The sequence below is a fragment of the Bacillus sp. SD075 genome (assembly GCF_017355165.1).
GTDB lineage: Bacteria > Bacillota > Bacilli > Bacillales > DSM-1321 > Peribacillus.
The window spans coordinates 1-55,926 of record NZ_JADILK010000031.1 but is presented as its reverse complement, the minus strand read 5'-3'; the positions used below and the strand labels follow the sequence as shown (position 1 = coordinate 55,926).

Genomic DNA, 55,926 nt, shown 5'->3' with positions numbered 1-55,926 from the left:
CCATCTTAATAAAGATGGCTTTTACATGGACCCTCCTCTATAATTTTTCTGATAATATACGTAAGGAGACAATAATGTATATATGGAATATTAACAAACTCGTCATGGCTTTACAGGCAGGAACAATAACTAGCAAACAACAGAAAAGATACCGGATAACTTTTTGGCTACTAGTTGCACTTACAGTGTTTTCACTGCCAGGAGTTTATAACCCTTCATTTATGAATGGATAGGATGTTATTGATCTAATTTTATTTATTATTATCAATGTGATTGCTATCTATCTTTTAGTCGGTATTTATAAAAATAGAGGAAGGAAAGAATTAGATTTCTTCTCACCCTTTTTTGGCTTAATGATTCCACTGTTTTTACGTAACAGCTTATGGACCATACTTTTAATTATCATTGGCTCTATTTATATTGTCTTATTTTCCCCCTTATCATTCACTTGAGGAAACTACTATTATCGATGTTAGTATTAATGCTATAGTCGAAATTGTCATGAACATTATGTTTGTTCATTACTTTAAGAAGATATATAACTAGTAAGCACCTATTTTGGTGCTTTTTAATTTGACGTCACAATTTCATTTCATCAACAGTTCCATTCATAGCTTATCGGCATCATGTTTCATTCCAATTAATAAACAAACGAGAATCGAAAATGAAAATATTTTGCCTCTTATCAGGTTCTTAGTACTAATCTCTCTTTCTCCTAATAAACTTTATAAACTAACTATTTAGGAGGGGTGCAATGTTTAATCAAAAACTGGATAGTAATGGTCCACTTATTTGTACAAAAAATGACGTCACTTACCAAAAGTATCATCTTTATAAGGAATCATATGAGCGGGAAGTATTCGTCATAAAAGATTTTGGCGATGACCGCGGTGATACCCATAAAAGTATAGCGTTATTCGAAGCAGTTAAAGATCATTTTGACCGTTTTAAAATCGCAAAAATTGTTAAAGAAATGAATAAAGATAATATTTTACATGATAGCGATCTCATCCTTATAGACAAAAAAGGAAATGAACTTCACCTATCTGGTTGTAACTGCGGGTTTGCTGGAACTGGTTCATATGGGACAGTAGAAGTTTTGAATAAGGCTGGATTCGAGATAGATAGAAGGTTTGTGTTTTGTTCAAAAGGATTCACTCTTTTTCATCCAAATGAAGAAAAAGAACTTTATGGCGAACGTTTATAAGGCATCTATAGCTTGTTTGGAGCCTCGCCTCATATGTAATTATCACTACCTATACTCATGCTCATACAGTTCTGCAAGGTAAATCATGAAGATGTCTATTGCTCAGGTGTCAGAGGTACTTGAAGAATAAAGTATTGATGTTGTATGGATTAAGCACATTTAATATGAAAGGTATGAAATGAGATCTGCTAGCTGGTTCCCATTCATTATATAATAAAAAAGCCTTGGTAACTGAGAAATCAGTGATACCAAGGCTTTAAACATTAGTTTTTCCTTTGACCAGTTTAAAGTAAATTTTAGATGTTTATTTCCTGCGAATACAATATTCAAATTAATACACGGATAAAAAATCAAGGGATTATTCTCATTACATTTTGCGAGACCCATTACTTACAGAAGCTGTTATTCCTCAAGCATGCCCTTCACTCGCTTTACTTTGTCTTCCATCCTGCGTTCTTTATCACGACGGTCATCTATTCGGATATTCGTACAAACTCTAGCAAGACCTTTTTCAAAAGGTACTTCGTGCATCGCTTGAATCACTTCAAACAATTTAGGCAGGTCACCTTCAATGATTGTATTCATGGGTGTCAGCTGAAAACGAATTTCTCCCTTATTTTCATATTGCTTTAATACTCTTTGAATATCTGCCACATAGCTGCTAACACTTGGAGTTTGTGTACCGACAGGAATAACCGTAACATCAACTATTGCCATTCTTATTCACCAATCCTTTTTATGTATTTCAATCAAGAAGCTTACTGAAATCTACCCTATATAGACGGATGTTTTTACTATTATAACTCAAACTTCGTACCTGCGTAATGAGTATAAGCTCCGGTGCTAGTTACCTCTTTATTCTTTATCTTTGTTGCAACTTTTATTTTTCACTACAGGCAGTGAATAACTTCCCCGTCCTAAATAAGTAAAAAGTCATTTGGAGTAATACGTTTTTTTCTACTATTAATTAAAGCAATGCAGTGGGCCAATCGCTCTACCCCTGGTTTAATTTGACTCTCTTTCACTTGAGAGATGCATAATCGAACCAGATTTTCCTTTTTATATTCTGCCAAAAACATTCTAGAGGCATCATCAACATATATATGCTGCTCGTTTAGCATATGAACTACCTGTTTTGCTTTCATATCCTCGGGCAAACTGATGGATAGATAGAATCCGGAAGTGGGTTTAGAAAAAGAAGTATTAGCCGGCAGCAATAATTCACATGCTTCTTGAAGGATTTGCATTTTATTACAATATACCTCTTTAACTTTTTTGAGATGGCTATTAAACATACCGCTTTTCAAATAGATTTCTAGCGCACCTTGAGAAAGTGCTGAACTATTAAAATCGGAACTAAATTTATATCGCAAAAAATTGTTAATCATTAATGGAGGAAGAATGACAGTACCAATCCTTAACCCTGGGAGAAAAATTTTCGAAAAGCTTTTAATATAAATCACTCTCCCAGAAGGATCAAAAGAAAATAAAGGATCTGATTTTGGATTTGGATCGAGGTCTCCTAATATATCATCCTCCACTATATATACATCGTATTTTTCAGCTAACTCAACGATTTTTTCCTTCTCGCTATTCGTGTAACAATGTCCAAGTGGATTGTGAAATCTCGGGATAATATAGAAAAATTTGATATCATTATTTCGGAAAATGTATTCCAGACGATCAAGGTCAATCCCTTCCATTGATAATTCAATTCCAAAAGTAGTGGCTTGATGCAGACTGATGGACTCAATGAACCCGAAATAAGTAGGCTGTTCAATTAGAATATTGTTTTTTCCATTTGGAAATGGCATAGAAACTAATAAATGAAGGGCTTGCTGTGACCCAGATACAACGACTAATCTTTCAGGTTGAGTGAAAACCTGTAAATTTTGCAAATATTTCGCCAACTGCACACGTAGAGAGTAAAGCCCTTGTTGATCAGAGTATGTAAAAAGCTCTTCTTTATAATGGTCAATTGCTTGATTCATACAATGTTGAAATTCCACATAAGGCATAACATTTTTATCTGGACCGGCAGACAAAAAATCAATCACCCCATTTTCTTCCTTTGCTTTTTGATATTCATTCACAACATAGTAGCCGCTTTTAGGAACAGAATAAATCAAATGCTCTTTTTCAAGTTCTACGTATGCTTTAATGACTGTATTTTTGCTACATGAAAAATACTCAGATAACTGACGAACAGAAGGAAGTTTACTGCCTGCAATTAGCGAACCATCTGCTAGCCTAAGCTTAATGTCTTCCATTATCTTCATATACTTCGAGTTCATAAATTGATCTCCCTTCAACTGTACCAGGACAGATAGGTAAAAAAATGGTTTATTTTTAATGAATGTACTCATAGTATGTTAATTATACCAAAACTATTTTTACTATTAGTAAAAAAAATGGTACAGATGTGATACAAAGTATAAAGATTGGGGTTGGAAAAGATGCGGGGAGAAACTAGAGAAAAATTTGGATTAATTTTGGGATTAGTGGGTGTCATCTGTTTTAGCTTAACACTCCCTTCTACAAGTATTGCCGTAGAATATTTTGGGACTACGATCGTTGGTTTAGGAAGAACAGTTGTAGCCGCTATTTTAGTTGCCGTAGTATTGATTGTTCGAAAAGAAAAACTACCTTCCCTTCGCCAATTCAAACGTCTCCTTATTGTTGCTTTTGGTGCAGTTTTAGGATTTCCTCTCCTTACTTCTTGGGCAATGGAATCGTTGCCCGTTTCTCATGGAGCTGTGGAATTAGCCCTGTTACCGTTAGCAACCGCTGGATTTGCTATTTTCAGGGCAGGCGAAATACCATCTCCTAAATTCTGGATCTCGAGTATGGTTAGCTCTTTAGCTGTTATTTTATATGCACTTCATCTTGGATTCGGCCAATTGCAGTTTGCCGATTTTGCTTTACTGGCAGCAGTGGCCATACTGGGACTTAGTTACGCAGAAGGGGGGGAATTAGCGAAAGAATTAGGTAGCTGGCAAGTGATTTCTTGGGCAATAATGATCGGAGCTCCATTTTTCATTATTCCAGTAGGGTTAAACCTGACAACTGAAATGGTGCATGCCCCATTTCATGCATGGATTAGTTTTATTTATCTCGCAGTAATTAGTCAATTTTTAGCATATGTTGCTTGGTATAGCGGAATGGCTATGGGTGGCATAGCAAGAGTTAGTCAGGTCCAATACTTACAACCATTTTTGATGATTCTTTTTGCAACAGTATTTTTAGATGAACCCATCACAATTTTCACACTAGTAATAGCTGTGATAGTTGTCTTTTCTGTTATATTAGGCAAAAATGCTCCTGTATCAAAAAACGGAGCTGTATCAGGGAAAAACTAACTGCTTGATTGGATTCGGTAAAAAATCCCCCATGATTATAGACTTATCTTTTATAGAGAAAAGTATTAATTAACTAGGACATTTGAACAGCCTCTTGACCTTGTTCAATACGTAAAAATTGGTCAACGTTAGGGTGATTTTCTAGACCAATATCTTCAGCAACCTTGCAAATGTTTATTCTCAACGTCCACAGTTTGTAAAATTATCCTATGCACTTGTTAAATGAATGTACTTGAAAAAGATCTATAATAAAAAAGCCCCTGCTCAAATTAAAATGTACCCTTTGTAAAGGACAGCTAAAAAAAGCCTAGGCAGATTGAAAAAGATGATTTCTGTTGTATTGAACGAGACTGCTAAAAAATTCACGTTTAGAGTTAGTAATTGTTTTTCAAACAAAAATAGATCACTTTCTGTTCGATTTTAAACAGGAAGTGATCTATTTCTTTCATATTCCAACAGTTTCGATGGTAGCCTTAGACTTATCTCCCCTTTCACATCCGTAACAAGACCTGTTTTTATAAAGGCTATTTAACTTTTTTTGAATGAGTGATCATGCCATCTTCTTTATCCTTAGAAACGGATTCGGTTTCCATTTTGAATTTCAAAGTAAGACTTGGCTTTTTGCCAGCTTGCATCTGTGAACAGGCTAATCACCCGTCATTTCCAGTGAGGGTAATCTTTAAAGTCGGCCAATCCCCATCCCATTTAAAACATAGTTCCTTACCGTTTGCAGCTATACATTTCCAATTTGAATTTTTGTTCATTTCGCGCCTTCCCAACCTCACTCACAATGAAGAAGTCCAATCGCTACATCAAATTTATGGAATGGAAAGACTGTCCTGACAAATCGTTTGTCTCCTTTAACTTTAAAATACTTTTTCTTTTTTTTGATGCAACAAAAAAAAGCCACATAAATGAACTGCACCCCAGAGTGTTTTTATATCAAACAACTATACTTCTGTTTAACAGCCTCTTTTAATTCCCTACGCGGGTTAAAAGTAGGAAATTTTGATGCCGCAATTTGCATTTCTTCCCCTGTTTGCGGGTCTGCCAGTTCGAGCTGCACGATCACGTAATTCAAATGTCCCGAATTCAACAACTTGGATTTTCCCTTTTTTTACGAGAGTGTTGGAGATCGTTTAAACAATGGGCCCGCTGTTTTTTTAGCGTTTTCTTTTGCTGGTTCTGCTTGAGTTGCTACAGTATTTACTAATTCCTTTTTGTTCTTAGTCAAGCACCCTTTCCATTATTCTTATTTAATATGTAGAGATGACGAAGTAACATATCATCTATGCGTCTGACTAGGTAAATGGAAGCTACATCCCTTTAATTATTGCTCAGAATAGCACTTTGGCGAAAGTCGATATCAGTATTATTCTTAACGGATTTATCATGCTTGAAATTTAAATTTTTTGAAAAATAAAAATTTTATTCTTGATATTTAATATCCCTATGATAATATTAAACCATAAAATCATATATAGGATATTAAATCATATATGTGATTTAAAGGAGAGTAAAAAAATGTCCGTTAAATCTGCAGAAAGAGTTTTAAGAGTGTTTGAATTATTAAGCCAGGAACAGCTTGGTTTAACCATCAAGGAAATTAGTGAATCCTTGTCTTTTCCACAAAGCAGTACTTCTGGACTCATCAGAACGTTGTTAAATGAGGGATATCTCTCTCTCGATTCCTATAATAAATATAAGTTAGGACCAAAGTTGATTCAAATTGGTAGCGCTGCTATGGATTCGTTGGATATTTCCTCTCAAGGCTTGCCTTATTTAAAAAAATTGATGGAGGATGTTCAAGAAACGGTATTCATGGCGGTGTTATCAGAGAATGAACTGGTATATGTTGCGAAAATTGATAACAACCGCTCTATTCGTACTACTGCACAGCCTGGAAGTCAAAAACCCTTATATTGCACAGGTCTCGGAAAGGCTTTTTTGGCCTTTTTACCTCAGCAACAAAGGACTACTATCCTAAATAGTCTTGAATTACGCCCTATCACCGAGCACACCATCACAGACAAAAAGCGGCTTGAACAGCAGCTAACATTGTTTAATGAGCTTGGTTATTCGATAGATGATGAAGAAAATGAAGATGGTTTATTCTGTCTTGCTGCTCCGATTTATGGAACCAACCATACCATTCAAGCAGCCATCAGTGTGGCTGGTCCAAAAGAAAGAATGATTAAGCAAAAGGATTTTATCGTAGGAAAATTGATTTCCACCGCAAAAGACGTTGCAACCAGTATTGGAAATGCAGGGAATAGTCAGTTTTAATGAAACGAGGTGTTCATATGGATGTTGTAAGTTTAGGGGAAACGATGATCTTATTTTCTGCTGAAGAAACGGGACAATTACGATACAACCGGAACTTCACTTCGAGAGTTGCCGGTGCTGAAACGAATACACTTATTGGATTAGCGAAGCTTGGCTATCAAACAGGCTGGATGAGCAGAGTAGGCAAGGATGAGCTTGGAAAACGTATCCTTTCTAGAATACGGGGGGAAGGCGTAGACACTTCTTTTGTAAAAGAAGATGAAAGCGCACCCACAGGTTTGTTTTTAAGAGAAAGAACAACTATCAATAGTTCAAGAGTCTTCTATTACCGAAATCAATCTGCTGCCAGTAAAATGGTCCCTGCAGATATGGATGAAAGCTATATAGCCAAAGCAAAGTTCCTATATCTTACTGGAATCACTCCCGCCCTTAGTGAATCTTGTAAAAATACCGTTTTACATGCCATAGGGATTGCCAAGAAAAATGGTCAAAGAATTGTATTTGACCCCAATGTACGAAAGACGCTTCTTGATGATCAAACAGGTAGAGAAACGTTATTGGAAATAGCAGCAAAGTCCGATATCATTCTTCCAGGAATCTCGGAAGGATACTACTTATTCAAGTCAACAGATTGTGAACAGATAGCGAGAGAATGTAAACAATTAGGTGCTGAAATAGTGATCGTGAAGCTAGGAGAAAAGGGGGCATACTATTCTACTTCAGATAAATCTGGTTATGTACAGCCTTATCCGGTCGCAACGGTAATTGATCCTATTGGTGCTGGCGATGGATTCGCTGCTGGCGTATTATCCGGGATATTGGATGAATTGCCTATTCATGAAGCGGTAAAACGTGGTTGTGCGATAGGCGCAATTGTTACAACTGTAAATGGCGATATTGAAGGGCTTCCAGATAAAGAAACACTTGAAAAATATATGAACCATACTAATAAAGAGGATGTAATCCGTTAAAGGAGTGTTCAGAATGAATGCGCTTACTCGTATTTTTGAGAATAAAATCATATCCATTGTCCGAGGGGCTAAGCCAGAGGATACATTAAAAATTGCAAAGGCTTTGCGCGATGGTGGTATCAGATTAATTGAGATCACACTTAACTCCCCTAATGCGCTAGAATCTATTGAACTAATTTCTCAGGAGCTTGGCGAGGAAATGGTGGTGGGCGCTGGTACGGTATTAGACCCTGAAACAGCCCGAGCAGCCCTCCTCGCAGGTTCAAAATTCATCTTATCTCCAACCGTTCATAAAGAAACCATTAAAATGACGAAAAGATATGGTGCGGTTAGTATACCAGGAGCTTTCACCCCTACAGAAATTCTAACAGCATATGAAATTGGAGGAGATATTATCAAGGTTTTCCCGGCAAGCGTTGGTCCCGGTTATTTTAAGGATATTCGTGGTCCGTTATCTCATATTCCTCTTTTACCTACAGGGGGGGTTACTCTAGACAATATAGCCGAGTTCCAAAAAGCTGGAGTTGTTGGTTTCGGAATTGGCAGCTCGCTCGTCGATGCAAAACAGGAAGTAAATGAAAGGTACTTAATGGAATTGACGCAAAAAGCCAAATCATTTGTTTCTGCTATTCGTTCTTAGGCCATAAAATGCCTATCAACCACTAATAAAACACTAAGGAGAGATTCACTATGAAAATCAAAAGCTATGAATTATTCCAAGTGCCACCTCGTTGGTTATTTTTAAAAATAGAAACTGATGAAGGCATTGTAGGCTGGGGAGAACCTGTCATTGAGGGGAAAGCTGCAACGGTTAAAGCAGCAGTTGATGAATTAATGGAAAATCTAATTGGTAAAGATCCACTTAATATCGAAGATCATTGGAATCTAATGTACAGAGCAGGATTCTATCGTGGAGGACCAATCTTAATGAGTGCGATTTCTGGAATTGATCAAGCTCTTTGGGATATTAAAGGGAAATATTATAACGCCCCGGTCCACCAGCTTCTTGGAGGAAAAGCTAGAGAGTCTATTAAGGTTTATTCTTGGATTGGCGGAGACCGTCCTTCCGATGTTGGAGAAGCAGCTAAGGACGTGGTATCTAAAGGATTCACAGCGGTTAAAATGAATGGGACTGAGGAACTCCAATATGTGGACTCCTATGAAAAAATCGATCAGGTGATAGAAAGAATTGCAGCTGTACGTGAATCAGTAGGCCCACATATTGGAATTGGAATTGACTTTCACGGAAGGGTCCATAAACCAATGGCCAAAATCCTTGTAAAAGAGTTGGAAGCATACAGACCGATGTTCATTGAAGAGCCTGTATTACCAGAAAATAATGAGGCTTTGCGGGAAATTGTGAATCATACTGCGATTCCGATCGCAACCGGTGAAAGAATGTACTCTAAGTGGGATTTTAAAAGGCTGCTTACAGATGGATATGCCGATATTATTCAACCTGATTTATCGCACGCTGGGGGAATAACAGAATGCAAGAAAATCATCTCGATGGCTGAAGCTTTTGATGTGGCGGCTGCTCCTCATTGTCCATTAGGACCGATCGCTTTGGCAGCCTGCCTACAAGTGGATGCTACGTGCCATAATGCGTTTATCCAAGAACAAAGCCTAGGCATTCATTATAACCAAGGCAGTGATTTGCTGGATTACATAATTGATAATCAAGTGTTCAAATACGAGGAAGGCTATGTGAAGATTCCGGATGGAGCAGGATTGGGAATCGAGATAAATGAAGACCATGTGAGAAAAATGACGGAGATTGGTCATAATTGGCGAAACCCTGTTTGGAGACACAAGGACGGTAGTATCGCGGAGTGGTAAAACAACATCTCATATGAAAAAGGTGAGTACAGTGAATAAGAAAATGACAAAAGTTCGTTACGGAATTGTAATGATGCTATTTTTCACCGTAATTATTAACTACATGGATCGAAGTAATATTTCCATTGCAGCACCTTTTATTTCAAAAGAACTAGGATTGGATTCCGTGAGTATGGGGTTAGTCTTTTCTGCGTTCGGCTGGACTTATTGTGCCCTGCAGATTCCAGGCGGGTGGATTTTAGAAAAACTAGGAAATCGTAGAACTCACGCATTTGGAATAGCTGGCTTTTCCATCGCAACGCTTCTACAGGGTTTTGCAAGCGGGTTCTCAGGATTTTTCTTGTTACGGATCGGGCTTGGAGCGTTCGAAGCTCCTGCCTTCCCTACCAACAATAAGGTTGCGGCTAGTTGGTTTCCAGAAAATGAACGAGCAAGAGCCATCTCCATCTACACATCTGGTCAATTTGTAGGACTGGCCTTTTTAACGCCAACATTAGTGTTTCTCCAGCAGTCCGTAGGATGGCGAGGGCTTTTCATTGTAACAGGTATCATAGGGGTGGCTTGGTCCATTTTATGGTATGTTTTATATAGAGATCCACAGCATAGTAAGAACATAAACAAGGCTGAAATGGATTATATCAAAAAAGGTGGAGCTATCGTTGAATCTTCTTCTGGAAATGATGATTCACCTGTTAGAAAAATAGGTAAAAAAGATTTCTTGGCTGTTCTTACAAGCAGAAAACTATGGGGAATATATTTAGGACAGTTTGCAGTAGCTTCCACACTATGGTTTTTCTTAACATGGTTCCCTACTTACCTTGTTGAATACAGAGGCTTAACATTCATTAAGTCTGGTCTTCTGGCTTCCCTACCATTCTTAGCGGCCTTTGTCGGAGTTTTACTCGCAGGCTTCCTATCTGATTTCCTGGTTAAAAAAGGAGTATCTGCGGATATTGCAAGAAAAGTTCCGGTAATATCAGGATTATTGCTTTCCACTTCAATCATTGGAGCGAATTTCGTTGACAATACGAATCTAGTTATTTTATTCATGTGTATCGCCTTCTTTGGAAACGGTTTCGCTTCCATCACCTGGGTGTTTGTTTCATTGCTTGCCCCAAAAAGGCTGATTGGGATTGCTGGAGGTACCTTCAATTTCATTGGTGGTACAGCATCCATTATTATACCGATTGTGATTGGCTTCCTGGCCAAGGGCGGTGATTTTGCTCCCGCACTTACCTTTATTGCCTGTATAACCTTTGCAGGAGCCCTGTCCTACATTTTTTTGGTTGGTAAAATCGAAAGGGTTGAGGACTATGCTGATTTTGATTTACCGAATGGTAAGAAGTTATCGAGCTAATGATGAATGCGTAGAATACCTAAACAAAGCAGTGCATCCCGAAAATTGGGATCCTGCTTCGTTGTTTGTAGATGCCAAGGAATAGGAAAGAAAACTCCCTTTTCCCTAGAGGTTCGGATGAGTATCACTTGGAGAGGCTAGATAATATAGATGTAAATGGGATAATTATCGCCAATACTAGCAATGGTCCGTATAAAAAATTTGAAAGGTTATAACCAATCAAGGGAAATAAAATTAGATTTAATTCGGGATCTTCAGTCCTTCAATAAAAGATTTAAAACTATCTGCAACCTTATAGATATTTTCGTCCTGGCTTGATGGATCCGAATACCACCCTTGATCCCAGAAGTATACCCCTTTTTCCTCATTATTATTTATCAACAGGATTTTACCTGCGCACGTATCACTACCTATTATGATGCAATTCGTATGTAAGTCTTTCTTATACTCCTCATGCCATTTCATCAAATCCAGCTCTTTTTCATTCATATCTATTCCATATAATACTTGTAACGAAACCAGTGTATCTAACGCATCTACATAAAACTTACTGTGTTGCACAGTAGTAGTACCTCCATTATATTCAAGGAGAAATTGTTTATAATCGGCGGGAATTTCAAAATCAATATATCGCTCAAAGTTTTTGATTGCTTGATTTGTGGCTTTTCCGTATCCAGTAATGTTCATTTTATCAACTCCAGTTCAATTTTCTATAAAACATTAAGCCGTACCCTTTTTACGACATAAAATAATTTATTACCATCATCTACCCCTGTTCACCAATACTAAAAAGAAAATGACGAAATTTGTTGAATGAACCTTCCGAAAGTAGTCGAATCATAAAAATTCTTCTGATCATAACAAGTCTAAGTTAAGAACAATACATACTAGTTGATCAAGAGGGAAATATAGTAATCGCCGTTAACAAATATCTGTAGTTCAAGGATAATCTGGGGTTTGCACGAAATATATTTCCAACCAGATTTTCTAGAGCATTAAAAGCTTATGTGAAGCATCTTCTTCGTCTTCTGCCATTTTCTTTTCCTTTATACCAGTCCTTTGGACAATTCATTCATCATTAGCATCTGCCATCTTTTCTAAGTCATCATTCAATGAATCTCTTCTTAGGAACATAGGTACCAATAGCTGTTATTCGTGCTTTAGATTTAATCATTAGATTACACCTCATTTTTCCTTTTTATATAGTATTATTCTTTCGCCTAAATAGGGAAATGGTAATTGAGTATACAATCTTTCTTAAACAAGGTAGTCGGGGCATCCTAATAATAAATTTTCTTAAAAAACAAAAGGCACCCGTTTCCTTTTTAGCGTGAAACAAACGGGCTTTTTGCTTCATTAAAATATATGACCATTCATTTCATGTAAAAATGTTAGCGATAGATTGAGAATAAGAATCAATTACTTTCTAACACCCTTTATCCTGCCGATTCCATTACATACATGGCACTTCAAATTTATAAAAGGAATCTTTGTTTTAATTTTCCCCTTGCCCTTGCAACGATAACATAGTCTTATAATTGACATTTTCGCGCCTCATTTATCGCCTATTCTTATATATTGTCACTATCGCTACCATTGAATTTATCTAACATGGAGATCGTATCAACAAGGTGATTATTAAAAATTTGACGAGCAACATTTAGCAGTTCAATAATCATGGGGTCTCTTAAGGAATAAATTACCCGATTACCATCTTTGGTGCCTGTAACTATATTTTTTGCTCTCAATACAGTTAATTGTTGTGATACTGCTGAACCTTCACTTCCAATAAGATTCTGGATTTCATTTACATTTTTGTCTCCTTCAACTAAAAGTTCAAGAATTTTTATCCTAAGAGGATGAGCAAGAGCTTTAAAAAATTCAGCTTTAAACTGTTGCATTTCTAAGTTCAATATATTTCCCTCACTTTCTAGATACAATTAAGATGTTGTAACTACTTCCTCTTTTTCTTTCATATTCTCATGTGCACCAGAAAGGACCGTACATTCCCTAAAGGCAAAATGTTTACATCCAAGGCATTTGTCCTTATTTAGATGTTTAATTGCAAAATTTATTGCATCTCCAGTATGTTCAAAAAAATGTTCTTCTCCTATACATTCATATAAACCCGTCTTTTTTAACATACTTGTAGGCTGAGGTTTAATACCTGAAAACAATACAATCCCATGTTTTGAAAAATCTTTTATGATACTTGATAAATAAGATTCGCCAGTTGTATCCATAAAAGGGACTTTTCCCATTCTTAAGAGTAAAACCCTCGGTTTAAAGTTGATCGTATTCATTATTGAGTGTTCAAACGCTTGAGCAGCTCCAAAAAACAAAGGACCTTCTACATTATAAATACTAATTTGAGGACAGTCACGAGCAGCTGTCACCATATGGGATTCAACCTTTTTATGTTTATTGTTTGGGTTAGGGAGTGCCTTGACGGTTAGCATCATATCACTCATTCGTTTAGTAAATAAAACTACTGCTAATAAAAGCCCTACTTCAACTGCAACTGTAAGATTAACAAAGACCGTTAATAAAAAAGTAACAACTAAAACCAATGAATCTTCCGTTTTTGTTTTTAACACGTGATAAAATACATGTCTCTCACTCATGTTCCAAGCTACTACCATTAAGATAGGGGCCATACTGGCCAAGGGGATACTTGATGCATAAGGAGCAAGAAGTACTAATACTATCAAAACTACAATCCCATGTATCATTCCGGAAAATGGCGAGATGGCACCAATTTTGATATTTGTTGCTGTCCTTGCTATGGCTCCTGTTGCAGGAATTCCACCAAATAAAGGAGTAATCATATTAGCGATACCTTGACCCACTAATTCCCGATTACTATTATGCTTACTATTTGTCATACCATCAGCGACCACTGCAGATAATAAAGATTCGATACCCCCAAGTAAAGCAATTACAAAAGCTGGACCAATTAATTGTTGTACGCGCTCAAAAGTAAATTCAGGTACATCAAAATGAGGTAAGTTACTTGGAATCTCACCAAATGTTGAGCCAATTGTTGCTACTTGAGTAGGATAAAATATGCTGGCTATTACTGTAGAAAATAATAATCCTATAAGTGGACCTGGAATCCTCGGAAAAAGTTTAGGAGTTAATAAGACCGCAATAAGGCATATTCCAGCAGTTAAAACACTAAAAAAATTAACGGACTGAATATGAATGATAATTTCTCTGATATTACTTAAAAAAGTTTCATGTTTTTCTACCCCTGTAAGACCTAGAAAATTAGCAATCTGACCCACAAAAATGATGGCGGCTATTCCTGATGTGAAGCCTATAGTCACAGGCCTTGGAATAAACTTAATCAATGAACCAAGTCTAAAGATTCCCATTAAAAATAGGATAATACCTGCAAGAAATCCAGCAATTAATAAATTGTCATACCCATAGGTCATGACAATTCCAAATAAAACGGGAATAAAAGCTCCTGTAGGTCCACCAATTTGATACTTTGACCCACCAAACAGGGAAATTAAAATACCTGCAATGATTGTAGTATATATTCCATATTCCGGCTTAACTCCAGAAGCAATTGCAAATGACATACCCAAAGGTATAGCAATGACCCCAACGACTAAACCAGACAAAAGATCCTTTTGAAAATTTTGTAAAGAATACCCACTATATCTCCCAGTAAAAAACCATTTATGTTGCATAATTAACCCTTCTTCATTTATACTATTTTATATATCACTATATCTGATTATTTGAATATACCATGATACGAATGTACACTATTTCCTTATTAATGTCAAAAGAAATTTCAGGTGGAAGAGAAATACTGGTTAATGACTGTGTCTTTGGTTTACAACCATTCATTTTATAAGAAAATTGAATGGTTGGATGAGTAGGAAAGCTTACGGGAACGGATCCCTGAATCATATTTCCGTAAAGATGCATCCCGTTTTATTTATTAGTACTTTAGGAGGGACTGAAATGGCAATTACAGTTTTCGTATGCAGTATCATTATTATTATCATTTCAATAATAAGTTTTGAGGTTGTGATCCAAGCCTACAAATTTAAACATACTATTGACCCAATTAATCACAAACCAGAAGGTAATAAAGTACAGGAGCAAAAATTAGAACAACGATAGAGTATGTGTCTCTATCTTGTCAGAATATAAGTAGTCAATTTCAAGATGGCGTTGGAGACGGCGATATCTGCTCTTTTCCTACTGCTGAACGTCATACAATAGACCAAGTAGTTTATGTAGCCATCTACTGAATGTAATAAGAGACAGACCATACAGGAAGGATTATCGTTCATAGACATGGGGATGTTGGTTACATAATGTCCTGTTTGGAATAGTTGGATTGGGTAAGAAATATTAATTGCGGATGGAGCGAGTAAGTTGAGTATAGAAATAAAGAGGGAAGACATTATCCAACATGGATTGATGGTACTTCAATTAGTTGGGTCCCATCATATTTGTGAGGTTTGTATAAAAAGCGGCAACTCATGTTGTCAAGGGTGTGAGTTTTTAAAAGATGGTTTAGGTTGCCAAAAAAGAAATACCAGTTGTAGTGCTTGGTTATGTGGTTTACAAAAATTCTTTTTAAATGAAATTGAATTATTAGATGAGTGGGAAAACTTATGGGAACAGGTGCCTGGAAAATGGTTTCGTATGGATGACACTCCAGAAACGATAAAAATAAAATCATTACTTAATCTTGAACGGCTAGATAGTAATGTGGGAAAAAAGACGGCTGAAGAGTTAGAATTATTTGTAAAAGGGGGAGGAAATTTAGAAAAGTTAGAAAGAAAGTTTAACCTTATTTTTGAGCTTAGAAATTCAGAAAATATTCATCTTTTATATAGAAGTTAGTATGGTCATGTACATTTAGTTATATAAATATTTGAGGAGGAACTATAATGATGGCGATTGTGTTCATTGTAAGCTTAGTCATTATCTTTATTATCTTATTATTAAGTTTAACCACTACATCGAAAGCATATCAGTATAAACATACCATTGACCCAGTTGATCACTATATAGCTGCTAACGATGTAAAAAAACAAGAAAACGACACTGAACAACGGTAGGATAAGATGTCCTACCGTAATTCAATTTAAGTTTTTTGTGATTTTCTGAGTAAAAAGAGCGATGCAAGAGAATTCAGGAAGAAATAACCAAAATTCCTTTTTTCTCAAAGCATGTTAAGAAAGTACTTAAAATTGGCTCGTTAAATGTTTAACGGAACCTCTCTTAAGGGGTCCTACCGGCAATGCATGATAAGATTTTATAAAAATTGATTACTTCTTAGTGTAATAATCAATTACGGATGGAGCGAGTAAGTTGAGTATTGAAATAAAGAGAGTGGATATTATCCAGCATGGAGTGAAGGTACTTCAAACAGTTGGATCCCATCATATTTGTGAGGTTTGTATAAAAAGTGGAAATTCCTGTTGCAAAGGGTGTGAGTTTTTACAGGACGGTATAGGATGCCAAAACAGAAATACAAGTTGTACTGCGTGGCTATGTGGTTTACAAAAATTCTTTTTAAATGAAATTGGATTGTTGGATGAGTGGGAAAACCTATGGGAACAGATCCCTGGACAATGTTTTCGTAAAGATAACACCCCAGAAACGATAAAAATAAAATCATTACTTAATCTTGAAGATTTAGATAATACAGTAGGGAAATTGATAGCTGAAAAGTTAGAATTATTCGTAAAAGAAGGAGGAAATTTAGATCAGTTAAAGTTAAGCCTTGATTTATTACTGAGTTTAAAAACTTCATCTAGAGCCTACAACTACTATAAACATACGATTGATCCAATTCATCATTTAGTTGTTATTGCTAACGATGTAAAAAAGCAGGAAAATGACTGAGCATGTTATTGAAAAAATCACTTAAAACTGGCTCTTTATACGTTTATACAAACTCCATATTTACAAAAAACTAATACAGATACATAGAAAATAGAATTGGAACATTAATTGCCGTTTATTATTCACTTCATGTTCAAACAACATTGTTACATTTTTTAAACACTACACGTTGTTGTATGGGAAATCGCCATCATGAGGTTCAAATCTAAACACCTAAATAACATTCCGGTATTTTTTTAGTTCTCTGAAGTGCAGTAATGATGTTGAAGTCACTGTTTAAGAGAATGCCTCTGCCGGCAATAAAAAGATAGAAGAAAAGGTAAAATCAATAAGCATCCCTTCTCCCTTTTCGGGAATTAACTCTGCCTTGTTTTTTCTTTTAAATAAGAGCGACCTAATAACAAAAAAGGAATAGGTAACAGGATAACCATATATGCGTATATATTTAACATTTTTTCTAACCGAAAATGTTCTTTTGACAAATAGTTCGTACCAAGGAATACGAGTAAAACAAACCCAGTAAACCAAAATCTTCTTATCCACTTTGAGGAAACCTTTGATACAGTTATGTCATAGGAGATTCGAAAGTATAGACTGCAGCGTATATATGACCCTACAGCCATTAATATTAATCCATATATGTCAAAACGATCAATGAATCCCAAACTAATGATTCGTACTGACTCCAAAGACGGGTATACAAAATTATCAGCCTGACCTAATCCGAAAATCGCAATACTACCAGTAGTTGTCGAAAACATCATAAGCGCATTTAACAAAATCCCCATACTCCATAGTAAAAACATTCTTTTTTCACGAATGTTTTGAATGGGCACACATAAAAGCAGCAACAATTCAATCCATATACTAACAAGTAGCAAAGCTCCCCATAAAGTGGGACTCCAACCAAATTCAAATATGGGTTGAAGCTGACTCCAATCTTTCATCCGCGTGTCTAAAAGCGTGATTGTATGCCCTGTTACCAAAGCAATCATGGCTAATATACCTGCTGTTAAGGCGATTCTTTTAATACCCTTTATAGATGCATAGACAAAAAAAATCAAAAACCAAACCAGTATAGCCAATCGGGGTGTCTCGGGCAAAAAAGCAATGTAGACGAAATCAACCAACAAAGCGAAAGAAAAGACTGTTAAAAATAAAAAATAGATAATGAAAACCATCATGATCAACGTTCCGAAAGGTTTTCCTAGTAAATTGTGAAGCATATCAGAAATATTTTGTTTTGGGTATTTAAGTCTCAAGCGATAAATGGCGATTGCGAACATAAAGGCTACCGGAAGTGATATAAATATGGAAATCCAAGCGTCTCTCCCGGCAACATCGAGCATTAACGGGAGAATTACGATATGCCCCATAATTGGAAGCGTCATTGCTAATAAGAAAAATGTCTCCCATTTTGTTAGCATGTCTGTAATCTCCTTCTTCTTTGATCCTTTAAAAGGTCAGCTTATAAGGGTTGTTATAAGGCTTTTTGTGCTTTCTATTTACACTCTTTTTGATCAGGCCTTGGTGTGTAATATTCGTATGAACTTCAATACTTATATCTGCGTCAGAAAAAATCTCATTCCATTCGGATTGGATATTTCCCCATTGTTTTGGATATTTCCGATAGGTTTCTAGCCCAATCCCTGATATATCTGTCTTTAATTCATTTTGAAGTTTATTCAAGGTTAAACGCAGGTATTTTTCAGTATTATTTGATATTTCCTTTTCGACCTTTTTTATCCATTTTTCATTCACGTTACTTTTCGTAGTATTATCAGCTAAAGTTCCCTCTATCTCGATTTTCAGATGTGCTTTAAGCTGATTTCCATCTAATGTTGGCCTTATTTGTGTTTCTGATTTTCTTATTTCTATAGAGACTTTCTCCTTGTCATTTAGAGATATGGTTGTATCTCCACCTTTTACCTGATTCAAAAGGATATTCAGCCCAACTGTTTCTAATGTATTAAGCTTTCCGACCATTTTATTAGTTCTAATGACGGCAGTACCGTCTATTGAAGTAATTGCTTTATCCTTTTCTTTTTTTGTTTGAATTATTGGCAAATAGGCATTAGGAATAGGTCCCTCAATTAACTTATAAAACTCATACATTTTCACGGCTGTAAATTCAGCATTAAATTGTGTTTGTTCTAAAGCAGAAACAATTTCTGCTGACGAAAGATCTTCATAAAGAGTGGAATTACTCAAAATATCAATTGGATTTTTTTCTGTTATAAAAAGATAACTATTTAGACGAAACATTTGATCTCGTCTGCTTTCGTCAAGGAAGCTGATAAAATCTTCTTTTGCTAAATCCTCACCAATCACCCATAAACGAGCGTGATCAAAATAAAGCCGGCGTTTCGCATCTTTTATAAGTCCACGTGCACCTTGTATTATTGAGTCCGCGTCTCTTTCCAATAATATACTTTGGCCATTTCCACCGCCCCCTTCTCCTCCACTTTGTTCACCTGTTCCTGCCGCTTTTATGATTTCGACGCTGATTCGTAATTGGTCTTCAGATTTGTTCAACCCTATCCCCTGTACAAATGCGGATTTATCAAGTTCTTGGCTACTCCAACAGCCGGTTACTAAAAATAAAAAAGGGATGATAAGTAGAATAATCCTCCCCATCATTTATCACCTGTTTTAGGTAATGTTCTAATCCTAGTCGTACGTTGATTAGGTATACTCTTTGGTCGCTGTTTGTTCCATCTTAACGGCAAACGAATAAGTGAATCTTTCCAATCCTGAAAATAAAAAGGTGCAAATGGCGCCATATATGGAATCCCGAGCGATGTTAGGGAGATCATATGTGTTAATAAACCGATAATGGCGAGAATGAGTCCATACCCTCCAAATAAGCTGCTAGCAATAAACAACCCTATCCTAAGAAGCGCGGTGACATCTGCAATAGGGGTAATAATAAAGGCTGTAATGTACGATATGGATACAACAACAATGGTCGGTGCACCAACAAGTCCCGCTGAGACAGAGACTTGTCCAAGAATCAAGGCACCTACAATACTTAAAGCCGCACCAATATGTTGAGGGAGTCTAACTCCTGCCTCACGTACAACTTCAAACATCAAAATCATCATGATAACTTCCATTGTTAAAGGAAATGGGACTGTCTCTCTCGCTTGAATAAAAGAAACCATCATTTCAGAAGGAATCATCACCTTGTGAAAATTAATGGCTGAAATATAAAGCGCTGGTAAAGAAATACTGATTATAAATGACACGAAACGCAGCATTCGAATGAAGGAACTATAATAGGGCCGAGTACTGTAATCTTCTATACTTTTCATATTTTCAAGAAATAGGGATGGAACAAACAAACTTACCGGATCCCCGTTAATAATGATTACAATTCTTCCTTCCATTAATAAGGCTGATGTTTTATCTGGACGCTCTGTATTTCCGATCGTAGGAAAGATTGAAAACGGATGGTCTTCGATGTATTGTTCAATATCCCCTGAATTATTGATTTCATCCACTTTAATTTTATCTAATCTTTGTTTGACCCGTTCGATCAATTTTGGTTCCGCAATGCCCTTTACATAACCGATTGTAATATCCGTTTGACTGTATTCACCGATTTTGATTGTTTCAAACTGTAATGAGGGATGGGGGATCCTTCGGCGTATTAACGCAATATTTGTAGGTGATGATTCAATAAATCCGTCATGTGCACCTCTCACTGATCGATCAGTGAGAGGTTCGGAGATTGCACGAACTTCGTACCCTGGTGCGTTTAATAGTAACCCGTCGCTATACCCATCCAGCAATAGTAACGTATTTCCCTTCAATATTTGGAATACTGCCTTTTCTAGATTATCTTGCATTTTTATATTAAAAATAGAAATTCTTTCTTTTACTTGTTTTAACTCTTCTCCCTTAGAGATCTCCAGAGATACTTTTGTCAGTGGTTCCAATACATTATTGCGAATGGCGTCTTCATCAACTAACCCGTCGACTATAACTAGCAGTGCTTTCAATGTGCGACCGTCATGTAATGGAATGATGAAATCATGAAAAAGGATATCTTCACTTGACTCTAACAGTTGTTTTAGTTTTTCTTCATTTTTATGAACATCCGTTGAGAACAAAATTGAATTATTTAATAGTTTTTCTTTTTGTAATTTTTTCGTGTCTCGCTTTATTTTTTGCAGAATAGATTGAATTATTGAATGGAGCATATTACTCACCTCTACTTTGCGCCTTATATTTTTTTCCTTATTATGGCCCTTTTGATAAATAACATGTACCGGATTTTGAATCGATATGGTATTCAACATAGAATAGAGGGATGAAACGGGTGGAACAAACAAAGGTAATAAAAATGAAGATAGTGTAGAGGGACAGTTCGCGAAGCTTTACGAATGCTTACTAAAGATGACATGCTAGTCCAAGATGGTAACAGTTTATTGGTTTATAACCCGACGGTTCAAGATATCTTAGACATATATGAGTGCCGGAAAAGCCTAGAGTCCTTATCAGCAAGACTTGCGGCCATACATATCACAGAGGAACAATTAAACGAATTGGAACGTATTATCCATGAATCCAAGGAGTCTCTAAAAAATAACGACAAGCAAAAGCTTACATATTTAAACCAACAATTCCATGATATTATTGCAATTGCATCTTTGAATAAGCAACTTATAAAATTATTTGAAGTAATTAAAACGAAAGTACTCTATATTCGTAACTGTATCCTTAAGGAACGTACAGATTGCTTTCCTGAACTGGTTGATGATCACATTCAAATTTATTTAGCTATGAGAGCCCGAGATCCATTAAAGCGGAAGAAACAATGAGTGAGCATATTCAAAGAAGTTTAAAGGCAGCCAATGCAGCATTAAATAAGCAGAAGGATTTGCCAAAAAGGTAAACGAAATTACTTTCGTATGAAATACTTATAAGCCGTTTTATACTTAGCAATGCTATCTACGATGGAGTACTCCAACAATAAGATGAACAACTGAAATTTTCTTGTTATCGGATTTAATAAAAGTAAAGGCGGTTCTAGTGCTTCAATAAAAAATAGCCCCTACTCAAAGTGAGTAAGGGCTATCCAATGTATCTCAGTCAAAAACAAGGTGTAAATTTAGGTTATCCACATTATTCTTTTGTATTCATCCTACATAACAAAAAAACCTCCTCAATTAAGAGGAGGTTTTTTTGGGATGGTGTTTAATAAGGATTATTGAAAGTGTATTCGTTTAATTACTTTTTATTCATCATAAAAAACGAAAATAGCCCCACTCGATTCGAGAAGGGCTTTGAAAGATGGAGGTACGTGTGGGATGTACCATAATTTAATTATCCCCATTCGTTTTCTAATTATTCATCCTTTGTTATGCAACAAACCATTCAGTGGTAGCTTTGCCTGCCTTCTTATCTGCAGAAATTTTCCGTGCCTTTTGGAATTCATTTAATGCCGCCTCTTCACCTGTTCCAAAGATAGAATCAAGGGAACCGGGATTATACCCTTCCAAATAAAGCGCAGCCTGTAGAATCCAAGTGAGATTCCCATTTGTTCCTTTATCAAGAGTTACGATGGCACCCTAACCTAACCGTCTGTTCAACCACCTGAACGATTGGTGCCAATATAGTTGTAAACATTAATACTTGTTGCCTGGCTTCGTTTTCCATTTACATTCCTCCCTATTGTGCAAATGATTGAACTACTAAATATAGAACGCTTCCTGCACTGACTTTAGCTACAGATGCTTTCCCGATGATTCTCCACTTTTGCTTACCGGGTTCAATAATCTGACTGGTGATCTTGGGCATCCTTACTCATCACATGATCAAGCAATTTATTCGTAATCACTATATTCTCATTGAGTAAATCTCCATTTGCTTCGTTCCCTTCACTACTTCATTTCAAACTATTTTGTCCTGACTGTAATTTTGCGAGGTCTGTCTTCAAAAGAGATACAACCTGTTGAAATTTTTCGCTCATTTTGTTTGAGCTGCAATAACGGTTCCCGATGACTTTTAAGTTCCAAATCCACCTCTTTAAATTTTTCGTCATGTTCTTGCCCCTTCTTTTCCATATCGACTCCCTCCAATCCCTCATGACTCCCTTTAACGTAAAATTTTCTCTCTATCTCTGTATATCTAGGTTGTTTATGCATAATAACAAGCCGTTCCCCTTAAGAGACGGCTTGTTTTTTATTAATTTACAGCAAATTTCATAAGTAAATTCCCAATGCATTTCTTCCTTAATCCAAAACTTCTTCTTCTACTATCATAATCCTTCCTGTCTTTGCATTTATCTCAACCTCATAAATTCTGTTTTGGTTTGTCAAAATAAAGAATTCGTATACTAGAACACCATGTTCCATATCCATATCGACATGTAATACCTGGCCAGGCACTCGCTGAAGCGCGATTTCTTGTGCCTGTTGCATGGATAATCTTTGTCTATATAAAGGCGGTTGATTATTGTAGTAATTATCATATATGGGGAACATTCTCCTCTTTTATAATATATTCAATTTACATTATGCATTTAACCCAGTTCTGTGAATATATGTGTAGGAACTACAGAAGATCCCCATATGAATACATATGAATAGTCTTACTACAGATTAAAAACATAAACAAAAGCCAACATAAAATGTTGACTCGGTTAATAAGTAATTATTTTATACATTAATGAATATTTCTCTTTTTGAACCTTCCACCTCGTACTTCCGCAATATTTGCCATTGCTAAGAAAGATGAAGGGTCGATTTCTTCCACAATTGTAGTTAACTTATATTCTTCAAGTCTGGTAATTACACAGAAAATAACTCTCTTGTCATCTCCAGTAAAAGCACCTTCACCATGTAAATATGTTACCCCCCGTCCTAATCGGCTATTGATTGCATCACCTATCTCCCTTGCTTCTTCGCTAATTATCCATACTGACTTTGTTTCATCCATTCCAGTAATCGCAATGTCAATGGCTTTAGCAGCTATTACATAAGCTAAGATTGAATACATGGCTCTATCCCATGTGTAAATGAATCCAGCAGAACCAAGTATAAATAGATTGATGAACATAACAATTTCGCCAACAGAAAAAGGCACTTTTTTACTTATAACAATCGAAAGGATTTCTGTACCATCAAGCGCCCCACCGTTACGAATTACTAGTCCTACACCGACACCTAAAAATATGCCGCCAAAAATTGTAGCAAGAAGGATGTCCTCAGTGAAGGGGGGGATGGGATGAAAATATGTTGCAAAAATGGAGAGCATTATAATCCCATATATAATAGAAATAGCAAAAGTTTTTCCAAACTGCTTAAATCCCAGATATACAAATGGTAGATTCAATAGGAAAAGAAAGATTCCCAGTTTTATACCTGTAACATGAGAAAGCATAATTGAAATACCTGTAATGCCTCCGTCAATTACATGATTGGGAATTAAAAAGATTTCCAATCCAGTGGCCATTAGTAAAGCACCCATTGTAATAAGAATGGTCCTTTGGATAATTATCAAACGAGATAACTTTCTATGCTGCTTTTTTAGTGCTAAAACTTCTGACAGAAAAATCACACCTTTTATTATTCATTTATTACTATTATATCCTAATATCAAAATAGAAAAATAACTTTGAATAATAAAAGTTTTAACCAGCTGTGTATTTTCGTTGGCATCCCATCAAATCTGTTAACCAGGGTGAAAGTCGGCAAAACGAAAATAGTTTCTTAGTTTTTACAAAGTTGGAGCTTCCCAGTTCCTAATTCAGATTTAATAAAGGCTGTTTTCGCATTCTTTGTTGCTATTTACTAAGTAGTGCGGTGTGTGGTTGATTTCCCCTCCAGATGCTCGCTTTCCGCGGGGCGGGCGGTGAGCCTCCTCCTCGGCGTAAACGCCTGTGGGGTCTCACCTGTCCCGATGCTCCCGCAGGAGTCTAGCACTTCCGCTCCAATCAACCTTAAATAGTTTCGTTTTAAAAACAACAATCTTTACGAAAAGAGCCTTAAAAAAAGACCCAGATTATACTGCCCTCCAATTGTTAGACACCATCTAGCAAATTGGGGGCAATTCTTCCTTTATTCCCTATGGACCAAAAATCATACTTTATAAACCCTCAAGAAAAAAATCCCTTCTCTTATTGGAACCCCCTGTCCAGATAGCCGAAGAAAGAAAAGGCTGCCTTGAAGCAACAGTTAGATTTAAAAACCAACAGAGCAATATAAAGAAATGACTCCAGCCTTACTCCAATCTTTTACCTAGGTTCCTTCTTTCTTTGAACAATCTTCACATTTGGATATTGAACCCTCCTATCCCCCATCCCGAAATTGAGTTTTTCGACTGGTATCAATGAATATTTTCAAGAAAAAGGCAAACAATATGAAAAAAGAATAAGGTGTTAAAATGCAATATACTTTACGGTTTATATCAATTGCGTATGTAATTTTTCTTTCAGTCGGACTTTATGCACATGTTGAAATCATTCCTATCCTATTAGCAACTGCAAAACGAGATGCATGGGTTTGCGTCCTATTGACTTTGATTTTTTTACCAGTTTGGATATTTTTACTATATAAGATTGTTTCTATCACAAAGAAACAGTCCATCATTAAGTTGCTGAAAGATCAAGCGAGTTCATTCAGTTATTACCTTCTTCTTTTGCCGTTCTCCTTATTTTTATTGATTAATGCATATATTACAGCAAAGGATATTTTAATATGGTCACAATTGAGTTACATGCAAGGTTTTAACAGTTTTACCCTTGCTTTTATGTTACTTTTATTCTGTTTAATCTGTACCGAATCGGGTTTGTTTTCAATTGGAATTTTAAGTAGCCTCCTTTGCCCTATTGTAATTTTTTTAGGTTTTTTTGTTTCATTTGCCAATATCAAAAAAAAGAACTATGAGCTTCTTTTTCCCGTGTTTTCGGAAGGTTACTTACCATTGGCAAAAGGTCTGATCTATACTTCGTTACCGGTTATAGAATTGTTTATCATTATTTTTTTAACACCTGTACTTAAAAAAACGATCACAAAAAAACAACTACTACTTGTCGGTACATTCATCATTTTCTTGATGTTCGGACCAACTGTAGGTGCAATCGTTGAGTTTGGACCAGAACAGGCTGCAAAATATCGGCATCCTGCATATGAACAATGGAGAATCATTACAATAGGTGAATATTTTTCCCATGCTGATTTTTTTGCAATTTTTCAATGGCTCTCAGGGGGAGCTATCAGAATAAGTTTATACGTCTTAATAGCAAGCAAAATTATCACAAAAGGAATACATAAAGTAAAAACGATCAGGATTCTTTACGCGGTTCTATTTGCTTGTTGCATATATTCAATTGATCAAAGTATATTTTCTAACTTTATCTATGAATATTATAGACCTATTTCATTCTTTATTTTACCCATACAGATTTCAATATTAGCCATATATTTAGTGAAGAATAAAAAGAATTGGGAAGGAGTTGAATAAGACTTGAGTGTGGATATTTTTTCTGAAGATAAACTACTTCAACTTTTCAACCATTCATCAGATATTGATGTAAAAGTGGATAAAAGTAACAAAGATCCATTATTATTGGTGTATTGTAAACCGTTGATTGATGCCAGTTTAATTCAATCTTTAATAGTCCCCTTCTTGGATGGGAACATGACTTGTAACTCCATTTTAAATCCCTTACAAGTAGAGACCCATAGTAAAAAGGCAATAAATGAATGCCAAATAGAGGATTTAATTTTTTCCGGAAAATTAATGGTTGTCCCTACTGGAGAGAACGTTTATTTTTACGATATAAATAAATTTCCCTCCAGACAACCTGATGAATCAGCTGCAGAAGTTACAATACGTGGACCAAGAGATGGATTTGTTGAAGAACTTTCAACCAATATCGGTCTAATACGGAAACGATTACGAACTTCATCCTTTGTTGTGGAAGACTATAACATTGGTAAACGGACGAATACAAATGTTTCACTTCTTTACATAAAAGATATCATAAATCCACAAATTCTAAAGGATATCCAATGCAAACTCTCCTCCATTAACATCGATATCCTAACAAGCAGCTCTATGTTGATGGAACACCTATATGACAACAAATTTTCAATATTTCCACTAATAAATTATACAGGAAGACCTGATTTCGTAGTGGAATCGATCAATCAAGGGAGATTTGCCATTGTGGTGGATGGCGCCCCAACAGTTCTGATTGCTCCAATAAATCTCACATCTCTTTTTAAGACATCTGAAGACGATAATACAAGTTTTTATTTCGCTTCATTGGAAAGGACATTACGAATTTTAGGTTTATTTACGACCATTTTCTTACCCGGGTTTTATATGGCATTAACAGCCCTCCATGTAGGGCAATTACCACTGCATTTAATTGCAACCATTACCTTATCAAGACTTGGTTTACCCTTTTCCCCTCTAGTCGAAATGCTGCTCATGCTCTTGATGATTGAGTTATTTAAAGAAGGGGGAGCACGTTTGCCCAGGGGAATCGGACAAACAGTTGCTGTGCTTGGCGGATTGATCATAGGGGACGCTGCCATTCAAGGGGGAATCACTTCACCTTCCACTCTGGTCGTAATCGGGATCACAACCATTTCTGGCTTTACGCTTGTCAATCAGTCTTTAGCAGGAAACCTTTTTTTCATTAGAATTATCGTACTAATTTTAAGTTATATAATGGGTATTTACGGATTTGTTTTATGCCTCATGTCCATATTTTTATATATATCAAGGATGAAATCTTTCGGAATCCCTTATTTGGCAGATATATCTTCAACGGATGGAAAGGATATCGTGTTCGCCTTTGTCCGCTTACCTTTTCCATTCATGAAAAAGAGAAATCAATCTTTATTGATAAAAGATGATACAAGAACAGGTGACTAGATGAGGATATTATTTTTAATTTCATGTACAATGCTCATACTTACAGGCTGTGTCAAGATTAATGAAATTCAATATCAAGCATATGTAGTTGGTCTAGGAATCGACTATCTTGATAATGAATACCACGTCCATTTGCAGTTCGCAGACTTTTCAAACGTCGCTAAAACTCAACAGGGTAAAAATGATCGACCTGCTCCTGTGTGGTTGGCAACCGGAACAGGCAAATCCATTGAAGAGGCTTTTACAAAAGTAAATCAAGGCATACAATTGCCCGTGAATTTTGATCAGTTAAGGGTTTTCCTTTTTGGAAAATCATTATTGGAAAATAAATTAGAAACAACCTTACAAGCTTTAGACTCCAATTATAAAATCCGTTTAACAGGATGGACTTACGGGACAGAGGAGAAATTAGAAGATATCTTCACAACGAAAATTCCCTTTAACTATGCTTTCACTTCTACGAGGATTAATAAACCTGAATATTTGCAGCAACAAGATTCTACTGTACCAAGTATTACTTTACAAGAGCTGATTTATCAATATAATGAAAAAACGAAAACAATATTATTACCAAATATTTCAATTAAAAAGGATGCAATCAAAAGTGATACTAAAAAAGTTCCCGTGTCTACATTTAATGGTGCATTTATTATAAAAGATAAAAAATTGAAAGACCTCTTTTCAGAAAATGATCTTAAAGGTTATATAAGAGTCAACAATAAGACTTTTAGGTCGTACATGACCATAAGCAAAAGCAAGGGTGATAACGAAGAGTATATTGTAATTGAATTATTGAAACCAAAACTAAAAAGAAGGTTTACAAATAAACAGAATGACATGAGCTATAGGTTAGATATAAAAATCACTGGAATTATAAGTGAATCCAGCTATGGGATGGTCGACCCAAAAATCAAAAAAAGGATTGAAGAAAAAATAAAAGATGAAGTATATGAAACATATAAAAAAAGTCATGGAATTAACGGGGATATTTATCAATTCGAAGACTATATGTATCGATTTATGTACAATGATTGGAAGAAGTATCATGACGAAAAAAAATTCCCAACACTGAAGAAAGAAGACATTCATGTAAATATAACTTCACTAAAAAGCATCAACAACATCCATTCCGGGTCAACTCCCCCATCAAATAAATTATTACCGGAGTAAGGACACTTAACTGCCCCTTAGCCATCCATGAAGTACAAAAATCAGCGCTACACCACAGTGAATGAACATTGGTCTCTATCTCGTATTTTTAATGGCTGGCGAAGAATGCCGTTCTATGGGCCTTTACTCCGACGACCACGGTTTACCACCGACTGGCGCGCCCTTTATGGGTATCACTATGGGAGATTAATCCTATTTTAGGTCGTCGCCTCCCTACTGAATTCGCTATGATTGGAGGCTTTTGTTTCACGATGTACCAAACCCACTCAGATCCCCATAAGGCTCAGCCTGTTAAAAAAGGGTTTTTACTAGTTTTTTCTAGAATGTGAGCTTTTTAAAATTTTTATGGGAGCCCATCAAGAAATCAACAACATCCTTTAACAAAGCTTAAAACAAAAAAAGAGTCTGGGACATAACTAAATAAACCATCCTCAAAGACGAATCATTCTACGTTATTCTACCTATTAAATATCATGCTGTTTTCGTATATGTTGTTTTTATTCATCCATTCAAGCTGTAAGAACAAGTTCGTTCCATTGCGCTACAGTCACTCGCTTTCCGCGGGGAGGAAGCGGAGCCTCCTCGGCAAGCCTGCGGGGTCTCAGCTTTTCCTCTATTTCCCGCAGGAGACGATGGTCTTCCGCTCCATTACACTAGATGTTTTAAAATAGGATGCAAAAAGCAACAAAATCTATGGAAAAGAACAAAGAAAGACCCGATCTATTCGCCGGAAATTCCGCTTGTAGTTCGGGTTTATCGTTGACGAAAATACTTATGTCCAAGCCTCTATTGATTATGCTGCAAACAATTTATTGAATGTAGCTTTACCTGCTTTCTTATTTGCAATTATCTTTTTAGCTTCCTGGAATTTAGATCATGCTGATTCAGTACCACTTCCAAAGATAGAATCAAGTGATCTAGGGTTAATTCCTTGCAAATAAAGTGCTGCCCACAGAATACATGTATTTTTTTCCTTTTATAACTATAACGATGGCAGCTCCCTCCTTTCCATCGACAACTAGCTTTTTATTGAATTGCTTATTAAATTCTGTTTGTAGAGCCTTAATCAGTGCTGATTTGGTTTTATGGCCATTTTATCCATCCACAATAAGACCGGATTTATAACGGCTATTTATCGTTTTTTTTGAATGGACCTTACAGTTAATACCCAATCAAGCTGCGGATAATGTTGTATTTTCATATTTTGATGGATATTCAGTTCAATGGTCTTGTGTTCTCGTTCAACCTTCTTGGAGTCCTCATGAACCTTACCACTTCGCTTATACTAGTTGTCACGTTCAAGAGCTTGCTGTCTTAGCTTCTTCCAGGTCGTAGACTTATAGAAAGGTTCGCTCCGTTCTTCAGACTTATACTCTGTCACTTCCCCTTCACCTCCCTTACTAAATATCTGATAACTTCTATAAAGTTAAATCCATCATTGAAGGTGATCAGCTTTTACTGAAGAAAAAAACAACGGCTATGGTGTATCCATTGTTTACGACTATAAATACCACCTGATATTAAGAGTGGTAAATGTGATAATAGTGATAAAGAGCCATTTTAAATTATGCAATTATTTTTCTGGCTTTTTTCCGGGGCATTTATCGGGCAGTTGATAACTTCATTAGATTTAATGAAAGAATGCCAGAAAAGGAAAAAAACCTCAACACCAATGGTATCAAGGGTTTTAATGTTTTAACTATTATTAATACATGGACATATATTGTTCGCGTTCCAATGGGTGAACTTGTGTTATAAACATACTCCTTAGTATAATCAAGCATCATAAAACAACACAAATGCCGCCTGGTTAATAGCTTTTTCAAAATAGATTCATATCATTAACAAGAGTAAAATATCATAAATGGGTGAGCAAAATAAAACCACCTTTTTTGAAGAACAAGGTTTACTTACATTCAAAAGGAACAAAGTTCTTACAAAGTGGAAGCTTCCCTATTCCTAATTCAGATTACAAGAAGGACCCAGCCTGGACAGCAACCATTACGGCATACGAGTGGATTCATAAGATTAAAATTAAGTTCGCTGCTAGTAGAGATTTTCGGATAGATCAAGTGTTTTATAACGATGATAATGTTATAACAGAGTTAGTTAAGAAGGTTAAGCCTTAATTTTAAGATGCCAACAAAAAAGCCCCTCATATAAGAGAAGCGCTTATTCATTTTATGCCTCTATGAATTAATTTATTTTTTCTATAGTTCCAGGAAGTCTGTACATTTGTTGCCCCTGCTGAAACGTTACGCTCCCACTAACACCCCAGTATCTTCTTCCAAAATATCACCAGTAGATTTGTATAGTAGTGCTTGCTATGAATTCATATCATTATCTATTAGATGTACAAGAGAAATCGTACCGTCGTATAATGGGTTTTCTTCTATTGAGAACCAAGTACTCTGGAACGAACTCCCGTTTTATTTTCTTCTGTTTCGGCAGCAGGAGTGTTTCTTTTAAGAACTCGATGATTCCACCTAAGAGCTACATCTAGCTAGACAAAGGTCATAACACCTAGTAAAGAACCTGAAAATTTGAAATACTTAAATATAATATTCTTCTAAATCCCTATGTATTAAAATACTTTTCTTTGATATTTTAACAGACAATCACGAATAACGTCACCCTTTTCCCATAACGACTAAAGAATGCATTTAATTTATTTTTAACATTGTACGAAACTGCCTTTTCTAACCAGGATATGTGGTTAGATCAATGAATATCAAATCTTTATATAAACAGAATAATTAGATAATCCATAAAAAAATATTTTACGTAGATAGTGCGTTTTTCATTTGTAGAATACAACTTTTCTAAAAGGGAACAATTGTAACATAGTATTTTTTTTGAGAAAGGATATCTGGCAATGAAACCATTATTACAGAAAATTGAAGACAAGATTGGAGATAATGATGATTTCTTTATTTTGAAAGAGTATATTATTGACGTTCCAGTTGTATTTTTGGGATTTAAGAGTCTGATTGACCTACCCAAAACATTAACATCCATTCAAAATAAAATAGGATCAATACTCCTTACAGATAAATCTTTCGATCAACTAATGCCTTGGATCGGCGAAGTGAAGGCAAACGATTCGAATGAAGCTCTTTCATCTATCGTAGAAGGTAAACTAATCATACTTAAACTTGAAAAAAACTGTCGAAAATATGTGATAGTGGAACCTGTTTCGCAAATTCTTAATCGTTCTATTGAATCTCCTACAAATGAGAATGTCCTCCAAGGTCCTTCAAGCTCCTTTATGGAAGATATTAATACCAATATAGGAATGGTCAGGAAACAAATAAATTCAGAAAGTTTGCAGATAAGGTCTTATTCAGTAGGAACCAATGGGAAAAAGAAACTATCTGTCCTTTATTTTGAAGGCCATGTAAATATGGATCTATTGCATAAAATCTCCAACCATATCGAAAGGAACCAGGGCAAGGAACTTAACAATGTACAAGACCTGTCCAAGATGATGGGCTTTTCTTCCTGGATGACGGTGTCCCAATTTAACACAACGGAGCTTCCCCAAGAGGCCAGCAAATCCCTGGCAAATGGAAGGGTTGTTCTGTTCGTGGATAGAATCCCATTCGCTCTCGTTCTTCCCGGACTGTTTTGGGATATGTTTACACTTGAGAATGACAAGAACTATCCCTTCCTCATCACAGTATCAATATGCTCCTTACGTATTATCGGCGTTTTAACGACCTTGATATTACCGGGTCTATATGTTGCCCTGGTAGCCGTCAATCCCGAAGTGTTACGAATAGAGTTGGCGTTATCCATCGCTCAAAGTCGTGACGGTGTCCCATACCCTGCACTTGTGGAAATGATACTAATGCTCGTTATTCTGGAATTAATCGTGGAGGCCAGTGTTAGGCTGCCGAAAAGCATTGGTCCTACCATAACAATGGTAGGAGGAATCATTCTTGGACAGGCAGTTGTGGATGCAAAGTTAGTGAGTAACATGTTGATTATCATACTTGCTGCGACAACGATTGCTAACTCAACCATAGTCGGGTTTCAAAACTCTCTCTCGATCCGATTGTTTAAGTATCTAATTGTCATCCTGGCTTCGATCTACGGTGTATTGGGAATATTGGCAGGTATTGTCTTGGTCAGTACATATCTAGCCGGTATCAGCACATTTGGGATCCCCTACCTTTACTTGAACTTGACTAAGGAAGGAATCAAAAATGGATAAAAGTTTTCAAGTTGTAGTGATTTACATCTTAACCCATCTAGGACTTATTTTTTTTATTTACCCTAGAAGCATAATAGCAAGTACCGATGAAGGTCACTGGATTCCCATCATGATAGGGGTGTTCTTACATTTTATCATTATTGCTATATATATGAAGGGGCTAAGTTATTTCCCGAACAAAGACCTCATCACCATTTATCTCGGTATTGGAAAGGGTGTCGCATTTATTTTTTTATTGCCGGTTACCCTTTATTTTCTCATGATCAATATCATTACTGTACGTGCATATTCTGAAATCATTACAATCGTCTTCTTATCCAAGACCCCATTGTGGGCAATTATGGCTCTATTGCTTTTCGTTTCAACATATCTGGCTGCAAAAGGAGTGGAAGCCATATTCCGTAACGGTGTCCTTCTTGCCAGTATCTTTCTCCCTTTTATCATCTTTATCTTCTGCGTCTCTTTTCAGAATGTAGATTGGCACTATGTGTTCCCGATCATGGATAAACAATTTTCGTTTTTCAAGGAATCTGCATATTTTAACAGTTTTTTTGCTGTCGGAGGAGGTTTTTTGTTCCTCGGTTTTGTCCAACCATATCTTTCCTATCAAAGGAAAAAAATCTTAATAGCTGCAATCGCCCTTATTCCATGTTTCATATTTTCGGTTTATATACCGATACTTACATTTGGCCAGGCCACTGCCTCAACTTTTTTGTTTCCCTTCGTCATGGCAGTGGATACTATCAACTTGAATTGGCTTATGTTTGACAGGGTCACAATGTTTTTCCTGCTGAGCCTGATAATCTTCATCATGATATTCATTTCATTGGTATTATGGAAAACCGTCAGGATTTTAAATACATGTTTTCCATCGATTAAACCCATTTACCTTTTGATTACGCTCTCGTTATTCATTTTTATCATTTGTTTAATGACCCCAAATTGGAAGGACGTCGAACGCCTTTTTGCATGGAACACATTCTTGAGATTCTATATAATATTTGCTGTGCCGATTTCAGTTTATTACTTTGGAATTCGGTTAAGGAGGGCGGGTTAAAATGAGAGTAATTAAAAAGGCGACCATCATTACGATCATTTCTCTTTTAGTATTCACCCTAAGTGCTTGTTGGAACAACAAGGATATCAATCATCGGGTCATGCCTGTTGTAATGGGCATTTCAATGGAGGGTGATGAATATAAAGTCTTCCTTCAAATTCCACAACCTTCTAAGGACACCATTCAAACTAAGATAGTAAAGGGAACAGGAAAGACGATCAACCATGCAGTGGATAAAATCACTACTGATATGGAGAGCAGTATCGACTTGCTTCATTTGAAGGTGATCATTATTGAAGAAAAATTCGCCCAAAAGGGAGTAAAGGACTTGATTTCCGGTTTTATGAGGTCCAGGGATGTCTCTCCCAAGGCCATAGTTGCCATCTGTGATGATGACTTTGACCAATTCTTTTCAAGAATGAGTAAGTCTACAGAAGCAGAAGGGACAGCTCTCTTAGACTTTTTCGAAAAAAATGCAGGATGGACTCCAGAAATTGCGTTGACTAGAGTATGGCAGGTTTATCGAAGTATCCATTCTTATACTAAGGATGTTGCCATTCCCATTATAGGTCTAGCGAAGGAAAATATGTTAGTTAATCAAATCGGTTCGGCAGTGATAAAAAACGGTAAGATGGTTGACCAGATTGACTCTGATGAAACCCTTTTATTCAATGCTTTCAATGGTGAAAGCACTCAGGGGAAAATTGAAGTCACTGATGAAGGCACCGTCTTGATCCTCGGTAATACAATGGTACATGAAAGTAAGTTCCTCAATGAAAGGTCATTTATTATTAGTAAGATTAAGCTGAAGGTGATGTTACTGGAAACAAAAGGGAACCCACCGACAAAGTTGATAAAAAAGGAATTGGAGACGCTCCTTAAACGTCGGTTCAATGAAATGTTCACAAAACTACAGAAAAGTGAAGCCGACATTTTAGGGCTGGGACAGTATTTTAGAAATAAGATACCCAGAAAGGAGCTAAAGCATTGGCGCTCGGAGTATTATCCTGAATTATCAATGGATTTTCAGGTTTTTGTAGACATTCAGAACGAGGGGAATTTAACAACGCACAATGATTAAAATGATTATTTCGTAATAAATACTTAATTAAATGAGGGAGTTCATTAAGAAGATAAACAACACCCTAAAAAAAGTCTACAACAAAAAACAGCCCCTATTCAAAGCGAGTAAGGGCTTAACCAATGGTAAATGCCAGTATAACAGCTATCACTCAGGCGGTGATTCCTCTAATAAACCAACTACCATTATAACAACTTATCCTCTTTCAAATATATCGAAGGATTAAATAAAACGGTATACTTTTTATGTAGGTATATCGTCATTAACTTTCTTGATAATCTCTTTAATACAGTTAACCTTTCCATTGGTATAAAAATACTAATAGTTTTTATACACACTTTATTAGTATTTTTATTAAAAATTTCCAAACTGAAAAAGATAAACAAGATGATTATAGTACAACAGATAAAAAGTTAACTCCATCTATTGAATATGAAATAAATTACCTTTTACAAAAAGAAAATATGGTTAGTTGTATAAATTTGAGTTAGAAAAAATATCCTGAACTTCCCAAAGAAACAATTATTAAAACGGTACGAAAAATTAATAATAAAAACAAATAATGTAACAAAAAAACTTCTGAGTTTTTTTGTTACAAATCCCTCATCATGCTAATCGGTTCTCACGTCATCCTTGCTGTGATGAAGTACCCACTCCTATATTCCCTCCATAGTGCTCTTCAAGACATTACCTTCTTTCACCAATGAAAAAGCACCCACTTAAGTGGATGCCTAACTTGGTAATCATTTATGATTTTCATGATATATTTTAGCAGAGAGCATCATTTCCTCATGTACATCTTTGAACCATTCAAAAGGCGAGTAGTTTGCGATTGCAACTTGTGGAACAGAACCTACATGAGTTTTGCATATACTCAATTGAATGATATTATCAGCGGAAATAACAGGTCCCTTATCAACAATTCTGTTATCCTTGTATGTCTTTACAAGGAACTCAAATGCTTTATAGGCTTCATCTTCGGTTTCATAATCAAAAGAATTCCTTTTGCCATTGTCCTTGATTTCTAAAACGTAGATGGTTCTATTTTTGACTTCCACTTACTCACCCCCTTTTTCCATATAAATTCAACAAAAGGAGATCATATCCTTCTTAATTACTCCTAACAGCTCCACATTAAAAGAAGAACTCCTTATCCAGTCTTTTGGATTCCTTGAATCCAAGCTTTAAAAACTAGATTTGCCTAACCAGCGTAATCAAGCAGTTAATTATTTAGCTAATACTTTTAATGTCACAAATGAATTTGCTGCACAAAGATTTGATCGATATCGAAATCAAATTTGCACGTCCCAAGTTCCATAACCCCCTTTAACATTAAATTCTCTCTAACTCTCTGAATGTCTAGGATGTTTACATAATAAAAAGCCGCCCTTTTGAGGAGATTTTGATTGTAACAAGTGTTCTATGCCTATTCTTGTCTTAAAAGGCTTTTTCATTAGTACAAACCTACCCTTTTTTCATATACTACAAGTGTAATGAAATCTTAATGAAGGGATGTAATATTAATGTTTTTTCGTAATCGTAATAGTGGAGGGAATACCCCCCATGTAATGGGAGCATCCAACAATGTAATGGGAGCATTCGGGAACGAACCTGGGGTAATGGGTGCATCAACCGGTAAACACTCCAACGTAATGGGAGCCTTTAGTCCAATGCCTGCGTCTCCAGTACAACATTGCCCAACGCAAACACTTCCTACTCAAGTTGCTCCAGCACAAGTCTCTCCAACACAGCAATATGTTAATACGAATGTATCAAACACAGTGATTCCTGTCGTTCATCCATCACATACTACAACTGTCAATAAACATGTGAACACGTATAAGCACTACTTTCCACACACTCAATCCGTGGTGAACGAATGCTATACTGAAAACCTGATTTGTGGAAAACCGCCGCATAACCCGTGCTGTCCACCTAGGCATTTCGGATACTAATACTGTATAAGGGCTTATTAGCCCTTATCTTCATACATACGATAATACCGTACAGTCTGCTCCAAAAGCTTCTTAATATCTCAAAGTTTGATTTTGATTTTATATAATATATAGCCTACTTGTGGCATAAAAGAACTAATTTGGAGGTAATAATCGATCAACATTACATTCAGTTCTATTTCCAGAATTAAGTTGACTTTTGTTTGGTAACTCCGCCCTTTGCAAGAAAGCTCATTTATAGGAGAAACAGCATTTATTCTCTTTTCTTTAATTCTAATAGGAGTATTAACATTAATGGGCGGCGAATCTACTGTAGGAATCTCATTAAATAATCCTATTGTATGGTTTTATTATTATCCCTAGTTGATATGGCATTAAGATATAGGAAAATTAATGCTTAATAGATTCAGTCGGCACTGAAGTAAAAAGGCAGTCAATGTGGCTGCCTTTTTTCATCGTCCAAAATCCTAAAATTTATCATTTCTATCAACTGTAATATTTAAAGATATAATTCAAAGTTTGTTTTACCTTTATTTAACAAAAATTCCACTTCTCTTAGGAGAAGGGCTTTTTAATCCTCAACAGTTATTCCAATAATCTCATCAAACCATAGTTTTTCAAAGGAACTATCTTTCTTCTAAATACGTAACTCTTTCGTGAAAGGATGGATGTACACACAATAACCATGCAATTCTTGTGGATTTCCCTCGTTATGTAATCCAAAATGAATTGGTAAATGATATTCCATTGTATAGTGAATATTGTTTTCAAACTCTTCAACCTGGTATTCATCAAGGATAGGTTTTTTATTCAGGAAATAATCAACCTCACCTATTTTTTTATTTAAAGCTTTATGTTCTGGTATAATCAATGCTGCCTGCCATTTAACGAGCCCCCTATCACGAATTGTCCCCATCAGAACAACCCCTCCTATTCATTTATTATATACGAACAAAAGTTCTTGTTAAAGGCAGAAAAAATCCCTTCCCCAATTAAGGAGAAGGGGGATGAATTTTATGTTTTAACTGAAATTAATAAACCATAAATTATGTATAATATAAAAATAGCGGAGGTGTTAAAGTGTCACAAGGGAATGATAATAATAAATACAAGATAATTTATATGCCATTAGGGTTGACATTGGGGGCTGGATTAGGTGCAGCATTTAATAATGTAGCTATTGGTGCATCATTAGGTATCTTATTGGGTACAATCATCGATGCAGTAAAGTACTCACTTAATAATAAAAAGTAATGAACAACCTTCATTTTAGACGAACTAAAAGTAGACAAATTAAGCGTCCACTTAAATTTTGTTCATTTATCAACATTGGTTTAAAACAGAGCCTATCCATAAAATGAGCCCCACTCGACTCGAGAAGGGCTTTTAATGATGGAGGTACCTTCTGGGTATATACCTATACACTTTTACTTTTTATCCATATATTGAACATGTAATATTGTTATAAATGCCCTTGATAATGATATCCATACTTTAGATATGAATGTTTGATAATTTCTTGGACAACGATGATTTAAGGAGATGAACAGCATTGTTTTATTATTATCTTCCAAATTATTATGTGCCCTATCGACAAATAGGTACGATTACAGGTGTTGATCCTCAGGATATGAAGTTGGAACAGGTAGAACCCCCATTCCACCAACTACTACTCAACAACCTCCAATCCAAATCAGTCAACCTCAGCAAGGTGGCGGAGTATATGATCCTTACACACAACAAAACCCTTGGAGTGGTGGAGGAGGAGTTTTTACAGAAGCCCAAAATGGTGGAGGAACAGGTTCAGGTGAAGATGACGATGAACCACCAGGAGAAGTAACCCCACCCACATCAACCGGAGGTTCACCAATGTCACCATTTCCAGACGGACCTTTTAATGGTGGTGGACCTATGGGGCCGTACAACCCATACGGATCTTACAATCCATTGGGGGGAACTACTACACCTCAGAGTTACGGAGGGTATCAGACATCTGGATATTACGGAAGTCAGAATCCCGGAAGTTATGGAGGATCTTCGTTATATCAAGCTCCTGCATATCAAACACCTGTACAAAACCCTGGAGGTTATGGAGGATACCAGCCCGGGGTTCAGGACGCATACAATTACCAAGCATTTCTACCTGGTAGTCCTATGGCTCAACCAGGACCACCAGGAGGTGGAGGTCTTTTCGGTATGGGAAGAAACGGAAGATACTTCTATTAGAAAGGTTACAACTTGCCTTAAGAAAATCAATAACATCCTTTAACTAAGCTTAAAACAAAAAATAGCCCCTACTCGTATTGAGTAAGGGCTATTGATTATGCTGCAAACAACTCAGTAAATGTAGCTTTGCCTGCCTTCTTATCTGCCGATATCTTTTTTAGCTTACTGGAACTTAACTAATGCCGCCTCTGTACCTGTTCCAACCAGGTTTATATCGCTGACTGCAGAATCCAAGTAAGAGTGCCTTTTGCCCCTTTTTTCCAAAGTGACGATGGCCGCCTTAGTCTTAGTTCCCCATTTCCCATCCACAACCAACTTTTTATTGAATTGCTTATTAAGTTCCAAAGCCTTAATCAGTGCAGCTTGAGTTTTAGGGCCATTAATCCCAATCGTTACAAGACCGGCATCATAACGGCTGTTTAACGCTTTTGAATGGAAACAAATAATTGTGCTATCACCTTTATTCTTGAATGGCCCCTTTGTAACCTCTGAAGCAACTTCGGTCTTTGGAGGAACGGTAACAATGGTTTCAGTATCCTTTTTAAATTCCAAAGAAAGACTTGGCTTTTTGCCTGCATTCATCTGTGAATAGGATAATCCACCCGTCTTTTCTATGTGTGGGTAATCTAAAGCCGCCTGTCCAATCTCCCCCCAGTTACATCCTAATGCCTTACCAATAGCAGCTACACGTTTCCATTTTGCATTAATAGTCCACAGGCAGTTTTTCCGTCATCGCTTACAAGAAAATAATCAATTGCTACACCGTAGTTATGGAAAGATCCAATAACGTTTGCCATGCTACTGTCATTTTCTATCGTCTCCTTTTAATTTTATATCTTTATTGCATTTTCGTAGTAACAAAAAAAACGCCTCATATAAGGCTTTTTCTATTTCCTTTTTTTATTAATCCGCTTGTTGAGCGGAAAATGTTTTATGACTAATTTGTAATACACATAGACAATTAAATACGCCAGCAAATAACTAGCTGCAGACCAATATATATTCCATCCATTCCGATAATCTAATTTTCCAAGTAACACGATTAGATGTTCTAAAAAATTTGTCCCTAATGTAAAGATTAAAAATGTAATTAGAGTAGACATTTTTTTAAAATGAATAATGTAAATAAATAAACAACACGCTATAGGATAAAGACCCATATCATACGAAATGGAATTAAGGTGATTATCCATTTTCCAAAAGTAAGAAAAGCCAATTTTATTTATTAAAAAACTAATAGTTGAACCAAATGGATAAAAAATAATGAACAGCCTTCTATGGTTATTAAACAAATAAATTCCCAAAATCCAAGGCAGAATAAAACCAATAATAATATGAAAAAGCATCTAACACTCCTCTACATTTGAAACCTATACAATAATCTTTCCCTATTAGAAAAACATACATTCACATTGAAATAAAATTTAAAAGCCATCCAATGGGCAGCTATTTTGAAGTTCCTTCTCTTTTGGCGACTAACCCATAAAGACCCGTTCCACCTAGACCAGCGAAAGTCCCCGACCCATACCCTCAATACAATATCCACCTCGTGAATGGGAAGGCAACTAAACCTACTCCCAGACTGATTACCAAGCTTAAGATTGGCAGTACGTTGTATGGTAAGGTAACCGTCTGTTTAACCACCTGGACCATTGCAGCGATTATTGGAGCCAAGATAGTTGTAAAAATTAATACTTGTTGCATGACTTCGTTATCATTGAAACTCCTCCTTAAGGTAAATAAGCTTGTACGAATAAATCAAGAATCCCACTTCCACTGACTATTACGACGGATACTCTACCGATGATTTCCCACTTTTGCTTTCGGGTTTCAATATCTGACTGATGATCTTGGGGATTCCTTGCCAATCACATGATCGAGCAATTTATTCGTAATCACTTTATTCTCGTTGATCAAATCCCTATTCGCTTCGTTCCCTTTCATGACTGTTAGTTCCCAGCTACTTTGTCCAGATTGTAATTTGACCAGGTCTGTCTTCAAAAGAGATATATCCTGTTGAAATTTTTCACATTTTACTTGAGCTGCAATAACTGTTCGCGATGACTTTCTAGTTCCAAATCCACTTCTTTTAGCTTTTCGCCATGTTCCTGGACCTTATTTTCCACGTCGCCCCCCTCCAATGTCCATGACCCCCTTTAACATAAAATTCTCTCTACCTCTGTATGTCTAGATTGTTTATACATAATAAAAGCCCTTCTTAACTTAAAAAGGGCATGATTTTTGTTACTATTTAAATTCCACTTACCGCACAGTTTGTTCCTATTTAATTTTCTCAATTGGTATTTTTAAAGCGTAAAAAATACATACGACCCAAGCAAAAGACAACCCCCAAGCTACTAATGGTTTTTTATAATGTATCCGCAATATTGAAAACATAATGATATTAAACAATACAGACCACCAGATATTCCATCCATTATAATGGTTTATCAAGTTTAAATACTTGAGTTTTAGTAATTCTAAAGATGAACATAAAATAACCCAAAGGAATATCCAAAAAGCTTGTTTCCAAATTGTTTGCGGGAAACGGCCGAGATATATCATTATTGTAGAAGGATACGCTACAAACATAATGATCAGTGAAATAATTAGGTCATTTCTCAGGATGTGTGTACCAAAAAATATTTCTTGATATGCCCACAATTGATGGTTATAAAGTAAACAACTATATAGAAGATCACCAATAATAAAGAATAAGATGGTTGGATAATAATCCCGCCATCTCTTCCAATCGCCCCATTTAATTCCTGCTAATAAAAAAAGCGCAGTAAATACAAAATGCATAATTTTCTCCTATGTTTTTTATTAAAATTATTCCCATCCTGTTAAAAAAGAATACAAAAAAGCACTCAATGTTATGAGCGCTTCTACTTTCTCCTACAATAACAGTTACCTCACAGTTTGTTCCAAAAGGGTCTTAATATCTCAAAGTTTGTATTGATTTTAAATAATACATAGTAGATACGCACGGTACAAAAGAACTAATTTGGTGGTAATTTACTAATGCTTGATTTAAAAGAAAATGATTTTGAAAACGCTTTTGTTTTAATATAGTATCTGCACTTGCGATGAAATCAACAACATATTTATAGATATAACAGTTCTCATCAATCATGCCTGAACACCCGACTTTTGATCCTAAGTTATTTTTCAGGTCGTATTCTGTATAAGTAGTAAGTTTTGAATAATCAAACGTAAAGATACATATAGTATCATCTATCCTCCTTTCTAAATATCTAGTGGTTATGCCCTTTGGTTTTCATGCTATTTCAAGGATATTAAAAAAGGCTGAACTTCCACCTATCCCTATTCACTGTTTAAGGCACACCCACGCGGTTTTATTATTAGAGTCTGGCGCAGATATGAAATACATTCAGGAACGTCTAGGACACGGAAGCATGCAAATAACAGCCGATGTTTATGCCCACATTTCAGAGAAGATTGAAACAGATACAATTGATAAATTTGAGAAATACACAAAGGATATTTTAAAATAATTCGTTTGTTTGTGGGTAAATTGTGGGTGGACAAGTTTCCACCCTTTTTATTTCCCCTTTTCACCCACAATAAAAAAACCCTGACACCAAAGGTGCCAAGGCTTTAAAGCTATTAATACATGGACATATATTGTTCGCGTTCCCATGGGTGAACCTGTGTACGGAACATATCCCACTCGATTTCTTTTGCTTCGACGAAGTGTTCAAGTAAATGTTCACCTAATGCTTCTTTGATTACTTCATCAGATTTTAATGTTTCCAATGCAGCATATAAAGTAGCTGGTAGATCAACGATACCTACTTCTTCACGCTCTTCTTTATTCATAACATAGATGTTACGGTCAACTGGAGCTGGAGGAGTCAAGTCGTTCTTGATACCGTCAAGACCAGCTTTCAGAAGAACTGCAAGTGCTAAGTATGGGTTTGCTGCTGGATCGACACTACGTACCTCTACGCGAGTGCTTACTCCGCGTGAAGCCGGGATACGGATTAATGGGCTACGGTTTTTAGCAGACCATGCAACATAACAAGGAGCTTCGTAACCAGGAACTAGACGTTTGTAAGAGTTAACAGTTGGGTTTGTTACCGCAGTGAAGCTTGGAGCATGCTTAATGATACCAGCGATAAATTGCTCAGCTGTTTTACTTAATTCCAATTTACCTTCTTTATCATAAAATGCGTTTTCGTTGCCTTTGAACAAGGAAACGTTACAGTGCATGCCAGATCCGTTAACACCAAACAATGGTTTTGGCATGAATGTTGCGTGTAAACCATGTTTACGTGCTATCGTTTTAACAACCAATTTAAATGTTTGGATGTTGTCACAAGCTGAGATTGCATCTGCATATTTAAAGTCAATTTCATGTTGTCCTGGAGCTACTTCATGGTGGGATGCTTCGATTTCAAATCCCATTTCTTCAAGCTCAAGAACGATATCACGACGGCAGTTTTCTCCTAGGTCAGTAGGTGCAAGGTCAAAGTATCCACCTTTATCGTTCAATTCTAGAGTCGGCTCGCCTGCTGCATCCAGTTTGAATAGGAAGAATTCAGGTTCAGGTCCAAGATTGAAATCTGTGAAGCCCATTTCTCTTGCTTCTGCAAGAACACGTTTAAGGTTAGCACGGGGATCTCCATCAAAAGGTGAACCATCCGTATTGTAAATATCACAGATCAAACGTGCGACTTTACCTTTTTCGGAAGTCCAAGGGAAAATAACCCATGTATTTAAATCAGGATATAGGTACATATCAGACTCTTCAATACGGACAAAGCCTTCAATGGAAGATCCGTCAAACATCATTTTATTATCAAGTGCTTTTTCTAATTGACTAACTGGGATTTCAACGTTTTTAATTGTTCCCAAAATGTCAGTAAATTGTAAACGAATGTACTTAACATTTTCTTCTTTCGCTAAACGAGTGATGTCTTCACGTGTGAACTTTGCCAATTTCTATTCCCCCTAATAATCATTCATAAATCATATTTTTTATTGGAAAAAACGAGACATATCCCCTTGTCTAAGAGATGTTCGATGCTTGCTTCCTTGTAAAAGCTCGGCACGCAGAAGCTTGCGAAGCTCCTCGTCACTAAGGTCCTGTCTTATTTTTTCCGCTTGTTCTAAATCTTGAGTTTTAGGTAAATTCTGTTCCTTTACAGTGAAAATCTTTTTTATGCCGGCCAGATTGACTCCTTGTTCGATTAAATCTTTAATCTCAAGCAGTCGATCGATATCGTTTAAAGAAAAAACCCGACGATTTCCATCTGTTCTCATAGGAGTAATAAGTTGATGCTCTTCGTAATATCGAATTTGGCGTGCAGACAACTCAGTTAGCTGCATGACGATTCCGATGGAAAAAAGAGGCATCGAACGCCGAATGTTGTTGCCGCTCATTCTTAGCATCCTCCTTTTGGTTAACTTAAAATAATCATATATCATGTTATTAAACTTGTCAATATGATGTTACATTTTATGACGTGTTTTTTTCAGAAAATTAAATGATTTGTTACTACTCAAATATTATGACTATTGTTTTCAGGAATCCAATTGTATCTGGATCCCCATTACGTATCTAACTTAATTTCATTTACAATTGAATCAGCTTTTTGTCCATTAGCGCATTCACAGCAGTCAATACAGCCACTTTAACATGGGCGTATGTCAAGCCGCCTTGAACGTAGGCAACAAATGGAGCTCTTGTCGGGCCATCTGCCGTCAGCTCAATGCTGGCCCCCTGTATAAAGGTGCCCGCAGCCATGATTACATCGTCTTCATACCCTGGCATATAGGCAGGATATGGTGTCACATGTGAATTGATCGGTGATGCATATTGGATGGCCTGACAGAAGGCAACCATTTTATCACGGTCTTCAAATTGGACGGATTGAATCAAGTCAGTACGCTTCGCATCCCATTTAGGAGATGTATTCATACCGAGTTTTTCTAGAAAGGCAGCTGTGAACATGGCTCCTTTAACAGCTTGGCCCACGACATGCGGTGCAAGGAAGAATCCTTGGTACATTTCCTGCAGACTATAAAGCGACGCACCTGCTTCCGCACCTATTCCGGGTGATGTTAATCGATATGAGCAAGCTTCAACCAGGTCCTTTTTACCAACAATGTATCCACCGGTTTTCACTATTCCTCCACCAGGATTTTTAATGAGTGAACCTGCCATTAAATCTGCTCCGACATGACATGGTTCTTGTGTCTCAACGAACTCTCCATAACAGTTGTCCACAAACACGACGATTTCCGGGTTAATGTCTTTTACAAAGGAAATCATTTCCCTTATTTCATCAATCGTAAAGGAAGGTCGTGTAGCATACCCTTTTGACCGTTGTATACCGATCATCTTCGTATTTGGTTGAATGGCTTGTTTGACGGCTTCGAAATCAACGGTTCCGGCCACCGCTAACGGAACGGCCTTATAGCTTATTTGAAAATCACGCAACGATCCGATACCCGATCCCCGGATACCGACAATCTCTTCCAGAGTATCATACGGCTTTCCAGTTATGTATAACAATTCATCCCCTGGGCGCAATATGCCGAACAGGGCGGTTGAGATGGCGTGTGTGCCTGAAATAATTTGGGGGCGCACCAATCCAGCCTCCGCTCCAAAAACCTTTGCATATATCAATTCCAGCGTATCGCGGCCCCTATCATCGTATCCATACCCTGTAGTCGGTATGAAATGGGAATCACTCACCCTATGTGCTTGATAACTTTGTAATACACGAAATTGATTTTCTTCAATTCGTTCGTCCACCTGCTTATGTAATGGAGAAATCATTGCTTCCACTTCCTGTGCAATGTTTTTCAACACTTCTCCATTTGTTAACTGCTGATACATCAAAATTCCCCTTTATAATGAATATTTCTCCAGCTGCCCGGTTATCGGATGATCAGCTAGACAAAAACCTTTGCATTCATATCTTTCCGATTCTTCATTAAAGGAGAGAGTGCGCAATATGGTTTCATTTTTCAGCTGTGATAATAGTTTACCCTCACTCGATGGCAGGAAAACATGATACGGGACCATTTCTTCAATCACGTACTTTTCAATTTCTTCCATGATTAGATTCAGGTCCGATTGTTCATAGGCACTGATCATTAATGAGGCACGACTGGCTGACCTGACAAAATCAGCGTGAATCTTATCTTTCTTATTATACAACGTTAGCTGTGGAATGGAAGGGACATCTAAGTCATTTAGTAAATCCTGCACCGTTTTCTGGTGATTAAAGTAATCTGTACTTGAGGAATCAACCACATGGAGCAATAGATCCGCTTCTTTCACTTCTTCAAGTGTTGAACGGAATGCAGCAATTAAAGATGTCGGCAAATCTTGAATGAAACCTACCGTATCCGTCAGCAGCACGGTAAATCCGCTAGGAAGAATCGCCTTTCGTGTCATTGGATCCAGCGTAGCGAATAACTGGTTTTCTTCGTAAGAATCCGCCTCCGTCAAACGATTGAACAGCGTTGATTTACCTGCATTCGTGTATCCCATAAGGGCTATTTGAAATGTCTTATTACGTTTCCTTCTATCACGATAGCGTTCACGATGCTTCACTATGCCACTTAATTGTTGCTTGATTTCATCTATTTTCCCACGAATGTGACGGCGGTCGCTTTCCAGCTTCGTCTCACCTGGTCCCCTAGTCCCTATTCCGCCTCCAAGCCTGGACATTGCCGTACCCTGTCCGACCAAACGCGGCAATAAATATTGGAGCTGAGCAAGTTCAACCTGCAGTTTCCCTTCTCTGGATCGCGCCCGCTGAGCGAATATATCCAATATTAGCTGTGTCCGATCAATGATCCTTGCCTCTAATTGTTTTGAAAGGTTCCGAATCTGGCTCGGTGACAGTTCATCATTAAAGATAAATAAATCCGGCTCCAGCTCCTCTTCCAGGTTCCGGAGTTCCTCCACTTTTCCTTTTCCTATATATGTAGCCGGATCGACCCTTTCCCTTTTCTGGCTAATGGTCAGTAAAACCTCACCATTCGCCGTCTTCGCCAATGAAGCAAGTTCATCGAGTGAATATTCAAAACGTTCATTAGTTTCAGTGGTTTGACACCCAATCAACACGGCCGTTTCCTTTACTGCTTCTTCCAAATCAAATGCACCACCTTCTCGAAGATTTTAGTTAATCATAACAAAAAAATTGAATATATAAAAATTCCCTCAAAACGATGCTTTTAACCGTTTTAAAAATTCCGATAACATGCTAAAATCATACTTGGCTTTATCATTAAATTCGAAGAGACATAGAGGGACATTCATATGACATGGGAAGTATTAAGCTTAATAGGTACGATTGCATTCGCTATTAGCGGGACCATCATCGCCATGGAAGAAGAGTATGATATTTTAGGAGTTTATATTTTAGGAATCATAACCGCCTTTGGGGGAGGGGCAATCCGTAATCTGCTGATCGGTGTCCCCGTTTCAGCGTTATGGGATCAAAGTTTCTATTTTGTCATCGCTTTAGTATCCATCACCATCGTTTTCGTTTTTCCTACAAACCTTTCAAAGCACTGGGACAGGTGGGGAAACTTCAGTGATGCTATTGGCCTTTCAGCCTTTGCCATCCAAGGGGCTATGTATGCCGTGGAACTTAATCATCCAATAAGCGCCATCATTGTATCAGCTGCATTAACCGGATGCGGCGGCGGGATAATCCGTGACGTGCTGGCCGGAAGAAAGCCATTGGTCTTCAGAAAAGAAATCTATGTAGTATGGGCCATCATTGCAGGCTTGGCTTTAGGCAGCGGTGTATTATCCCAGTCATGGCAGCTTTATTCGCTTTTTGCCGTCATAACGATATTGCGAGTCCTTTCTTACACCAATAATTGGCATCTCCCTAATAAAAAATGGGTGCCTAAAACATAAATTTGAAAAGCCCGCCAAGATGGTGGGCTTTTCCATGTCATTCTTTCTCATCATCCTCGAAAATCAAATCTTGGCTGGTAAGCGTCAGTAAATCGGATTTTTCAAATGAATCCTCCAGTAAAAGCCGCATTGCCTGCGCCCTAATTGACTTTTCAAGTACATTTCGTATATAGCGTCCGTTAGAAAATGAAATAGGTCCCCGGAATGAACGTAATATGATTAGATGTTCTTTTAATTTCCTTTCGGCATCCCGATTCATTAGATACTCCTTTTCCTGTAGCATCCGATCGGCTATTTCCATTAACTGATCAATCGTATAATCCGGAAAATCAATAACTAGCGGGAACCTGGAATGAAGTCCAGGATTAAGGCTGAGGAAATAATCCATTTCCCTCGAATATCCAGCAAGGATCAATATGAATTCGTGCTGCCGATCCTCCATATGCTTGACAAGGGTATCTATGGCTTCCTTTCCAAAATCCTTTTCGCCGCCTCTTCCCAAGGAATAGGCTTCATCAATAAACAAGATCCCCCCAATGGCCTTTTTAATTAAATCCCTTGTTTTTTGGGCAGTATGACCAATGTATTCCCCGACCAAATCCGCTCTCTCCGCTTCAATTAAATGCCCTTTCGAAAGTACATTCATTTTTTGAAACAACTTACCGATTAAACGTGCAACCGTCGTTTTCCCTGTTCCGGGATTTCCTTTAAACATCATATGCAGCGCTTGCCTGCCAGTCTTCAGCCCCTTTGCCTCACGTTGTTTATTGATGTAAATCCAAGCATATATCTCTTTTATCATCCGTTTCATTTCTTCCATTCCGACCAGCGATTTCAGCTCATCTTCAATCTCTTTTAATGCCACATGCTGGTGGGGGATTTCCTGCACCAAAATTTCTTTTATCGGCAGATCCTTTTGTAGCGCTTTTCTATTTTCCGCATTAAACACAATATTGATTTGCCCGTTATTTTTCATACGGATCGGTTGTTCCAATGCATTCACCTCTCCATCTTGGACCCTACTCTAACACCACAGTTTTCGATTAATGATGGTCATAGGCATATGCTGCAAAGCCAAAACAAATCCATCAGAAAATTCGTTTATTCCTTTTCGTGATTAAACTCAATTCCCTTCTTGAAAAGAGACTTATTCTGACAGGATTTTTCCCTTGGAGGATTCGTTACGACAAACTCCATTCCCGTTCACCAATTTATATAGGCTAATGTCATTTCCTGCGGTTTCCCGGAAAATAATCCGTCCCTTAATATATATTCAAAACAGGTACGTAAAATTATCGATTCTTTGAAAAAGAACAGAGAAGTGCATGCAAAAAAAAACAGGTCGCTATAAGCTAAACCTGTTTTTTACATTCATATATATGATTATTCCTTCACTTCGTAATCAATCTGAACATTACGTTGTGGAGCAAATGTAGAAATCGCATGTTTATAGACTAATTGCTGTTTACCCTCTGATTCAAATAAAACGGTAAAATTATCGAACCCTTTCACTTGTCCTCTAATCTGGAACCCGTTTAATAAAAACACCGTCACATACGTACCATCTTTACGTAATTGATTAAGAAACTGATCTTGAATATTTACTGATTGTTTCATGTATTAGTCCTCCTCTTTTCTCTCTAAATTTATGTATTCGCCTTCACTGAAAAGCTTTCCTGCTATAAATCCAGATATTTCATGTATTTTTTTTGGAAAATCCTCAAGATCGGTCATATCAAACCAAATTACATCCATTTTATTCCGGAACCAGGTCAATTGCCTTTTTGCATATCGACGGGAGTTTTGCTTTAATGTCTCAACCGCTTCATCCAATGTAGCCCTTCCATCTAAAAAATCATAGATTTCTTTATAGCCTATAGCCTGGATGGATTGGCAATCCCTCAAACCTTTTTCATAAAATGACTCCACCTCTTGAATCAGCCCTTCTTCTACCATGCCATCAACACGCTGATCGATGCGTTGGTACAACTTTTCACGTTCCATTGTCAATCCAATGATGCACGTATCATATTTCAATTCTGTAGGCTGTTCATTCAGCTGCTCACTCATCGTTTTACCAGTACAATGAAAAATCTCAAGTGCCCTTATCACCCTTCTTACATTATTAGGATGAATCCGATTCGCGCTTTCAGGGTCAACGCTGCGTAATTGTTCAAAAACAGGATCAATCCCTAACTCCCTTACCTGTTTTTCGAGTCCCTCTCTATAAAACGGGTCGGATGGCGCCTCCGAAAATTGATAATCATAAATGACCGATTGTATGTATAATCCTGTTCCACCTACGATAATGGGTAGTTTACCTCTGCTTTGGATATCCTCGATACAAGCTTTGGCCCTCTCCTGGAACTCTGCCGCACTAAATGGATCATCAGGGTCTTTAATATCAAGTAAATAATGAGGAATTCCTTCTGTTTCTTCCCTCTTGATTTTTGCAGTCCCAATATCCATCCCCTTATATACCTGCATGGAGTCTCCGCTAATAATTTCCCCATTAAATAACTTTGCCATCTCAATGCTCATCTTTGTCTTGCCAACAGCAGTCGGTCCAATGATAACGATAAGTTTTCCTTTTTGTTGTTTCACAATCTCACTGCCTTAAATGATTTTTTCCCTATCTTATCATAATCTCCATGAAAGCAGCTAAACATCTACCCATTATGTCCAATTCAGGCACTTTTATTCAACTTTTTTCCGTAATAATTGTCACCTTTATATCTCATAGATTGTCAGAGTGTAAAATGCCGAAATATCGAAAATACATTTGTATCTCATCAACGCTCCATTTGCGACAATGGAGAAAATGACGTGATTTTTCCTGGTGGAAAGGGAATATAATCACGATAATTGAATCAAAGAAAAGGTATGATTCCTTCTGCATTAGAGGAATCATACCTTTTTATCAATTATTTTTCCTTTGGATCCATTTAGCCCAAATTTCCATTTACGGGTATGATCATCGTTACAGTCGTTTCTTTTTCAGAAGATTGTACGTGGATCTCTCCATCATATCTGTTCACTAAGTCTTTAACGATGAACAATCCTTGTCCGCGAACTTTTCCCTTTTGTGGCTTTTTGGTTGAAAAACCGCTGGCAAATATATTCTCCATATCTAATTCTGAAATCCTTGGTCCGGTGTTCGTGACCATAAACTTATACTTTTCTTCATCAGCTTTGCAGGAAATATTCATTCGGCGTTCTTGTTCTGGCAATTCAATTGTTGCCTCAATAGCATTGTCGATAACATTTGATAATAATTTTATCAAATCGATTGTTTTGACCCGATTGAAGGATTCGGTCGAAACATCAATTTCGATATCGATGTTATAATTCTGTGCCGAGAGCCTTTTAGTCTCTAACAGGACAGATAAGCCCGGATGAATCACATCCAATTTCATCGATTCGATCGAATGCACTTCTTTTGAAAGACCGGTTAAATATTCGAGTGCCTTTGTGTTCTCCGCTAATTTAAGCAGTCCATGTATCACCTGAATATGATTGGAAAAATCATGCCTTAATGAGCGGACTGAAGCAATGAGCGATTGAAATTCCGATTGATACGTATCTTCCGTATCCCCCACTTCACGTGTCAGTTCCTTTTGATACCATTTTTGAATGACAAAAAAGGTAACCAGCAGCATGATAACGAATCCACCATTATAAACAAGAATCGCAATGCTACTTTTCAATACCTTGCCGTTAATGGCATTAATATCTTCTGCGCTCACATCAATGCCCAAAAAACCAATAATGGTGCCATCTTGATTTTTCATTGGCACTCCCACAGTCAAATACTCGCCATATTCCGGATCTTCTAGAATCCCGGTAATAAAGCTTTTGCCTTCATGCGCCTGTTTGACCTGCTCCGACGGAACAGTACATACACCACCGATAGGAAAATCCCCTTTATGATCTTTTGAAAATCCAGTAATCATAGCTTTAGATACTCGAGGATTATCAATCTTGATGGTATAAACATATAATGCTCCTATTTTTTCACGGGCATCCTCTAAGTAAGCTTTTATATCCCTATAATCACGGCTCTTTACTTGGTTATTAAGAAATCGCTGATAGGCTTCTATATCCATCGAGTCGGCAATAGATCTAGCAGCTACCAAGTTTTGATTAGCAACGGATTTTTGCACAGAATTTTTAATGCTTAAATATGTTGAAAACATATTTAGAAGAATGAAAACAATCAATAAAAGAATGGTCAAATAAAGAAATGCCCTTAACTTTTTATTTTTCATAGGATTAAACTTACCTCATCTCTAGCAGCTAAAAGTTAACGAACCTATTCTGAGTTTACTATATAAAGGGACAAAGAAATAGAGAAAATCTAACAATCTCTATAATCCCAGGTATATAGTACTATAATTAAGCAAGTAATTAACAGATTACCCATTAATTTTCGATCATATAACTTTTCACATATTAATCTACTAATAATTTACTACCAATAAATCTTTTTATTACCAATATTTAATAATATCAATATAACTTTGTATAAGAACTATAGAAAAAATAAAAGATATTTTGTTCGATATTTTCGCTTTAAATAAATAATTTTATCCTTTATATGAAAATATTACAAGAATTTAAAGATTCCATCTGTAAAATCACACCATCATTCTTATTTATTATATTAAATTTCACAAATATAATGGACTACTCCTCTTTCAATAGTACATATTAACTAATTTATCATTTTGAAAAACATCATTTCTACGAGAAGATTTCCTTAATTAAAAAAATGGAATCAGAGCCTGATCCCCTGATTCCATTTACATATCATATGAAGCTTTTATTTTATCGAATGGATGACTGCCCGCTTATAATATATGAGTTAGAAAAAGAAAATACTTTGCGATGACCACTGCCGAATAGACAAACAAATTTGATCCCAATAAATTGCTTAATGATGGCGACTATGGCATGAATCATCTCTATCAGAAAAGGAGGCGGAAAAGAGGATACGTATTTCCACACTGAAAATTTGCCGTATTTATTTTTTGTCAGTCCCAGTCGATGAAGGGACGTGCTTCCGTAGCAAGACCAGAAATTGCATCATAATCGATATTCTCTGGAATCTTTTTATTCTCCATTTTTTTCAGGCGATCGACTTGCTGCAAGGATTTTTCGAAATGAATTTGGATTTTTCCATCCTCAAAATTCGTAAAAACTCGCAGATACATCATACGCCCTTGAACGATAAAGAATAATAAACTGACAATCAAGCCGATAAAAAGAAAAATCGAAACTCTTGTTTGCCGTTGATTATGATCAGGATTACTAGACATTTTTTCGATTTCATGAGATGGTTCCATTGATTCTTCCCATTCTTTTATCTGTTCATAGGACAATCTCCGACTCTTTTTCATCAATGTTGAACATTATACTGTCATGCTCTTCCTTGGATACTTCCGTGCATTAAAGGACACTTGACAAATGGAAACCATCATAATAGGGCAGATTAATATCCAAAAAAAACAAATCTGGCTTTATCTCTTGGAACTCCGAAAAAAGTTGGTCCAGTTGCTTCGCTTCAAAAACTTCTACCCATACCTTTTTAAATAATTGACCAAGATTCCGGCTATTGTAAAATGTCTTCAACCAATAATATTTTATACATCTTTTCCCCTCATTAATATGACAATCCAACTTATCAACCTGACTTTTGAAATGACAATAAAAAACCTTGAATGGTATGAGCCAATCAAGGGGATTCAAATAAAATTAGATTTCACTCCGGAATTTTCAATCCCTCAATGAAGGATTGAAAACTCGATGCAACTTTATAAATATTTTCATCCTGGCTTGATGGATCCGAATACCAACCCTGATCCCAGAAGTAAACTCCCTGTTCCTCTTCGTTATTTATCAGCAAGATCTTACCTGCACATGTAGCATTACCTATTATAATGCAATTCTTATGTAATTCTTCTCTGTTTTCTTCATGCCATTTCTGTAAATCCAGTTCTTTATCCTGAAGCTCTAATCCATAAAGTACATTTAAGCAAACAAGTGTGTCTAATCCATCTACATAAAACCTACAGTTTTGAACAGCTGTTGTGCCTCCATTATGTTTAAGTAGAAATTGTTTATAATCTGCAGGGATTTCAAACCCCACAAATTCCTGAAAATTATTCACTGCTTCTTGTGTCGCTTTTCCATATCCAGTAATATTCACCATTGTATCGACTCCATTTCATTTTATTGTAGTAAAATCATTTGATAATCTTATTCTATTTCACTTGCTAATTGCTGTTTATAAAAGGGACTGTCCTACTCTCCATTACAACTCTGGTAATCTAAACTTTCCTTTTCCATGGATATCCTTTAAAAATAAATTATTCATTTACTTAGTAAATAATACTTTTTTTAAATATATTAACATAATTTTACTTTCCTTTTCAGTATTTTCTGATATTTTTTTTGACAATTTCGTTACTTTACATTACGAAAATAGCTTATATAAAAAAGAGTTTTTGTCGAAGAATCGATAAATCAGGTGTTTTCGAAGATATATTCCGATTTTCGAAGGTATATTCCGATTTTCGAAGGTATATTCCGATTCGCAGATAAATGAGACTTAGCATTATTCATTCTTCCTTATAATATTCAATAAAAAAGGCGCCCAACCATCATCTTCGGTTGTGCGCCATGGATAAATCCCATTACATCTCAGACAATTTTATAGTCATCATAAGTAATTAATAACCTGCTCATAGAAACTGTCTCAGCACGCAGCTTATTCTTATCACGACAATAAGCAATGATGGAACTATTGGGAATTTTAGCTGTACAATTCCATTTACTAAATTTTTCATTATACCTAGAGGATATTTCAATAATCTCACCACGTACCTTTAACATCCTGCGTTCTACCAAGGGCATCATCTCCAATTCCGATAAAATTATTTACCCTAAATCAGATAAAATATTCTTGAGGGCCATTCAGGCATGGCCTATTCAAAGATTATGGACATTATAGCAAAACAAACATCCATGCAAAACAAAAGATGTTTACATATTCAGTAATCGATGCCGGTAGCTGGCGTTAATTGTTTCGACAACCAATAGATCGATTATTAGAGGAAATGACAAGGTTGTTCCTCTTAAAATGCCGTGAATCAGATTCGTAATCTTATAGGATGTCTCAGATACCCCTCTTTATTCAAGGTATTATAACCAGAATAATCTTAATGTTTTTTTGGAATATTAAGATAAAATATAAAACCCGTCTAATAATTCTTAATTATAACGATAAAATTATATTCGTATCACAAAAGAAATATTTGAAATTAGGAGATTAGAGTCGTATGATTAGTAGTATCGGCGGAAAACACATAAATCAAAATAATTAAGTTTAAAGGGGAATTAGATATGGTAGATGTAGTCTCAAAACCTGAACATGAAACACTTAATATTTCTGCAAACCAAGAACAATTGGATATCCTAGATCAGCTTTTAAAGCCTGAGGTTCAGGAA

At 36.5% G+C, this 55,926-nt stretch carries 52 protein-coding genes and 6 pseudogenes; 26 read left to right on the top strand and 32 right to left on the bottom strand.

The genetic code is table 11. From position 1 onward, the window contains the following. A partial coding sequence (locus tag IOC57_RS18235) for a hypothetical protein (RefSeq protein ID WP_207440010.1) occupies positions 1-233 on the top strand: 233 nt, incomplete at its 5' end. 521 nt (positions 234-754) lie between these two features. Next, entirely contained in the window at positions 755-1,207 is a 453-nt protein-coding gene (locus tag IOC57_RS18230) for a hypothetical protein (protein ID WP_207440009.1), read from the top strand. Between the two features lie 402 nt (positions 1,208-1,609). Here the strand turns inward: IOC57_RS18230 and IOC57_RS18225 are convergent, their stop codons facing one another. Then, complete coding sequence (locus tag IOC57_RS18225) at positions 1,610-1,924, bottom strand: MTH1187 family thiamine-binding protein (protein WP_207440008.1); 315 nt, start codon at positions 1,922-1,924, stop codon at positions 1,610-1,612. A 200-nt stretch (positions 1,925-2,124) separates the two neighbouring features. After that, complete coding sequence (locus IOC57_RS18220) at positions 2,125-3,501, bottom strand: aminotransferase-like domain-containing protein (RefSeq protein WP_207440007.1); 1,377 nt, start codon at positions 3,499-3,501, stop codon at positions 2,125-2,127. 162 nt (positions 3,502-3,663) lie between these two features. On the opposite strand from IOC57_RS18220, the gene IOC57_RS18215 reads away from it, so the two are divergent. Next, positions 3,664-4,566, top strand: a complete 903-nt coding sequence (locus tag IOC57_RS18215) for a DMT family transporter (protein ID WP_207440006.1) — start codon at positions 3,664-3,666, stop codon at positions 4,564-4,566. A 79-nt stretch (positions 4,567-4,645) separates the two neighbouring features. Here the strand turns inward: IOC57_RS18215 and IOC57_RS26030 are convergent. Then, positions 4,646-4,729 (bottom strand): annotated as a pseudogene (locus tag IOC57_RS26030) (cupin domain-containing protein); the annotation flags it as partial. A gap of 774 nt (positions 4,730-5,503) precedes the next feature. Next, positions 5,504-5,800 (bottom strand): annotated as a pseudogene (locus IOC57_RS18210) (HU family DNA-binding protein). Positions 5,801-6,090: 290 nt separating this feature from the next. Between IOC57_RS18210 and IOC57_RS18205 the strand changes: the two are divergent. The 5 genes from IOC57_RS18205 to IOC57_RS18185 are packed head-to-tail and all read left to right on the top strand — an operon-like array spanning position 6,091 to position 11,019. After that, positions 6,091-6,852: an IclR family transcriptional regulator gene (locus tag IOC57_RS18205; RefSeq protein WP_207440005.1), complete on the top strand. Its 762-nt coding sequence runs from the start codon at positions 6,091-6,093 to the stop codon at positions 6,850-6,852. 17 nt (positions 6,853-6,869) lie between these two features. Next, positions 6,870-7,823, top strand: coding sequence for a sugar kinase (locus IOC57_RS18200; protein ID WP_207440004.1), 954 nt, complete (start codon positions 6,870-6,872; stop codon positions 7,821-7,823). A gap of 13 nt (positions 7,824-7,836) precedes the next feature. Beyond that, positions 7,837-8,463 carry a bifunctional 4-hydroxy-2-oxoglutarate aldolase/2-dehydro-3-deoxy-phosphogluconate aldolase gene (locus tag IOC57_RS18195; protein WP_207440003.1) on the top strand — a complete coding sequence of 209 codons (627 nt, stop codon included), beginning with the start codon at positions 7,837-7,839 and terminating at the stop codon, positions 8,461-8,463. Positions 8,464-8,513: 50 nt separating this feature from the next. After that, entirely contained in the window at positions 8,514-9,662 is a 1,149-nt protein-coding gene (dgoD, locus tag IOC57_RS18190; RefSeq protein WP_207440002.1) for a galactonate dehydratase, read from the top strand. A gap of 31 nt (positions 9,663-9,693) precedes the next feature. After that, on the top strand, positions 9,694-11,019 hold the full coding sequence (locus tag IOC57_RS18185; RefSeq protein ID WP_309487730.1) for an MFS transporter: 1,326 nt from the start codon (positions 9,694-9,696) through the stop codon (positions 11,017-11,019). A 240-nt stretch (positions 11,020-11,259) separates the two neighbouring features. Here the strand turns inward: IOC57_RS18185 and IOC57_RS18180 are convergent, their stop codons facing one another. The 3 genes from IOC57_RS18180 to IOC57_RS18170 form a co-directional block, all read right to left on the bottom strand. Continuing rightward, positions 11,260-11,706 (bottom strand): SMI1/KNR4 family protein, encoded by a 447-nt coding sequence (locus IOC57_RS18180; RefSeq protein WP_207440000.1) that lies wholly within the window; start codon positions 11,704-11,706, stop codon positions 11,260-11,262. Positions 11,707-12,590: 884 nt separating this feature from the next. Continuing rightward, entirely contained in the window at positions 12,591-12,932 is a 342-nt protein-coding gene (locus IOC57_RS18175) for an ArsR/SmtB family transcription factor (RefSeq protein WP_207439999.1), read from the bottom strand. A gap of 27 nt (positions 12,933-12,959) precedes the next feature. Next, positions 12,960-14,720: a SulP family inorganic anion transporter gene (locus IOC57_RS18170; RefSeq protein WP_207439998.1), complete on the bottom strand. Its 1,761-nt coding sequence runs from the start codon at positions 14,718-14,720 to the stop codon at positions 12,960-12,962. A 280-nt stretch (positions 14,721-15,000) separates the two neighbouring features. Here IOC57_RS18170 and ytzI (IOC57_RS18165) point away from each other — a divergent pair, with 280 nt between their 5' ends. From ytzI (IOC57_RS18165) to IOC57_RS18150, 4 genes and pseudogenes are all read left to right on the top strand, one after another. Next, a complete protein-coding gene (gene ytzI, locus IOC57_RS18165) occupies positions 15,001-15,162 on the top strand; it encodes a YtzI protein (protein ID WP_207439997.1) in 162 nt (53 codons plus the stop codon). 258 nt (positions 15,163-15,420) lie between these two features. Next, the gene (locus IOC57_RS18160) at positions 15,421-15,894 is read left to right on the top strand and encodes a DNA mismatch repair protein (RefSeq protein ID WP_207439996.1); all 474 of its coding nucleotides are present in this window, start codon (positions 15,421-15,423) and stop codon (positions 15,892-15,894) included. Between the two features lie 47 nt (positions 15,895-15,941). After that, entirely contained in the window at positions 15,942-16,112 is a 171-nt protein-coding gene (ytzI, locus tag IOC57_RS18155) for a YtzI protein (RefSeq protein WP_309487729.1), read from the top strand. Between the two features lie 253 nt (positions 16,113-16,365). Next, positions 16,366-16,782 (top strand): annotated as a pseudogene (locus IOC57_RS18150) (DNA mismatch repair protein); the annotation flags it as partial. Between the two features lie 476 nt (positions 16,783-17,258). Here the strand turns inward: IOC57_RS18150 and IOC57_RS18145 are convergent. The 3 genes from IOC57_RS18145 to IOC57_RS18135 are packed head-to-tail and all read right to left on the bottom strand — an operon-like array spanning position 17,259 to position 21,107. Further along, positions 17,259-18,329 (bottom strand): GerAB/ArcD/ProY family transporter, encoded by a 1,071-nt coding sequence (locus IOC57_RS18145; RefSeq protein ID WP_207439995.1) that lies wholly within the window; start codon positions 18,327-18,329, stop codon positions 17,259-17,261. A gap of 28 nt (positions 18,330-18,357) precedes the next feature. After that, a complete protein-coding gene (locus IOC57_RS18140; RefSeq protein WP_207439994.1) occupies positions 18,358-19,539 on the bottom strand; it encodes a Ger(x)C family spore germination protein in 1,182 nt (393 codons plus the stop codon). Then, a complete protein-coding gene (locus tag IOC57_RS18135) occupies positions 19,539-21,107 on the bottom strand; it encodes a spore germination protein (protein WP_207439993.1) in 1,569 nt (522 codons plus the stop codon). The genes IOC57_RS18140 and IOC57_RS18135 overlap by 1 nt, the downstream gene beginning before the upstream one ends. Positions 21,108-21,290: 183 nt before the next feature. On the opposite strand from IOC57_RS18135, the gene IOC57_RS18130 reads away from it, so the two are divergent. Then, positions 21,291-21,728: a GntR family transcriptional regulator gene (locus IOC57_RS18130; protein ID WP_207439992.1), complete on the top strand. Its 438-nt coding sequence runs from the start codon at positions 21,291-21,293 to the stop codon at positions 21,726-21,728. 540 nt (positions 21,729-22,268) lie between these two features. Here IOC57_RS18130 and IOC57_RS18125 read toward each other — a convergent pair. The 5 genes from IOC57_RS18125 to IOC57_RS18110 form a co-directional block, all read right to left on the bottom strand. Then, complete coding sequence (locus IOC57_RS18125) at positions 22,269-22,430, bottom strand: peptidoglycan-binding domain-containing protein (RefSeq protein ID WP_309487731.1); 162 nt, start codon at positions 22,428-22,430, stop codon at positions 22,269-22,271. Positions 22,431-22,578: 148 nt separating this feature from the next. Then, positions 22,579-22,707, bottom strand: coding sequence for a hypothetical protein (locus tag IOC57_RS26025; RefSeq protein ID WP_286184990.1), 129 nt, complete (start codon positions 22,705-22,707; stop codon positions 22,579-22,581). A gap of 98 nt (positions 22,708-22,805) precedes the next feature. Beyond that, complete coding sequence (locus IOC57_RS18120) at positions 22,806-22,973, bottom strand: hypothetical protein (protein ID WP_207439990.1); 168 nt, start codon at positions 22,971-22,973, stop codon at positions 22,806-22,808. Between the two features lie 168 nt (positions 22,974-23,141). Continuing rightward, complete coding sequence (locus tag IOC57_RS18115; RefSeq protein ID WP_396020857.1) at positions 23,142-23,384, bottom strand: PepSY domain-containing protein; 243 nt, start codon at positions 23,382-23,384, stop codon at positions 23,142-23,144. Between the two features lie 190 nt (positions 23,385-23,574). After that, the gene (locus tag IOC57_RS18110; RefSeq protein WP_207440014.1) at positions 23,575-24,459 is read right to left on the bottom strand and encodes a YitT family protein; all 885 of its coding nucleotides are present in this window, start codon (positions 24,457-24,459) and stop codon (positions 23,575-23,577) included. Between the two features lie 834 nt (positions 24,460-25,293). Between IOC57_RS18110 and IOC57_RS18105 the strand changes: the two genes are divergently transcribed. The 6 genes from IOC57_RS18105 to IOC57_RS18080 all read left to right on the top strand — a co-directional run bounded on the left by IOC57_RS18105 (position 25,294) and on the right by IOC57_RS18080 (position 35,322). After that, entirely contained in the window at positions 25,294-26,373 is a 1,080-nt protein-coding gene (locus IOC57_RS18105) for a GerAB/ArcD/ProY family transporter (protein ID WP_207439989.1), read from the top strand. Positions 26,374-26,382: 9 nt separating this feature from the next. Next, a complete protein-coding gene (locus IOC57_RS18100) occupies positions 26,383-27,798 on the top strand; it encodes a spore germination protein (RefSeq protein ID WP_207440013.1) in 1,416 nt (471 codons plus the stop codon). After that, complete coding sequence (locus tag IOC57_RS18095) at positions 27,799-28,968, top strand: Ger(x)C family spore germination protein (RefSeq protein ID WP_207439988.1); 1,170 nt, start codon at positions 27,799-27,801, stop codon at positions 28,966-28,968. It begins immediately after the preceding gene. Positions 28,969-31,843: 2,875 nt separating this feature from the next. Then, positions 31,844-33,184: a spore germination protein gene (locus tag IOC57_RS18090; protein WP_207439987.1), complete on the top strand. Its 1,341-nt coding sequence runs from the start codon at positions 31,844-31,846 to the stop codon at positions 33,182-33,184. Further along, positions 33,177-34,241, top strand: a complete 1,065-nt coding sequence (locus tag IOC57_RS18085) for a GerAB/ArcD/ProY family transporter (RefSeq protein WP_207439986.1) — start codon at positions 33,177-33,179, stop codon at positions 34,239-34,241. The genes IOC57_RS18090 and IOC57_RS18085 overlap by 8 nt, the downstream gene beginning before the upstream one ends. A 1-nt stretch (position 34,242) precedes the next feature. Continuing rightward, positions 34,243-35,322: a Ger(x)C family spore germination protein gene (locus IOC57_RS18080; RefSeq protein ID WP_207439985.1), complete on the top strand. Its 1,080-nt coding sequence runs from the start codon at positions 34,243-34,245 to the stop codon at positions 35,320-35,322. A gap of 743 nt (positions 35,323-36,065) precedes the next feature. Here IOC57_RS18080 and IOC57_RS18075 read toward each other — a convergent pair. Beyond that, on the bottom strand, positions 36,066-36,380 hold the full coding sequence (locus tag IOC57_RS18075) for a hypothetical protein (protein WP_207439984.1): 315 nt from the start codon (positions 36,378-36,380) through the stop codon (positions 36,066-36,068). A gap of 465 nt (positions 36,381-36,845) precedes the next feature. Between IOC57_RS18075 and IOC57_RS18070 the strand changes: the two genes are divergently transcribed. After that, positions 36,846-37,277 carry a CotD family spore coat protein gene (locus IOC57_RS18070; RefSeq protein ID WP_286184984.1) on the top strand — a complete coding sequence of 144 codons (432 nt, stop codon included), beginning with the start codon at positions 36,846-36,848 and terminating at the stop codon, positions 37,275-37,277. Positions 37,278-37,914: 637 nt separating this feature from the next. Here IOC57_RS18070 and IOC57_RS18065 read toward each other — a convergent pair. Next, positions 37,915-38,193, bottom strand: a complete 279-nt coding sequence (locus tag IOC57_RS18065) for a YolD-like family protein (protein ID WP_207439983.1) — start codon at positions 38,191-38,193, stop codon at positions 37,915-37,917. A gap of 164 nt (positions 38,194-38,357) precedes the next feature. Between IOC57_RS18065 and IOC57_RS18060 the strand changes: the two genes are divergently transcribed. From IOC57_RS18060 to IOC57_RS18050, 3 genes are all read left to right on the top strand, one after another. Continuing rightward, the gene (locus IOC57_RS18060) at positions 38,358-38,531 is read left to right on the top strand and encodes a glycine zipper domain-containing protein (RefSeq protein WP_207439982.1); all 174 of its coding nucleotides are present in this window, start codon (positions 38,358-38,360) and stop codon (positions 38,529-38,531) included. 298 nt (positions 38,532-38,829) lie between these two features. Continuing rightward, complete coding sequence (locus IOC57_RS18055; protein WP_207439981.1) at positions 38,830-39,117, top strand: hypothetical protein; 288 nt, start codon at positions 38,830-38,832, stop codon at positions 39,115-39,117. A gap of 29 nt (positions 39,118-39,146) precedes the next feature. Continuing rightward, positions 39,147-39,503 (top strand): hypothetical protein, encoded by a 357-nt coding sequence (locus tag IOC57_RS18050; protein WP_207439980.1) that lies wholly within the window; start codon positions 39,147-39,149, stop codon positions 39,501-39,503. Positions 39,504-39,665: 162 nt separating this feature from the next. Here IOC57_RS18050 and IOC57_RS18045 read toward each other — a convergent pair whose 3' ends face one another. The 5 genes from IOC57_RS18045 to IOC57_RS18030 form a co-directional block, all read right to left on the bottom strand. Then, positions 39,666-40,085 (bottom strand): hypothetical protein, encoded by a 420-nt coding sequence (locus tag IOC57_RS18045; protein WP_207439979.1) that lies wholly within the window; start codon positions 40,083-40,085, stop codon positions 39,666-39,668. Between the two features lie 305 nt (positions 40,086-40,390). Further along, positions 40,391-40,849: a CBO0543 family protein gene (locus tag IOC57_RS26555; protein WP_396020855.1), complete on the bottom strand. Its 459-nt coding sequence runs from the start codon at positions 40,847-40,849 to the stop codon at positions 40,391-40,393. A gap of 184 nt (positions 40,850-41,033) precedes the next feature. Then, positions 41,034-41,207: a hypothetical protein gene (locus IOC57_RS18040; RefSeq protein WP_286184981.1), complete on the bottom strand. Its 174-nt coding sequence runs from the start codon at positions 41,205-41,207 to the stop codon at positions 41,034-41,036. Positions 41,208-41,333: 126 nt separating this feature from the next. Further along, complete coding sequence (locus IOC57_RS18035) at positions 41,334-41,504, bottom strand: hypothetical protein (protein ID WP_207439978.1); 171 nt, start codon at positions 41,502-41,504, stop codon at positions 41,334-41,336. Positions 41,505-41,783: 279 nt separating this feature from the next. Beyond that, the gene (locus tag IOC57_RS18030; RefSeq protein ID WP_207439977.1) at positions 41,784-42,308 is read right to left on the bottom strand and encodes a CBO0543 family protein; all 525 of its coding nucleotides are present in this window, start codon (positions 42,306-42,308) and stop codon (positions 41,784-41,786) included. Between the two features lie 473 nt (positions 42,309-42,781). On the opposite strand from IOC57_RS18030, the pseudogene IOC57_RS18025 reads away from it, so the two are divergent. Continuing rightward, positions 42,782-43,021, top strand: a pseudogene (locus IOC57_RS18025) (tyrosine-type recombinase/integrase); the annotation flags it as partial. A 112-nt stretch (positions 43,022-43,133) separates the two neighbouring features. Here IOC57_RS18025 and glnA read toward each other — a convergent pair. From glnA to hflX, 4 genes are all read right to left on the bottom strand, one after another. Continuing rightward, entirely contained in the window at positions 43,134-44,468 is a 1,335-nt protein-coding gene (gene glnA / locus IOC57_RS18020; RefSeq protein WP_207439975.1) for a type I glutamate--ammonia ligase, read from the bottom strand. Positions 44,469-44,507: 39 nt separating this feature from the next. Further along, positions 44,508-44,912, bottom strand: a complete 405-nt coding sequence (locus IOC57_RS18015) for a MerR family transcriptional regulator (RefSeq protein ID WP_053345434.1) — start codon at positions 44,910-44,912, stop codon at positions 44,508-44,510. 193 nt (positions 44,913-45,105) lie between these two features. Further along, positions 45,106-46,374, bottom strand: a complete 1,269-nt coding sequence (locus IOC57_RS18010) for a methionine gamma-lyase family protein (RefSeq protein ID WP_207439974.1) — start codon at positions 46,372-46,374, stop codon at positions 45,106-45,108. Positions 46,375-46,386: 12 nt separating this feature from the next. Further along, positions 46,387-47,640 (bottom strand): GTPase HflX, encoded by a 1,254-nt coding sequence (gene hflX / locus IOC57_RS18005; RefSeq protein ID WP_207439973.1) that lies wholly within the window; start codon positions 47,638-47,640, stop codon positions 46,387-46,389. 168 nt (positions 47,641-47,808) lie between these two features. On the opposite strand from hflX, the gene IOC57_RS18000 reads away from it, so the two are divergent. Next, positions 47,809-48,417, top strand: a complete 609-nt coding sequence (locus IOC57_RS18000; RefSeq protein WP_063236402.1) for a trimeric intracellular cation channel family protein — start codon at positions 47,809-47,811, stop codon at positions 48,415-48,417. Between the two features lie 37 nt (positions 48,418-48,454). Here the strand turns inward: IOC57_RS18000 and spoVK are convergent, their stop codons facing one another. The 6 genes and pseudogenes from spoVK to IOC57_RS17970 form a co-directional block, all read right to left on the bottom strand. Then, positions 48,455-49,411 (bottom strand): stage V sporulation protein K, encoded by a 957-nt coding sequence (gene spoVK / locus IOC57_RS17995; RefSeq protein WP_207439972.1) that lies wholly within the window; start codon positions 49,409-49,411, stop codon positions 48,455-48,457. A 389-nt stretch (positions 49,412-49,800) separates the two neighbouring features. Further along, positions 49,801-50,034, bottom strand: a complete 234-nt coding sequence (gene hfq, locus IOC57_RS17990; RefSeq protein ID WP_034313436.1) for an RNA chaperone Hfq — start codon at positions 50,032-50,034, stop codon at positions 49,801-49,803. A 3-nt stretch (positions 50,035-50,037) separates the two neighbouring features. Further along, positions 50,038-50,958 carry a tRNA (adenosine(37)-N6)-dimethylallyltransferase MiaA gene (gene miaA, locus IOC57_RS17985; RefSeq protein ID WP_396020856.1) on the bottom strand — a complete coding sequence of 307 codons (921 nt, stop codon included), beginning with the start codon at positions 50,956-50,958 and terminating at the stop codon, positions 50,038-50,040. 404 nt (positions 50,959-51,362) lie between these two features. After that, entirely contained in the window at positions 51,363-52,685 is a 1,323-nt protein-coding gene (locus IOC57_RS17980; RefSeq protein ID WP_207439971.1) for an ATP-binding protein, read from the bottom strand. Positions 52,686-53,471: 786 nt separating this feature from the next. Continuing rightward, positions 53,472-53,603: pseudogene (locus IOC57_RS17975) on the bottom strand (hypothetical protein); the annotation flags it as partial. 575 nt (positions 53,604-54,178) lie between these two features. After that, positions 54,179-54,628 carry an SMI1/KNR4 family protein gene (locus IOC57_RS17970; protein ID WP_207439970.1) on the bottom strand — a complete coding sequence of 150 codons (450 nt, stop codon included), beginning with the start codon at positions 54,626-54,628 and terminating at the stop codon, positions 54,179-54,181. Positions 54,629-55,821: 1,193 nt separating this feature from the next. On the opposite strand from IOC57_RS17970, the pseudogene IOC57_RS17965 reads away from it, so the two are divergent. Then, a pseudogene (locus IOC57_RS17965) lies at positions 55,822-55,926 on the top strand (DUF1641 domain-containing protein); the annotation flags it as partial.

What these genes read in the sequence shown, in the direction of transcription:
- IOC57_RS18230 (WP_207440009.1), top strand. Translation starts at nt 755, where the DNA reads ATGTTTAATCAAAAACTGGATAGTAATGGTCCACTTATTTGTACAAAA.
- IOC57_RS18225 (WP_207440008.1), bottom strand. Translation starts at nt 1,924, where the DNA reads ATGGCAATAGTTGATGTTACGGTTATTCCTGTCGGTACACAAACTCCA.
- IOC57_RS18220 (WP_207440007.1), bottom strand. Translation starts at nt 3,501, where the DNA reads ATGAACTCGAAGTATATGAAGATAATGGAAGACATTAAGCTTAGGCTA.
- IOC57_RS18215 (WP_207440006.1), top strand. Translation starts at nt 3,664, where the DNA reads ATGCGGGGAGAAACTAGAGAAAAATTTGGATTAATTTTGGGATTAGTG.
- IOC57_RS18205 (WP_207440005.1), top strand. Translation starts at nt 6,091, where the DNA reads ATGTCCGTTAAATCTGCAGAAAGAGTTTTAAGAGTGTTTGAATTATTA.
- IOC57_RS18200 (WP_207440004.1), top strand. Translation starts at nt 6,870, where the DNA reads ATGGATGTTGTAAGTTTAGGGGAAACGATGATCTTATTTTCTGCTGAA.
- IOC57_RS18195 (WP_207440003.1), top strand. Translation starts at nt 7,837, where the DNA reads ATGAATGCGCTTACTCGTATTTTTGAGAATAAAATCATATCCATTGTC.
- dgoD (WP_207440002.1), top strand. Translation starts at nt 8,514, where the DNA reads ATGAAAATCAAAAGCTATGAATTATTCCAAGTGCCACCTCGTTGGTTA.
- IOC57_RS18180 (WP_207440000.1), bottom strand. Translation starts at nt 11,706, where the DNA reads ATGAACATTACTGGATACGGAAAAGCCACAAATCAAGCAATCAAAAAC.
- IOC57_RS18170 (WP_207439998.1), bottom strand. Translation starts at nt 14,720, where the DNA reads ATGCAACATAAATGGTTTTTTACTGGGAGATATAGTGGGTATTCTTTA.
- ytzI (WP_207439997.1), top strand. Translation starts at nt 15,001, where the DNA reads ATGGCAATTACAGTTTTCGTATGCAGTATCATTATTATTATCATTTCA.
- ytzI (WP_309487729.1), top strand. Translation starts at nt 15,942, where the DNA reads ATGATGGCGATTGTGTTCATTGTAAGCTTAGTCATTATCTTTATTATC.
- IOC57_RS18145 (WP_207439995.1), bottom strand. Translation starts at nt 18,329, where the DNA reads ATGCTAACAAAATGGGAGACATTTTTCTTATTAGCAATGACGCTTCCA.
- IOC57_RS18140 (WP_207439994.1), bottom strand. Translation starts at nt 19,539, where the DNA reads ATGGGGAGGATTATTCTACTTATCATCCCTTTTTTATTTTTAGTAACC.
- IOC57_RS18135 (WP_207439993.1), bottom strand. Translation starts at nt 21,107, where the DNA reads ATGCTCCATTCAATAATTCAATCTATTCTGCAAAAAATAAAGCGAGAC.
- IOC57_RS18130 (WP_207439992.1), top strand. Translation starts at nt 21,291, where the DNA reads ATGCTTACTAAAGATGACATGCTAGTCCAAGATGGTAACAGTTTATTG.
- IOC57_RS26025 (WP_286184990.1), bottom strand. Translation starts at nt 22,707, where the DNA reads ATGCCCAAGATCACCAGTCAGATTATTGAACCCGGTAAGCAAAAGTGG.
- IOC57_RS18120 (WP_207439990.1), bottom strand. Translation starts at nt 22,973, where the DNA reads ATGGAAAAGAAGGGGCAAGAACATGACGAAAAATTTAAAGAGGTGGAT.
- IOC57_RS18105 (WP_207439989.1), top strand. Translation starts at nt 25,294, where the DNA reads ATGCAATATACTTTACGGTTTATATCAATTGCGTATGTAATTTTTCTT.
- IOC57_RS18095 (WP_207439988.1), top strand. Translation starts at nt 27,799, where the DNA reads ATGAGGATATTATTTTTAATTTCATGTACAATGCTCATACTTACAGGC.
- IOC57_RS18090 (WP_207439987.1), top strand. Translation starts at nt 31,844, where the DNA reads ATGAAACCATTATTACAGAAAATTGAAGACAAGATTGGAGATAATGAT.
- IOC57_RS18085 (WP_207439986.1), top strand. Translation starts at nt 33,177, where the DNA reads ATGGATAAAAGTTTTCAAGTTGTAGTGATTTACATCTTAACCCATCTA.
- IOC57_RS18080 (WP_207439985.1), top strand. Translation starts at nt 34,243, where the DNA reads ATGAGAGTAATTAAAAAGGCGACCATCATTACGATCATTTCTCTTTTA.
- IOC57_RS18070 (WP_286184984.1), top strand. Translation starts at nt 36,846, where the DNA reads ATGTTTTTTCGTAATCGTAATAGTGGAGGGAATACCCCCCATGTAATG.
- IOC57_RS18065 (WP_207439983.1), bottom strand. Translation starts at nt 38,193, where the DNA reads ATGGGGACAATTCGTGATAGGGGGCTCGTTAAATGGCAGGCAGCATTG.
- IOC57_RS18050 (WP_207439980.1), top strand. Translation starts at nt 39,147, where the DNA reads ATGTCACCATTTCCAGACGGACCTTTTAATGGTGGTGGACCTATGGGG.
- IOC57_RS18045 (WP_207439979.1), bottom strand. Translation starts at nt 40,085, where the DNA reads ATGAATGCAGGCAAAAAGCCAAGTCTTTCTTTGGAATTTAAAAAGGAT.
- IOC57_RS26555 (WP_396020855.1), bottom strand. Translation starts at nt 40,849, where the DNA reads ATGCTTTTTCATATTATTATTGGTTTTATTCTGCCTTGGATTTTGGGA.
- IOC57_RS18040 (WP_286184981.1), bottom strand. Translation starts at nt 41,207, where the DNA reads ATGCAACAAGTATTAATTTTTACAACTATCTTGGCTCCAATAATCGCT.
- IOC57_RS18030 (WP_207439977.1), bottom strand. Translation starts at nt 42,308, where the DNA reads ATGCATTTTGTATTTACTGCGCTTTTTTTATTAGCAGGAATTAAATGG.
- IOC57_RS18015 (WP_053345434.1), bottom strand. Translation starts at nt 44,912, where the DNA reads ATGAGCGGCAACAACATTCGGCGTTCGATGCCTCTTTTTTCCATCGGA.
- IOC57_RS18010 (WP_207439974.1), bottom strand. Translation starts at nt 46,374, where the DNA reads ATGTATCAGCAGTTAACAAATGGAGAAGTGTTGAAAAACATTGCACAG.
- IOC57_RS18000 (WP_063236402.1), top strand. Translation starts at nt 47,809, where the DNA reads ATGACATGGGAAGTATTAAGCTTAATAGGTACGATTGCATTCGCTATT.
- hfq (WP_034313436.1), bottom strand. Translation starts at nt 50,034, where the DNA reads ATGAAACAATCAGTAAATATTCAAGATCAGTTTCTTAATCAATTACGT.
- miaA (WP_396020856.1), bottom strand. Translation starts at nt 50,958, where the DNA reads ATGAGCATTGAGATGGCAAAGTTATTTAATGGGGAAATTATTAGCGGA.
- IOC57_RS17980 (WP_207439971.1), bottom strand. Translation starts at nt 52,685, where the DNA reads ATGAAAAATAAAAAGTTAAGGGCATTTCTTTATTTGACCATTCTTTTA.
- IOC57_RS17970 (WP_207439970.1), bottom strand. Translation starts at nt 54,628, where the DNA reads ATGGTGAATATTACTGGATATGGAAAAGCGACACAAGAAGCAGTGAAT.